General features: G+C 40.0%; 55 protein-coding genes and 1 riboswitch (1 of these 56 running past the window's edge). Of the genes, 30 read left to right on the forward strand and 25 right to left on the reverse strand.

From position 1 onward, the window contains the following. Positions 1 to 282 precede the first annotated feature (282 nt). From QMA12_RS09510 to QMA12_RS09520, 3 genes are read left to right on the forward strand one after another with little or no spacing between them, the layout of a single operon-like run. Positions 283 to 1611 carry a dihydroorotase gene (locus QMA12_RS09510; protein WP_290209848.1) on the forward strand — a complete coding sequence of 443 codons (1329 nt, stop codon included), beginning with the start codon at positions 283 to 285 and terminating at the stop codon, positions 1609 to 1611. A gap of 17 nt (positions 1612 to 1628) precedes the next feature. Further along, positions 1629 to 2543: a GTP cyclohydrolase FolE2 gene (gene folE2, locus QMA12_RS09515; protein WP_290210040.1), complete on the forward strand. Its 915-nt coding sequence runs from the start codon at positions 1629 to 1631 to the stop codon at positions 2541 to 2543. A gap of 50 nt (positions 2544 to 2593) precedes the next feature. Continuing rightward, positions 2594 to 3625 carry a GTP-binding protein gene (locus QMA12_RS09520; RefSeq protein ID WP_290209850.1) on the forward strand — a complete coding sequence of 344 codons (1032 nt, stop codon included), beginning with the start codon at positions 2594 to 2596 and terminating at the stop codon, positions 3623 to 3625. On the opposite strand, the gene QMA12_RS09525 is transcribed toward QMA12_RS09520, so the two are convergent. Then, entirely contained in the window at positions 3613 to 4200 is a 588-nt protein-coding gene (locus QMA12_RS09525) for a DUF3299 domain-containing protein (RefSeq protein ID WP_290209852.1), read from the reverse strand. The two genes, QMA12_RS09520 and QMA12_RS09525, sit on opposite strands and share 13 nt — an antisense overlap. An 84-nt stretch (positions 4201 to 4284) precedes the next feature. Between QMA12_RS09525 and QMA12_RS09530 the strand changes: the two genes are divergently transcribed. Continuing rightward, on the forward strand, positions 4285 to 5520 hold the full coding sequence (locus QMA12_RS09530; protein ID WP_290209854.1) for an ABC transporter permease: 1236 nt from the start codon (positions 4285 to 4287) through the stop codon (positions 5518 to 5520). A 222-nt stretch (positions 5521 to 5742) separates the two neighbouring features. Further along, positions 5743 to 7701: a TonB-dependent receptor gene (locus QMA12_RS09535; RefSeq protein ID WP_290209856.1), complete on the forward strand. Its 1959-nt coding sequence runs from the start codon at positions 5743 to 5745 to the stop codon at positions 7699 to 7701. 27 nt (positions 7702 to 7728) lie between these two features. On the opposite strand, the gene QMA12_RS09540 is transcribed toward QMA12_RS09535, so the two are convergent. Genes QMA12_RS09540 through QMA12_RS09555 form a run of 4 tightly spaced genes read right to left on the reverse strand, consistent with a single transcriptional unit; the run spans position 7729 to position 10691 of the window. Continuing rightward, a complete protein-coding gene (locus QMA12_RS09540) occupies positions 7729 to 8412 on the reverse strand; it encodes a DUF4198 domain-containing protein (RefSeq protein WP_290209857.1) in 684 nt (227 codons plus the stop codon). A gap of 8 nt (positions 8413 to 8420) precedes the next feature. Beyond that, a complete protein-coding gene (locus QMA12_RS22210) occupies positions 8421 to 8756 on the reverse strand; it encodes a DUF3325 domain-containing protein (RefSeq protein WP_290209859.1) in 336 nt (111 codons plus the stop codon). After that, a complete protein-coding gene (locus QMA12_RS09550; RefSeq protein ID WP_290209861.1) occupies positions 8753 to 10369 on the reverse strand; it encodes a PepSY-associated TM helix domain-containing protein in 1617 nt (538 codons plus the stop codon). Before QMA12_RS09550 ends, QMA12_RS22210 begins: the two co-directional genes overlap by 4 nt. Continuing rightward, positions 10362 to 10691, reverse strand: coding sequence for a hypothetical protein (locus QMA12_RS09555; protein ID WP_290209862.1), 330 nt, complete (start codon positions 10689 to 10691; stop codon positions 10362 to 10364). The genes QMA12_RS09550 and QMA12_RS09555 overlap by 8 nt, the downstream gene beginning before the upstream one ends. Positions 10692 to 10800: 109 nt before the next feature. On the opposite strand from QMA12_RS09555, the gene QMA12_RS09560 reads away from it, so the two are divergent. Both QMA12_RS09560 and QMA12_RS09565 read left to right on the forward strand, forming a co-directional pair. Beyond that, on the forward strand, positions 10801 to 11490 hold the full coding sequence (locus QMA12_RS09560) for a response regulator (RefSeq protein WP_290209864.1): 690 nt from the start codon (positions 10801 to 10803) through the stop codon (positions 11488 to 11490). Positions 11491 to 11534: 44 nt separating this feature from the next. Beyond that, positions 11535 to 12830 carry a HAMP domain-containing sensor histidine kinase gene (locus QMA12_RS09565; protein WP_290209866.1) on the forward strand — a complete coding sequence of 432 codons (1296 nt, stop codon included), beginning with the start codon at positions 11535 to 11537 and terminating at the stop codon, positions 12828 to 12830. 35 nt (positions 12831 to 12865) lie between these two features. Here QMA12_RS09565 and QMA12_RS09570 read toward each other — a convergent pair whose 3' ends face one another. Both QMA12_RS09570 and QMA12_RS09575 read right to left on the reverse strand, forming a co-directional pair. Beyond that, entirely contained in the window at positions 12866 to 13111 is a 246-nt protein-coding gene (locus QMA12_RS09570; RefSeq protein ID WP_176372494.1) for a DUF3297 family protein, read from the reverse strand. An 81-nt stretch (positions 13112 to 13192) separates the two neighbouring features. Next, complete coding sequence (locus QMA12_RS09575) at positions 13193 to 13639, reverse strand: energy transducer TonB (protein ID WP_290209869.1); 447 nt, start codon at positions 13637 to 13639, stop codon at positions 13193 to 13195. A gap of 159 nt (positions 13640 to 13798) precedes the next feature. On the opposite strand from QMA12_RS09575, the gene QMA12_RS09580 reads away from it, so the two are divergent. Both QMA12_RS09580 and QMA12_RS09585 read left to right on the forward strand, forming a co-directional pair. Continuing rightward, positions 13799 to 15871 carry a TonB-dependent siderophore receptor gene (locus tag QMA12_RS09580; RefSeq protein ID WP_290209871.1) on the forward strand — a complete coding sequence of 691 codons (2073 nt, stop codon included), beginning with the start codon at positions 13799 to 13801 and terminating at the stop codon, positions 15869 to 15871. Then, entirely contained in the window at positions 15861 to 17006 is a 1146-nt protein-coding gene (locus QMA12_RS09585) for a heparan-alpha-glucosaminide N-acetyltransferase domain-containing protein (RefSeq protein ID WP_290209873.1), read from the forward strand. The genes QMA12_RS09580 and QMA12_RS09585 overlap by 11 nt, the downstream gene beginning before the upstream one ends. A gap of 3 nt (positions 17007 to 17009) precedes the next feature. Here the strand turns inward: QMA12_RS09585 and nudB are convergent, their stop codons facing one another. From nudB to QMA12_RS09620, 7 genes are all read right to left on the reverse strand, one after another. Continuing rightward, positions 17010 to 17456 (reverse strand): dihydroneopterin triphosphate diphosphatase, encoded by a 447-nt coding sequence (nudB, locus tag QMA12_RS09590; protein ID WP_087531367.1) that lies wholly within the window; start codon positions 17454 to 17456, stop codon positions 17010 to 17012. Between the two features lie 130 nt (positions 17457 to 17586). After that, positions 17587 to 19440 carry a monovalent cation:proton antiporter-2 (CPA2) family protein gene (locus QMA12_RS09595; protein WP_290209877.1) on the reverse strand — a complete coding sequence of 618 codons (1854 nt, stop codon included), beginning with the start codon at positions 19438 to 19440 and terminating at the stop codon, positions 17587 to 17589. A 166-nt stretch (positions 19441 to 19606) separates the two neighbouring features. Next, positions 19607 to 20497, reverse strand: a complete 891-nt coding sequence (locus QMA12_RS09600) for a hypothetical protein (RefSeq protein WP_290209880.1) — start codon at positions 20495 to 20497, stop codon at positions 19607 to 19609. A gap of 197 nt (positions 20498 to 20694) precedes the next feature. Next, positions 20695 to 21537, reverse strand: a complete 843-nt coding sequence (locus tag QMA12_RS09605) for a DUF4198 domain-containing protein (RefSeq protein ID WP_290209881.1) — start codon at positions 21535 to 21537, stop codon at positions 20695 to 20697. Positions 21538 to 21598: 61 nt separating this feature from the next. After that, positions 21599 to 22102 carry a DUF2271 domain-containing protein gene (locus QMA12_RS09610; RefSeq protein WP_087531363.1) on the reverse strand — a complete coding sequence of 168 codons (504 nt, stop codon included), beginning with the start codon at positions 22100 to 22102 and terminating at the stop codon, positions 21599 to 21601. Then, positions 22102 to 22734, reverse strand: a complete 633-nt coding sequence (locus QMA12_RS09615; protein WP_290209882.1) for a PepSY-associated TM helix domain-containing protein — start codon at positions 22732 to 22734, stop codon at positions 22102 to 22104. Before QMA12_RS09615 ends, QMA12_RS09610 begins: the two co-directional genes overlap by 1 nt. A 79-nt stretch (positions 22735 to 22813) precedes the next feature. Next, a complete protein-coding gene (locus tag QMA12_RS09620; protein ID WP_290209883.1) occupies positions 22814 to 23209 on the reverse strand; it encodes a YbaN family protein in 396 nt (131 codons plus the stop codon). A gap of 162 nt (positions 23210 to 23371) precedes the next feature. Here QMA12_RS09620 and QMA12_RS09625 point away from each other — a divergent pair, with 162 nt between their 5' ends. From QMA12_RS09625 to QMA12_RS09660, 7 genes are all read left to right on the forward strand, one after another. Beyond that, on the forward strand, positions 23372 to 23959 hold the full coding sequence (locus tag QMA12_RS09625; protein ID WP_290209884.1) for a biliverdin-producing heme oxygenase: 588 nt from the start codon (positions 23372 to 23374) through the stop codon (positions 23957 to 23959). 12 nt (positions 23960 to 23971) lie between these two features. After that, complete coding sequence (locus QMA12_RS22215; RefSeq protein ID WP_356948022.1) at positions 23972 to 25129, forward strand: TonB family protein; 1158 nt, start codon at positions 23972 to 23974, stop codon at positions 25127 to 25129. A gap of 73 nt (positions 25130 to 25202) precedes the next feature. Beyond that, positions 25203 to 25700 (forward strand): sigma-70 family RNA polymerase sigma factor, encoded by a 498-nt coding sequence (locus QMA12_RS09640; protein ID WP_290209885.1) that lies wholly within the window; start codon positions 25203 to 25205, stop codon positions 25698 to 25700. Further along, positions 25687 to 26628 (forward strand): FecR domain-containing protein, encoded by a 942-nt coding sequence (locus tag QMA12_RS09645; protein ID WP_290209887.1) that lies wholly within the window; start codon positions 25687 to 25689, stop codon positions 26626 to 26628. The genes QMA12_RS09640 and QMA12_RS09645 overlap by 14 nt, the downstream gene beginning before the upstream one ends. 139 nt (positions 26629 to 26767) lie before the next feature. Further along, on the forward strand, positions 26768 to 29704 hold the full coding sequence (locus QMA12_RS09650) for a TonB-dependent receptor (protein WP_290209888.1): 2937 nt from the start codon (positions 26768 to 26770) through the stop codon (positions 29702 to 29704). 87 nt (positions 29705 to 29791) lie between these two features. Then, positions 29792 to 30469, forward strand: a complete 678-nt coding sequence (locus QMA12_RS09655; RefSeq protein ID WP_290209889.1) for a MotA/TolQ/ExbB proton channel family protein — start codon at positions 29792 to 29794, stop codon at positions 30467 to 30469. A gap of 3 nt (positions 30470 to 30472) precedes the next feature. Then, entirely contained in the window at positions 30473 to 30883 is a 411-nt protein-coding gene (locus QMA12_RS09660) for a biopolymer transporter ExbD (RefSeq protein ID WP_290209890.1), read from the forward strand. Between the two features lie 49 nt (positions 30884 to 30932). Here QMA12_RS09660 and QMA12_RS09665 read toward each other — a convergent pair whose 3' ends face one another. Together QMA12_RS09665 and QMA12_RS09670 are read right to left on the reverse strand one after the other, a co-directional pair. Then, positions 30933 to 32273, reverse strand: a complete 1341-nt coding sequence (locus QMA12_RS09665; protein ID WP_290209891.1) for a porin — start codon at positions 32271 to 32273, stop codon at positions 30933 to 30935. A 128-nt stretch (positions 32274 to 32401) separates the two neighbouring features. Further along, positions 32402 to 32890, reverse strand: a complete 489-nt coding sequence (locus QMA12_RS09670; protein WP_087531356.1) for a MarR family transcriptional regulator — start codon at positions 32888 to 32890, stop codon at positions 32402 to 32404. Positions 32891 to 33226: 336 nt separating this feature from the next. Here QMA12_RS09670 and QMA12_RS09675 point away from each other — a divergent pair, with 336 nt between their 5' ends. The 11 genes from QMA12_RS09675 (at position 33227) to QMA12_RS09725 (ending at position 46516) form a co-directional block, all read left to right on the forward strand. Continuing rightward, complete coding sequence (locus QMA12_RS09675; protein WP_290209892.1) at positions 33227 to 34078, forward strand: D-hexose-6-phosphate mutarotase; 852 nt, start codon at positions 33227 to 33229, stop codon at positions 34076 to 34078. 53 nt (positions 34079 to 34131) lie between these two features. Continuing rightward, a complete protein-coding gene (locus QMA12_RS09680) occupies positions 34132 to 34692 on the forward strand; it encodes a PH domain-containing protein (protein WP_290209893.1) in 561 nt (186 codons plus the stop codon). After that, a complete protein-coding gene (locus tag QMA12_RS09685) occupies positions 34685 to 36217 on the forward strand; it encodes a PH domain-containing protein (protein ID WP_290209895.1) in 1533 nt (510 codons plus the stop codon). Before QMA12_RS09680 ends, QMA12_RS09685 begins: the two co-directional genes overlap by 8 nt. Positions 36218 to 36307: 90 nt before the next feature. Further along, positions 36308 to 36553 (forward strand): hypothetical protein, encoded by a 246-nt coding sequence (locus tag QMA12_RS09690; protein WP_176372493.1) that lies wholly within the window; start codon positions 36308 to 36310, stop codon positions 36551 to 36553. 395 nt (positions 36554 to 36948) lie between these two features. Then, positions 36949 to 37563 carry a SemiSWEET family transporter gene (locus QMA12_RS09695; RefSeq protein WP_087531351.1) on the forward strand — a complete coding sequence of 205 codons (615 nt, stop codon included), beginning with the start codon at positions 36949 to 36951 and terminating at the stop codon, positions 37561 to 37563. Positions 37564 to 37651: 88 nt separating this feature from the next. Then, the gene (locus QMA12_RS09700) at positions 37652 to 38440 is read left to right on the forward strand and encodes a PhzF family phenazine biosynthesis protein (protein WP_290209896.1); all 789 of its coding nucleotides are present in this window, start codon (positions 37652 to 37654) and stop codon (positions 38438 to 38440) included. A gap of 150 nt (positions 38441 to 38590) precedes the next feature. Further along, on the forward strand, positions 38591 to 39769 hold the full coding sequence (locus QMA12_RS09705; protein WP_290209897.1) for an efflux RND transporter periplasmic adaptor subunit: 1179 nt from the start codon (positions 38591 to 38593) through the stop codon (positions 39767 to 39769). 14 nt (positions 39770 to 39783) lie between these two features. Next, entirely contained in the window at positions 39784 to 42960 is a 3177-nt protein-coding gene (locus tag QMA12_RS09710; protein ID WP_290209898.1) for an efflux RND transporter permease subunit, read from the forward strand. 161 nt (positions 42961 to 43121) lie between these two features. Next, a riboswitch (cyclic di-GMP riboswitch) is annotated at positions 43122 to 43205 on the forward strand. A 114-nt stretch (positions 43206 to 43319) separates the two neighbouring features. After that, the gene (locus tag QMA12_RS09715; protein WP_290209899.1) at positions 43320 to 43889 is read left to right on the forward strand and encodes a chitin-binding protein; all 570 of its coding nucleotides are present in this window, start codon (positions 43320 to 43322) and stop codon (positions 43887 to 43889) included. Between the two features lie 116 nt (positions 43890 to 44005). Continuing rightward, positions 44006 to 46084 (forward strand): S9 family peptidase, encoded by a 2079-nt coding sequence (locus QMA12_RS09720; protein ID WP_290209900.1) that lies wholly within the window; start codon positions 44006 to 44008, stop codon positions 46082 to 46084. Positions 46085 to 46117: 33 nt separating this feature from the next. Then, complete coding sequence (locus QMA12_RS09725) at positions 46118 to 46516, forward strand: hypothetical protein (protein ID WP_087531345.1); 399 nt, start codon at positions 46118 to 46120, stop codon at positions 46514 to 46516. Between the two features lie 33 nt (positions 46517 to 46549). On the opposite strand, the gene QMA12_RS09730 is transcribed toward QMA12_RS09725, so the two are convergent. Next, complete coding sequence (locus QMA12_RS09730) at positions 46550 to 47023, reverse strand: Dps family protein (protein ID WP_087531344.1); 474 nt, start codon at positions 47021 to 47023, stop codon at positions 46550 to 46552. A 359-nt stretch (positions 47024 to 47382) separates the two neighbouring features. Here QMA12_RS09730 and QMA12_RS09735 point away from each other — a divergent pair, with 359 nt between their 5' ends. Continuing rightward, positions 47383 to 47592: a hypothetical protein gene (locus QMA12_RS09735; protein WP_290209904.1), complete on the forward strand. Its 210-nt coding sequence runs from the start codon at positions 47383 to 47385 to the stop codon at positions 47590 to 47592. Here the strand turns inward: QMA12_RS09735 and QMA12_RS09740 are convergent. From QMA12_RS09740 to QMA12_RS09775, 8 genes are all read right to left on the reverse strand, one after another. After that, complete coding sequence (locus tag QMA12_RS09740) at positions 47589 to 48185, reverse strand: alpha/beta hydrolase (protein ID WP_290209906.1); 597 nt, start codon at positions 48183 to 48185, stop codon at positions 47589 to 47591. The two genes, QMA12_RS09735 and QMA12_RS09740, sit on opposite strands and share 4 nt — an antisense overlap. 26 nt (positions 48186 to 48211) lie before the next feature. Further along, positions 48212 to 48748 (reverse strand): YaeQ family protein, encoded by a 537-nt coding sequence (locus QMA12_RS09745; protein WP_290209907.1) that lies wholly within the window; start codon positions 48746 to 48748, stop codon positions 48212 to 48214. A gap of 117 nt (positions 48749 to 48865) precedes the next feature. Then, positions 48866 to 49825 (reverse strand): siderophore ABC transporter substrate-binding protein, encoded by a 960-nt coding sequence (locus QMA12_RS09750; RefSeq protein WP_290209908.1) that lies wholly within the window; start codon positions 49823 to 49825, stop codon positions 48866 to 48868. 1 nt (position 49826) lies between these two features. Next, entirely contained in the window at positions 49827 to 50600 is a 774-nt protein-coding gene (locus tag QMA12_RS09755; RefSeq protein ID WP_214552282.1) for an ATP-binding cassette domain-containing protein, read from the reverse strand. Next, positions 50597 to 51544 carry an iron chelate uptake ABC transporter family permease subunit gene (locus QMA12_RS09760; protein WP_290209909.1) on the reverse strand — a complete coding sequence of 316 codons (948 nt, stop codon included), beginning with the start codon at positions 51542 to 51544 and terminating at the stop codon, positions 50597 to 50599. Before QMA12_RS09760 ends, QMA12_RS09755 begins: the two co-directional genes overlap by 4 nt. Next, positions 51541 to 52494 carry an iron chelate uptake ABC transporter family permease subunit gene (locus tag QMA12_RS09765; RefSeq protein ID WP_290209910.1) on the reverse strand — a complete coding sequence of 318 codons (954 nt, stop codon included), beginning with the start codon at positions 52492 to 52494 and terminating at the stop codon, positions 51541 to 51543. Before QMA12_RS09765 ends, QMA12_RS09760 begins: the two co-directional genes overlap by 4 nt. Before the next feature lie 26 nt (positions 52495 to 52520). After that, positions 52521 to 53198, reverse strand: coding sequence for a TetR/AcrR family transcriptional regulator (locus QMA12_RS09770; RefSeq protein WP_290209911.1), 678 nt, complete (start codon positions 53196 to 53198; stop codon positions 52521 to 52523). Positions 53199 to 53300: 102 nt separating this feature from the next. Continuing rightward, complete coding sequence (locus QMA12_RS09775; RefSeq protein WP_290209912.1) at positions 53301 to 55388, reverse strand: TonB-dependent receptor; 2088 nt, start codon at positions 55386 to 55388, stop codon at positions 53301 to 53303. A 122-nt stretch (positions 55389 to 55510) separates the two neighbouring features. On the opposite strand from QMA12_RS09775, the gene QMA12_RS09780 reads away from it, so the two are divergent. Next, a complete protein-coding gene (locus QMA12_RS09780; RefSeq protein WP_290209922.1) occupies positions 55511 to 57103 on the forward strand; it encodes an ABC transporter ATP-binding protein in 1593 nt (530 codons plus the stop codon). Positions 57104 to 57107: 4 nt separating this feature from the next. Continuing rightward, positions 57108 to 57671, forward strand: the 5' portion of a protein-coding gene (locus QMA12_RS09785; protein WP_290209923.1) for an ABC transporter ATP-binding protein. Its footprint extends 1002 nt past the window's final position; only the first 564 of its 1566 coding nucleotides appear in the window; its start codon is at positions 57108 to 57110; the stop codon falls past the right edge of the window.

Raw genomic sequence — 57671 nt, forward strand, 5'->3', positions numbered from 1 at the left:
TGGTAAAACAGCATACGAAAAGTAAGGGTTCAATAAGAAGTAAGTGCGTAAGAGCATGTTATGACGATGCTTTTAGGGAAGAATTGTTGTTTGGTTAACATCATTAACAAAGTGTGCTCGCGCCCTGGCTGGTGAGGCGTTATTCGGTGAGTTAGGCGAGAAAGGATTTACGCTTGTTGGTGCGGCTTTTATTGCTGTTGCGCATTGGTTTAATTATCGCCAATGTTTAGCTAAAGATGATGAAGAGTGCCCGTGCACTGGTAGTGTATCGGAGCAAGCAAATTGAAAGTGACATTAATAAAGCAGGCTAAGATTGTAAATGAAGGCAAGTCATACATTAGTGATGTACGCATAGTTGATGGCCGGATAGAAAAAATAGCAACAGAAATTTCAGCACAAGCTGGCGATACTATAATCGCAGCAGATGGCTGTTATTTATTACCCGGCATGATTGATGATCAAGTACACTTTCGTGAACCTGGTTTAACGCATAAAGGTAATATAGCGAGTGAGTCGCGGGCTGCCGTTGCTGGTGGTATTACTAGTTTTATGGAAATGCCTAATGTGAGCCCATCAACCACGACCATTGAAGCATTGGAGCAAAAGTTTGCGCTAGGGCGTGATTACTCTTTGGCAAATTACAGTTTTTATTTAGGTGCCACAGAAAACAATTTAGAGCAGATAAAACGGCTCGATCCTACGCGTCACTGTGGGGTAAAAGTCTTTATGGGCGCATCGACTGGTGACTTATTGGTTGAGCATCCAGTTGCGTTAGAGCAAATATTTAAACACAGTCCAACGCTTATAGTTACACACTGTGAAGATGGCAGTGTTATTGCCAAAAACCTTGAGACCTTACAGGGGCAACCTTTAGAAATACAACATCACCCAATTATTCGTGATACGCAGGCCTGTTATGCTTCTTCATCTTATGCTGTCGGACTGGCTAAAAAGCACCAAAGCCAATTGCATGTGTTACATATTACGACAGAAAAAGAGCTAAGCTTGTTTTCAACAGGTGATATTCGTAATAAACATATTACTGCCGAAGCCTGCGTTCATCATTTGTGGTTTAGCGAAGAGGACTACGCGCAGCGCGGGAACCTGATTAAATGTAACCCTGCGATCAAAGCTAAGAGTGATCGTGATGTGTTGTTGCAAGGAGTAATCAATGGTCAAATTGATATTATTGCCACTGATCATGCCCCGCATACATGGGATGAAAAACAGACTCCTTATAGGCGAGCCCCTGCTGGCCTACCGTTAGTTGAACACGCGTTACTCACCTTACTTGAGCATGTACAGCAACAGCGTTTAACCATAGAGCTAGTAGTTGAAAAAACGGCCCATAACCCTGCATTACGCTACAACATTATAGACAGAGGCTTTATTCGTGAAGGTTACTTTGCTGATCTAGTGTTAGTTGATATGAATGACTCAACGCTAGCAAGTCATGAAACAGCCCGTTATAAATGTGGTTGGACGCCATTTGATGGCCACCGTTTTCCGGCAAAAATAAAGGCTACTTGGGTTAATGGCGAGCAAGTATTTGATGGTCAAAACCTAATTACAACAACTGGCATTGCTATGCCTTTGTTATTTAATCGCTAAGAATGAAAAGATAGATAATAAATATGAATTTACCTGATGTTACATCTAAACAACTTACAACGGCTTCGTTACCTTTAAAATGGGTGGGTATGGAAGGTATAGCCTTACCAATAACACTTGCAGAGCAACCTAGTTCATCACTATCTGCTAAAGCGAACGTGTTTGTGAGTTTAGATAAGGCGGATGCTAAAGGCATTCATATGTCTCGGCTGTATTTGCGGTTAAAAGAGTCATTAACCAATGAACCACTTACAATAGGGGCGCTCACAGCTTTACTGCAGACGCTCGTTAGCTCACAAGAGGGCTTAAGCCTAGCTGCAAGACTGCAGTTAGATTTTGAATTAACGATACGAAAGCCAGCTTTGCTGAGCGGGCAATTTGGTTATCAAACTTACCCGGTAAGTATTCGTTGTGAATATATCAATGAAAAAATGAATACAGAGCTGTCATTAAGTATTCCTTATTCTAGCACTTGCCCTTGCTCTGCCGCGCTATCAAGACAAGCGATGAGTGATGCAATTGCCGCGCAATTTAGCGAAGAGTCGGTATCAAAAGAGGCATTATTAACGTGGATAAGCTCGCAACAAGGCTCTGTTGCTACACCGCATAGTCAACGTTCATTTGCATATTTAAAGTTACAATTACAGCATAGTGAGCTACCTGACTTTTCAGCGCTGATCAAAAACTTTGAAGACGTGATTGGTACGCCCGTACAAACAGCGGTAAAACGCGAAGACGAGCAAGCATTTGCAAAATTAAATGCCGAAAACCTGATGTTTTGTGAAGATGCTGCAAGGCGTTTAAAACAAGCGCTGGAAAACAACGAGAAAATATCGGATTATTGGTTCAAAGTTGAGCATCAAGAAAGTTTACATGCTCACAATGCGGTGGTTATTGACCATAAGTTTCCGCAAGGCTACGACAAGTTATAAGTAATTATAACTTTGTATTATTTCTTCTCGTGAGATTATAAACACTCCCTATGAATTCAAGCACGAACCCATTACAAGGTATTCCAACTAATATAATTACTGGCTTTTTAGGGGTAGGTAAAACAACGGCAATTTTGTCATTACTTAAACATAAACCAGAGAGTGAACGTTGGGCCGTATTAGTAAATGAGTTTGGCGAAATCGGTATTGATGGCGGTTTACTAAATAACTTAAATGGAAAAAGCGACGAAGTATTTATAACAGAAGTGCCCGGTGGTTGTATGTGCTGTACAGCTGGGTTGCCTATGCAAGTTGCACTAAACCAACTATTAAAACAGGCCCAACCACACAGGTTATTAATTGAACCGACAGGACTTGGTCATCCAAAAGAGGTGCTAGAGGTTTTAAATTCTGCGCACTATCAAAATGTGTTGGATATTCAAAATAATGTGACACTCGTTGATGCAAGAAAGCTACATGACACTCGCTATACTAGCCACGATACATTCAACCAACAAATAGATATTGCGGATATTATTCTGGGTAATAAACAAGATCTTTATCAAGCAGGGGATAAAAGCCTATTGCAAGACTATGTAAGAGCACGCAAAGGTAAGCAAATTCCGGTGATTTTTGCTGAGCAAGGCTTAATTGAACCTGCATTGTTAGAGGGTGAATCAAAGACGGCATGGAATCGTGATAGCCACGATCATCACCACCATGAGCACCAACATCAACGCAGTCATACATCAGATATTAACAGTGTCGCCATCCCAGCATCTGGCATGCTAATGGTTGAAAATAAAGGTGAAGGTTACCAAGCTATTGGTTGGCGCTTTGCGGCGGATAAAATTTTTAACAGAGATACGCTGTACACTTGGTTGAGTGGCTTGCAAGTAGAACGTGTGAAGGCTGTTATACTCACAGAGCAAGGCACATTCGGTTACAACTTTACAGCAGATACGTTAACTGAGTTACCGTTAGAAAAAGTGGCTGAAAGCCGCCTCGAAATAATCGCCACCCAAACAGATGCTCATTGGCAGGCGCAATTAATGGCATGCCTTATAACTCACTCTTCGTAAGGTGCTACATTGTTCAGCTGAAGCCGGTACGCTGAACTCGCCACGCTGTTTTCAATGCTTTCAATTACTAACGTACCTTCAAACCAAAACGGCTCATACAAGCTATCCAATTTAATACCTTGTTCAGATGTTGAATAGATTATTTGATTCGGTGGTGGCGGTGGCATATGTAAACATGCGCCAAAGTAAGGAACAATAAAAAACTCCGTGACGTTTTGCTCTGCATTTGAGGTCAAAGGCACGATAAACCCAGGGATACGAATAGCTTTTTGGTCAAATTCAGCTATCACTCTGCTTGACGATAATGCTTGTAAGTAACGAGTGGTTTCAGGGTCTTCCACATCACCTTCTTTGAATACATCTAAATCGTCTTGCTCTGAGCCATCTTCAATGTCGTATAAAGACTCTGGTGGGTTTAATAAAGCATCCAAGTCATCAGCAGGCATCAACTGCGTCCACTCTAATTGCTGATAGCTTACCGGTTGGCTGACATTGGCGTGGGAGCTTAAAGCAACTAAAAAACACGGTACTAATAATAAAAATAAGTGTCTGGCAAAGCGTAAATCACGAAACATAAGAAATAACGACTATAAACTCAACTATATTTTGTTATAACATATCACATGTGTTTTTGTATAGATGAACTACTTAGGAGCCAGATGTTAATCACACTTGCGTGCAAAAGCTTAGCAAACCGACGAAAGTCAGTGGTGCTTACGTTTTTATCATTGTTGATAAGTATTAGTGTGCTACTGAGTGTTGAGCATATTCGATTACAAGCCAAGCAGAGTTTTAGTCGTTCTATAACCGGTGTAGATTTGATTGTTGGGGCACCTAGTGGGCAACTGAACTTGCTGTTATATGCTGTTTTTAGAATGGGCAGCGCAACTAATAATATTAGTTATGAAAGCTATGAGTTATTAAAAAATAATAAGCAAGTAGAGTGGGCAGTCCCCATATCGCTAGGCGATTCACACCGAGGGTTTCGGGTTATGGCCACCGATGAGAGTTATTTTAAACATTATAAATACGGTGATGCACAGCCATTGAAAATGCAAGGTGGTAAGGTATTTAGCGACTTATTTGATGTGGTGATTGGCGCCGATGTAGCTAAAAAATTAAACTACAAATTGGGCGATAAAATAGTTATAGCACATGGTATTGGCAGCACCAGCTTTACCAAGCACGATAATACACCGTTTGTCATTTCAGGGATTCTAAAAGCAACGGGTACACCAGTCGACAACACTTTACACATTAGCTTACCCGCAATTGAAGCCATTCACTTACCTGCAAGTAAACAACGCCTGCTGCTAAACGATAATAGCGCAATAGATTTAACCCCAAAAAGTGTTACAGCGGTGATGCTAGGGCTAAAATCCAAATTCACAACGTTTACATTACAACGACAACTCAACAACTACCGTAAAGATAGACTAATGGCCATGTTACCAGGCGTTGCTATGACCGAATTATGGCAGCTTATGGGCACGGTAGAGCAGTTACTACGTGTGATCAGTTTATTGGTATTGCTCTCGTCATTATTTGGTTTATCAACTATGTTGCTTGCATCTATGCAACAACGTAAAGGTGAAATCGCCGTGTTAAGAGTGGTTGGTGCCAGCCCGGTAGTTATTTTAAGTTTAATTTTGCTCGAGGCGTTAGTGGTTGTTCTTGCGGCAAGTGTGAGCTCAGTGCTACTACTTAGTGCAAGCTTAATGATGTTAGGTGATTGGTTAGCAACAGAATTCGGTTTGTTTTTGGTTGGAGGTTTATTTACTTGGCACACATTACAGATGGCTGGTTTAGTCACTGTGGCTGCAATAATAACGGCACTTTTACCAGCACGCGAGGCCTATAAAAGTGCGTTGCATGCCTCATTGTTAAGTTACTAGTTTAGAATAAAAGGTTAAGTACAAGCTTGCAAACACATGTGATAACCATTATCATTTGCGTGTTGGTTGTCCCCGTCAAATTCAGCCTACTTAAAATTTGAAGTTCTTCCCCCAAGGAATCACGTTTCTGTATTTATGAAACTGCTGCACATTATTTAACAAAATAATTTTTAGCTGTGGCTTTAATGTCACTTTAATTTTTATCTTTAGTGGAAATAGATTGTGCGAAAAAATAAATTGTATTTAGCGGTTCATTCATTGATCACCATTTCGGCACTTGTTGCGAGCCATAATTTAATGGCTGAAACAAAAAGTAAGGCAGATGATCTTGAACACATTGTTATTACTGCCACGGGTCGTGAACAAATGCTTGTTGACGCGCCTGCGAGTATTTCAATTATCACCCGAGAAGAAATCGAAGGCAAAGCATACCGTGACATTACCGATGCTTTACAGGGGGTTCCTGGTGTTTCAATCGAAGGGGGGCCTGGTCGAAAAGGCGGGACCGCAGAGATTTCAATTCGGGGGATGTCATCTGATTATACGCTGATATTAGTTAATGGTAAGGCGCAAGGATCATCACAGTCCTATTATAATGGCGTTGGTGGTGGTGCAGAAACTGGATGGTTACCCCCTATTTCAGCCATTGATAGAATTGAGGTTGTTCGTGGTCCAATGTCATCACTTTATGGCTCTGATGCGCTTGGCGGTGTTGTTAATGTGATTACACGTAAAGTTTCATCTCAATGGAACGGTAGTGTCGGTGTAGAAACTGTAAATCAATCTGAATCAGAGTCAGGTGATAGTCATACCTATAGATACTACGCCTCAGGTTCAATTAATGAAGCTGATACCTTAGGCTTGACGGTTTTTGGTTCGTACTTCAATCGTGAGGAAGATAGCTTTGCTAATGGTTACAAGGACCATGCTAATAATGATTTGAACACTAAGCTATATTGGAAAATTAATGAAGGCAATGAGTTAGAATTTAGTGCGGGCTACTCTGAACGAGCATCATTTGGAACGGCAGAAAAGTCAGGCGAGAGTTCGTTAGATACCGATCGTCGGTATTATACACTGTCTCATGATTTCGATTGGGGTAAAGACAATTTCACGCAAACTTATGCACAAAATGAAGTCATGCATAACCTTACCCAAGATTCGCGTTACGAAAGAACAACCGTTAATAGTCAATCTACAATTCCATTAAAAAACCAATACCTTACTCTTGGTGCTCAATACCGTAGTCAGGAAGCTTACCATCCTACCCGAGCTATTAACTTAGATTTACTTGAGCGTTGGGATAGTGCTATTTTTATTGAGGATGAATGGTCTGTTAGTAGAGACTTCAGTTTAACTGGTGGCTTACGTTACAGTGATGATGAAAAATATGGCGGCGAATTAACGCCTCGCTTATACGCTGTTTACCATTTAGCCGATGGGCTTACTTTTAAAGGTGGTATTAGTACTGGTTATAAAACTCCTGATCTAAAAGAAGGAGATTCCAATTGGGTTGAAGGGGGTGGTGGACGTAATATTGACGGCGCAGATGTTGGTAATGACGACTTAATGCCAGAAACCAGTACCAGTTATGAAGCATCACTTATGTGGTCTGTTAGCCGTGATTCCAACCTCAGCATTACAGTCTATCAAACTGATTATGATGATAAAATTAGTAAGAATGTGATTTGTGAAGAAAGCTCGGAATTAGCAAAAGATTGTGTTTATCAAGATCGAGGTTACCAGCGGGTTTATCAATATGTGAACGAAGATTCAGCTGAATTAAAAGGTATTGAAGCCGCATTTTCTGTCTACTTTGATAATATCAAAACATCGTTCAGCTACACGTATAATGATACTGAAATTACGTCAGGTGATAATCAAGGTGAGCCACTAAATAATCAACCTAAAGAAATGTTTAATGCAACTTTAGATTGGCAGGTCAGTAATAAATTTAACCTTTGGACACGCGTTAACTATAAAAGTGAAACCAGTGAAATCGGTGCAGGGCAATACCCAGACTATACATTGGCTGACGCAGGTGTAAGTTATGGATTAAGTGACTCACTGCGAGTGTATGGCGGTATTTATAATTTGATGAATAAAGAAATACGCTATGAAGAATACGGGAAAACCCTTGATGGTCGCCGCTTTAACTTAGGTTTACAGCTAGAGTTTTAAAAAATATTAGGGCCTATAGGCCCTTTTTTAGATTTCAAATAATAAACTAGCAGCTGCTTCGTAAGAGCCGCTGAAAACATCTTGTGCCTCAGAGCTTTTAAATACCGCTTTAACGACCCAAGTTCCTGATGCGGTTATAGTTGCAGAAAAGATACCCGTGTCAGATGTTTTCATCCGAACCCTTTCTCCTTCAGGAGGGAAAATACTGACTTTGGCAATTTGAGGCTGCCCCTTATAAAGCACTTGAAACTGTAGCTTCGACCCTTTTGTTGCTAGGGCAGGGTGCTGTTGAGGTACAATTTCGAACCTTTGACCAGAAAGTATTGGTGTGGCTGGATCTGCACCAATAAATGTTTTTGCGAAATCATCAATACGCAGTGTTTTAGTTGGAGTGGTTGCGGGCTCTCCTTTTTTAATGCCGCGATAGCGAGGTTGTGCAGTGCTATAAATTAATGAGCTTTGTTTTGTAGCAATTGGGTATTCTAATACCTTTGCTTGTGTTTGATTGCTTGAAAGCCAAGTAATACCAGATGTTGCTAATGTTTGTGTAGTTAATTTATTTGCATTTAAGGTTCTATCTCCTTTAAAAAACTGCTCGGTAATCATAATGTTTGCAGCTTGACCATTCTGAGTTGGTTTTATCAAAAGAGTGTGAGCGGACGCGGTGCTGGATAGCGTTAACGCCAGCATAGAAAAATAAGATAATTTCATTTTTAGCCTTATAGTATTAATTGAACAATCAGAGCTCCTAGGCTAAAAAAACAAAAGAAGCCCAGAGTGTATAAAAATTTTTTTGCGCCTGAGAAAGAAAGCAACATCATTACTGCAAAAGCAGTTGGTGTTAACAGCATTACCCACATGATTAAACCAATAGATGTACCGTATTGCGAGGTTAACGGCCAAGATGAAACAACAAGTAATGCGATTGCACCAAATTGCAAACTATAATTTTGAGCTGTACTAAACTTTTTATTGATCAACTTTCGTTGATGTTGTCCCATGGTTAGTAATAAGCCCATAAAGCTAAGTATTGCGTAAAATAATGCAGGTATCATGCTTGTGTCACTTTAGTTTGTTTCATTGGGCTATTTCGTTGTAGCCATTGGGCTGTCAGTAAAGCTGCTAGGGCTGATAACAAAAGAATTACTGTCGTGCTTAATAAGATTTCCGTTGCAATGGCTGAGTTATGAAGTTCAGGTAAAATAAATAACAAATCATAAATAGCTAAGGCAGCATAACTAATAGCACAAAAGATTAAACTTTCACGCCACGCTTTTTTTGGGTTATAAAACAGCCAATTTCTAAACCAGGCATAAACAAAGAATACTGACCAGCTAATAAAAAATATCACAATTTCAGTGCTGAGATTTTTTTCTGTACTGTAACCAATAACTCTATTTGCGATACAAGTAACTATAAACGCAACAAATAGTCCCATGATCGCGGTAATATTAAGTGTTGAGACCCAGCGTAGGTTTGATGGTAATTTTTGCTTCTCATACTTTTGTTCTCGGCGTTTGCTCCAAAGTAATAGGCCGCTTGCGATCATAAAAGACCCAGCAATACCGGCGACAAAATATAGCCAGCGCTGTATGGGATCGGCGAACCTCATTAGATGCCAAGCTGTTAACACATTATAAATACTTCTAGCCGTACTGATTTTATCGTAATCAATAGTGTGTAATGTGAGTCGATTAGATTTACTATTAAAGCTCAAAGATTCACTTTGGCCACGACTCACAATACTATCTGCCCCGAGTTGGTATAGTTGAAAATGCGGTTGGCCGTTAGGGTTTTTTACTCGTATTGAGCTTACTCCATTAGGCCAGTGTGTTTGAGCAAGTAGCGTCAGTGTTGATAGTTGTAGGTCAATGTCACCACCGATACTGGATAGTTCAGTTGGAGTAACTTGAACTTGCTCAATAACACTTCCGCCACCGCGCCCTCCACTTGCTTTTCTGTACTGCTGCACATCCCCGTCAAAGGCTGCTTGAATCCCCCAAGGAATCAATAAGTACATTAAAAGCAATAAACCACTGAATGTGATCATTAAATGGAAGGGCAAAGCCAACACCGAGGCTGCATTGTGTAAATCAAGCCATGAGCGTTGACCTTTTCGCGGACGGAAGGTAAAAAAATCGGTAAAAATACGTTTATGAATAATTACGCCAGAGATCAAAGCGACAAACATTGCTACTGTTGCTATGCCTATAAACCAGCGGGCTCCACTCCTTGGTAAGTTATATAACTCAAAATGCATTCGATATAGAAAATCAATAAATCGTGTGGTTCTTGGTTGAACTTGTTCACCGGTTGCGGGATTTAAATGAGCCGATTTTCCTCCTCGTTTTGATACTTTTTCATTTTCGCCAAACCACTTTAAATCAATAGTCGGCGAACGATCAGGAAAGTTAATAGACCAATAAGATGCTTTTCCTTGTTGCTTTAAAAAATTAACAGCATTTGCTAAGCCAGCTTCTTGGTTAGCATGCTCAACAGCGAGTACTTCAGGTCTTAGCCAGCTCGTTAACTCATCACGAAAAACGCTTAAGGTGCCAGTAACAAAGACCATAAATAAAATCCAGCCGAAGAAAAGGCCAACCCAAGTGTGGAGCCAGCTACTGCTTTGGCGCCAATTTGGTTTTACTGGTTGTTTAGTATTACTCAAAGCTCGGCACTCCCTTAATGAGTAATATTGCCCATGGCAGTAAAGATAGGCTTAAAAAAAGTAGTACTAAGTTAGCTAAAAATTGGACTTTATAAGTAACGACTACAACAGCAGTAAAAATAATGAAACCAGACATAGTTGCCATTAATACAGCATCCGCAGATTTCATTGGGAGAGTAATTGCCAAAGCTGCTGTCCATAATGTGGTTATTATATAACCACCCAACATAGCTATGAGGGTACGTAAGAACGTTTCTATAATAGAACGCTTTAATAAAGGCTTATATGGCTTAGTTAGGTTGTGATAAATGTTAAAAAGCATGTCTCAATATTACTTGTTATAGAAAATGATAGTTATTATCATTGTTGTGTTTGATAGCATAACTACATAAACTGACCAAAACCTGACAACGTTAAGATAAAAATAAACAATGCGATTATTAGTAATTGAAGACCATGTAGCACTTCGAGATTTGTTGTGTGATAGCTTTTTATCATATGGCTTTGCGGTGGATGCAACGGGTACGGCAAAAGAAGCCTTGTCGATGGTCGCGCTGACCAATTATGATCTAATTATTCTAGATTTAGGCTTACCTGATTTAGATGGTATGACACTGCTAAAGCAGTTCAGGTCGGAGTTAAAATATAAAAACCCTTGTTTAATTTTATCTGCCAGAGATGCGTTGCAAAGCCGGGTTGATGGTTTAGATGCCGGCGCAGATGACTACTTAGTGAAGCCCTTTGAGATGTCTGAACTACAGGCTCGATTAAGAGCTTTATTGCGTCGTCCGCGAGACTTTTCAGATGGTATGGTTCAAGTTGCAAATTTAGCAATATCGAGTGTTCATAATCAAGTGTTTATAAACGGTGAAGCGATTAAGTTAGCGCGTCGAGAATACCTTCTACTAACAGAATTAGCATCACAAATTGGTTGGGTAATCATCAAAAATCAGCTTGAAGACAGGTTGTATGGCTTTAACGAAGAATCATCTCCGAATGCAGTTGAAGCTGTTGTATCTCGTGTGCGCAGAAAACTAGCGAAGTTTGGTGCAAAATGTGAAATTGAAACCGTGAGAGGCTTGGGTTACAAACTGACGAAACAGGGTGAAACTTCTTGTTGAACAGTTTTATTAGAGCCATTTTAAATAGTTTGACTGGGCGACTAGTGATAGCTCTTGTGTGCATGCTTATCTCTGGGTTGCTACTGTCTGCTACATATATGTATCAAACAACAGGCGAGTTAAGACGAACGCTGGTACATGTTGAAGCTCAGCGAATTGTATCTGGTGTTACGGAGCAAACTGACCTAACTACATTACCTTTAAAGCTGGGAACAGATACTGTTGAATACACATTATATTCAGCGAACGGAGAAGTAATTTGGTATTCAAAAAACCTAACCAAACCATTGAAACTAAAGCCCAACATTCTTGCTAGTAACTGGTACTTTCATTTATTTAAAGATTTAGGTCGGCGAATAGGTGTTCCAATTACACTCAAAGATGACAATATCATTGTTGTATCAGTTCATGATCAGCAAACACGTAAACTATTGGAGCCACTAATAGAGCAAAGGGTTAAGAGGATCATTTTGTTGGTGATACCGTTAAGTATTCTACTCTCTTTGATTGTATTACCTTTGCTTGTAAGGTGGATTTTAAGCTCAATAAAAACGGCTTCTGCAGTTGCGCTAAAAATTCAACCTTTGGGCGATGTTCAAAAAATTCCCGTGAACGGCTTACCTACCGAAATTAAGCCGCTTGCTGATGCTGCAAATCGTGCATTAGCAAAATTAGAGCTGGCATTTGAGGCCGAGCGTCGATTTGTTGCAGATGCAGCGCATGAGCTTCGCACCCCTTTAGCTGTTATCTCTTTGCAATTAAATAATCTAAAACAGCAACAAACTCAAGACTACTCATTGGTGCAAAATGAAATAGAGCGTTTACAGCAACTAGTGAGTCAATTGTTACAATTGGCGCGACTAGAGCATGACGGAGAACAAACCAGAGAGGTTCAAAGCAGTCAAGTATCGAGGGTGCTACGCAAGGCTGTAGCAGCATTGTTGCCACAGTTTGAGCGGAAAAATAAAATAATTAATGTGACAGTTGAAGAAAAAGCAGAATATAAATACTGTATTGGTTCTGAGCATCATTTATATGAGGTGTTTATAAATTTACTCGAAAATGCCTTAATTCACGGTGACGGTCAGGTCGATGTGTTATTAACTCTTCAACAAACTCATATATTAGTTGTTATTGCGGATCAAGGGCAAGGCTTAGTTGGAGTAACTCGCGAGCAATTATGTCAGAGGTTTTTCAAGCTGAATCACAAAGACACCGGAGGCAGTGGTTTAGGTTTAGCTATTGTGAAAGGAATTTTAGATAGTATGAACGGCCAATTAACTTTATATTCTAAGCCAAATACGCAATTTACAATAAGCTTAACAAAATTTAATGGTTAAGCTTATTGTATTTGAAAGCTAGCTCTTAGGCCGTGTTATTTATAAAACACGTCTACAGTGCCTTTTACTTTCATAAGTAAAGGCTGACCACGGCGGTCTAGTGCTTTTGGTGCGGCTACTTTGATCCAACCTTCGCTGATGCAATATTCTTCAACGTCAAAGCGTTCTTTGCCATTAAGGGTTACACCAATTTCATGTTCAAATACTTCTTCAACATAAAACTTACTGCGTGGATTGATAGATAATTGGTCTGGTAACTCAGGTTTATTGGTATCAGTCATAATTGTGATCTGCATTGAATAGATTGTGCGCTATTGTAGGCAATACAGGCTTTAGGCTCAATAGCGCTAAAGCATAAATATTTAATCACACTCTTGTTCTGATTGAGTAATACAGTGTTGAGTGATTTCATCTCGGGTTTTATCACTTTCATAACAGTAATCAAACCGCATTGTGAGCTCTGTTTGCTGTTCTTGCTCAGGCCAGCGCCAATCTCGTATTAACTGACGAGTCACTTTTTGTAGTTGTTTGCTGAAGCGTGTTGGGTCGATGTTTGCAATTTTAATATTTTTAACTTGCCCAGAGGTCGAAATATCAAAATGACCAATCGCACAGCCTTTCCCTTCTACATTAAGTAACTCTTGTGGGTATCGGTGATTAGGTATTTTTTGTAGTCGATGCCAACGACCTTGCTGATCTAAGAACTGCACTTGTATGTCAGCGAGAGGGTGCTGATCAGAAATGCTGGTAGTTTGGCCGTGAACTAATTGTGATGTTATCAGCAATAAAAAAACGCATAATATCTTCATTTCTATCCTTGGTTGTTTTTTAATCATGGCAAGTGTTTATTTCAGTAAAGTAAAACAAGTCATTATGCTAAATATTGGGATGTTATTGTATAACAGTAATATATTAATGTGTTATATTATAACGACAAATATTGGTACCTGATAAATTATAAATCGATTATGAAATACACTGCATTATCTTTAGCCGTAGCGGCAATTTCGTTTGGCTCTGTTGCGGCAGAATCAGACCTAGAAACTATCACTATTGAACACAAACAAGCCTTTAGAGGGGGTATCCCGCTTAAAGAGTTGCCACAGTCTATTACCACTTTAGATCAAGACTTGATGATTGATAATGGTATTACTAAGTTTCGAGATGCGTTGGATTTCTCTGCTAGTATCTCTCGTAAAAATAACGGCGGTGCACTGTGGGATAGCTATTCAATTCGCGGTTTATCAGGTAATGAAAATATGCCGTCGGGTTATTTAATTAATGGCTTTAGTGGTGGCAAAGGGTTTGCGGGTCCACGTGACGTGTCAAATATCGACTACATTGAAGTATTGAAAGGCCCAGGTTCGGCTCTATATGGTCGCTCTGAGCCAGGAGGTACGGTAAACATAATTACTAAAAAGCCACAGTTTTATCAGCAAGGCCAATTAAAAGCTGAGCTGGGTAGTGACAATCATAAACGTGTACAAGGTGATTACACTGGCGGCCTTACAGATGATATCGCTTTTAGAATCAACGGTGCGTGGCAAGATAGCGATAGTTTTAGAGATTACGTACACCACGATAAGTTTGTGATCACGCCTTCGCTTTATTATCAAATTAACGATGAGTCATCACTTACGTATGAATTTGAGTACGTTGATCAACAGCAGATGTATGATCGTGGTATTGTCGTTCTTAACGATAATTTTGATACTGTGCCTGAAAACCGCTTCTTAGGTAATCCAAACGATGGCCCTACTAAGGTTCATTCACGGGGCCATCAGTTAAGCTATGACTATGATTTTAGTAGTGACTGGACATTATTACTGGGTGCAAACTACCGTACAGCAACACTCAATGGTTTTTCTTCTGATGCGGAACTTTCGCCATCACGCCAATCATTATTTGATGATGGCCACACCTTAACCCGCCAACATCGCTATCGAGACTATGAGTCCGAAGATTTAAGCTTGCGCTTTGAGCTCAGTGGTCACTTTGAAGTAGCGGGTATCACTAATCATATTTTGCTTGGTGCTGATGCTTATGATTATGAACTACGCACTGGGCTGTATCGTTATCGTGGCGGTAATGGCACGTATACTATTGATATTTATGAACCAAATTACAGCACAGGCGAAGGCCCGGATGTTGAGCCGTTGTATGAAAACAACGGAAAACAAAATGCATACGGCATCTATTTACAAGACCAATTAGATGTTACTGAACGCTTTAAAGTAATGGTGGGTTTGCGTTTTGATGAAATCGAACAAGACATTCTTGAAACCAAATCTGGTGTTGCCTCAACTAGTAAAGAAAACCGTGTTAGTCCGCGCTTTGGTATGGTGTATGAATTAAACGATGCGATTAATCTTTATACCAGTTATTCAGAAGGCTTTTTGCCATTAAGCGGCACTGATGCCCAGGGTGAACCGTTTGGTTTTGAAGAAAGTGACTCGTTTGAAATAGGTTTGAAATTTGGCTTTGATGACATCAGCGGTACGATTGCTTTATTTGATGCAGGCAAAGATAATATGTTGGTGGCTGACGATAATGGTTATTCAAGACCTATTGGTAAAGTAAGCAGTAAAGGTGTGGAAGTTGATGTAACTGGCAGTTTAGGAGCTAATACTGAATACACAATCTCATACGCCTATGTAAAGGCTGAAACAGCGAATGATGTTGTTAATGTTGATTGGTTAGTACCAATTCCAAAAGGCAGCCCATTAGTTAACGTACCTGAGAATAACTTTTCGCTTTCATTAAATCATGATACCCGTGTATTTGAGCAAGACATCAAAATTGGTGGTCATTATCAATATATTTCAGACCGACTTGGCGATCCTGCGGATTTGACATTCCGTCTACCGAGTTATCAATTAGTCGGCTTATTTGCTAAATGGCAAGTAACCGACCGTACGGCAGTATCACTCAATGTGGATAACATATTTGATGAAAGTTATATCGCCAGTAGTTACAACGCTTTATGGGCTTACCCTGGTGCGCCAACACAATTCAAACTTGGTTTAACGTATGACTTCTAAGCAGCTTAAAAACCGTATCCACAGCATTGATATAATGCGTGGTGTGGTTATTTTATTAATGCTTGTTGACCATGTTCGTGAACGGTTTTTTTTGCATATGCAGGTGTCTGATCCTATGGATGTAGACGCAACAAGCCCAGGACTTTTTTGGAGCCGTTTTGCGGCGCACTTTTGTGCGCCTACCTTTATATTTTTAACCGGCCTTTCGGCGTGGTTGTATAGTCACCCAGCGAATGGTGTTGCGCGTTCAGCACGTAGCTTTTTGATTAAACGGGGGCTATTTTTAATTGCCCTTGAAGTCACGGTTATTTGTTTTTCGTGGATGGGCTATTTTCATACGATTTGGCTGCAAGTGATGTGGGCAATCGGTTTGTGTATGCTCACGCTCGCGCTACTAATTAATTTACCGCAACGGGTGTTATTGCTGTTAGGTTTACTAATTGTGTTTGGTCATAACTTACTTACTCCAATTAGTATTAGCCCAGATGAATGGGGTTATACTCTGTGGACTATATTGCATGACCGCGGTTATATCTCCCAAGGTGGTTTAATTGATGTAAAAGTTAGTTATCCAGTTCTGCCTTGGGTTGGCGTGATACTACTTGGTTATTGTGCAGGCCCACTTTATGCGGCTAGTCGCGATAGCGATGACCGTAAACAATGGTTAGTCAGTTTAGGCTTCGTTTGTGTTGCACTTTTTGCTATTTTACGTGGTTTTAATATTTATGGTGAGACCTTGCCTTGGCAGCAATTTGCAAGCACCGCAGAGACCTTAATGTCGGTATTTAATGTGACTAAATACCCACCATCATTAAGTTTTTTATTAATCACTTTAGCGCTGATGTTTTTTGGTTTATGGCTATTTGAGCGACCGTTAAATCGCTTTTTAAATGCACTGCGCATTTATGGCTCTGTACCAATGTTTTTCTATATAGTTCACCTTTATGCGTTGCTCGTGATATACGCTATTGGCCATGCTGTGTATGGTGCTAATCAGGGCAGCTATTTTGGTGTTGATCACATTGGCTGGATTTGGCTAATTGCGGCTTCATTAGCTATTAGTTTGTATTGGCCAACTAAATGGTTTAGTCAGTACAAGCGAGCAACTCAAAAGCCGTGGTTAAAGTATTTGTAGCTTCTACTTTAAGTTAAGTATTTCATCGCGATTGCTGGGTGACCATGCTTTTTCTGCGGCTTGTTGTTGAGTAAGCCATATAAAATCGGTGTGTTCATTAGGGTCTAGTAGAATAGTAATATCGTCTGGCACACAGATGCTAAACACATGCTCGGTATTTATTAATGCATCGTCTTGGTATCTGTGCCGCCACTGCTCACGAATAGCATATTGATTGGTTTTATGATGATCGCGTATGGTTATCCCTAATGCGCGGGCATCAATGCCTGTTTCTTCTAAAAGCTCTCGGTGCGCTGTGTCCTGTGGTGTTTCAGCTTCATCAATACCACCTGTCACAGATTGCCAAAAGTTAGCGTCATCAGTTCGTTGAATTAATAAAAAATCTTTATTCTTTTTATAAATAACCACTAATACAGAATAAGGCTGACGAAGAGTCGCATTTGTAGGCAAGATAAATACTCAATGACTTAGATGCCGATAGTTTAGCGCAGCACTGGGTTAGAAACTAGAAGTGCTGGCTTTATCTTTAACAAATACCCTTAACACTAAAACTTAGTTAAGTAACAGTAATAACTTAAGTCTAAGTACTATTAGTGTGCTTCTCGCAATCGCCTTGGTCGCAGGTATTGAGGCTTGAGCGGGCTTGCTTATCTTGATTGAGTACTTGTTTTAAGTCTTCTGTACGTTGACGCACAGCTACGCCGTAGCTGTGATCGTCGCCCCAAAGTTTTGCTAGTTTTATTACAGACTCGCGATCATGCTCTCTAAATAAATGTCCAGCGCGTTGTGCATCTTCTTTTGAGTTACCTAACAATTCAAGGGTTTCAACACCTAAGTTTATAGCCGAATCGACCGTTTCACGGTTAAATGCATCGACCTCGAGTTGCAGTAGTTGATAAGCATGGCGGCGGTCGATTGCGCGCGCCACTATTTTTAGTTGTGGAAAGTGTTTTCGGGCTAGGGTAACTATTTCAAGTGTTTTATCAGCATTATCAATAGCAATTACCAGCAATTGTGCGGTATCTGCGCCAGCAGCTTCAAGGAGCTCTTTTCTGGCGGCATCCCCGTAATGTACGGTATTGCCAAAGCGGCGCAGTAAATCAATCTGACTTGGGCTGTGATCAAGAACGCTAATATCATAGCCTTGGGTACTCAATAAACGCCCCATAATTTGCCCAAACCGACCGTAACCGGCGATGATCACATGCTTAGCTGGGCTTATTTGCTCTGGTTTATCAAATGCAGGCACACTGGTTATATTACTGCGTTTTTGCAGTTGGTCGTAAAGCATAAGAAGTAAAGGAGCGACCAGCATCGATATTGCCACTACAAGGGTGGTTAAACTGCTTTGTTCCGGTGTGAGAATTTGCAGTGAGTTGGTCATTGTTAATAATACAAATGCAAATTCACCGCCTTGTGCTAAGGCTAAAGTGAAGAGTAATTGTTGTGTCTGGTGTATTTTAAAAGCACGAGCGAGTGCATATAGTACTGCGGCTTTCACGGCAATTAAAGCCACCACAAGCATAGCTACATTAGCAAACTGATCGAACAACAGAGCAAAGTTTATCGATGCACCAACCGCAACAAAGAACAGCCCTAGTAATAACCCTTTGAACGGCTCAATATCGGCTTCTAGTTCATGACGAAACTCACTTTCTGCTAAAACCACACCAGCTAAGAAGGTGCCGAGTGCGGGAGATAAGCCCACGTTTTGCATAATTATTGCTATAGCGACAACTAAAAATAATGCAAAAACAGTAAATATTTCGCGCATGCGAGTCTCGGCGATATACCTAAAAAGCGGCGCTGAAATATACTTACCAGCTAAAATAATAGCTGCTATAACAGTTACCGAAGCCATTACTTGCCCCCAGACGGGCCAGTCGGCTGTGAGAGAATGATTTATGTCAGTGGTATTTAATTGTGGTTCAAATGCAAGCAAAGGTAGTAAAGCCAAAATAGGTATAACTGCAATATCTTGAAAAAGTAATACAGAGAAGGCGTTTTGACCCGCCTCGGTTTTTAGCCAGCCTTTTTCTTCAAGGCTTTGTAATACAATGGCTGTTGATGATAGCGCTAGCATTAAGCCGATAGCCAGTGCGCTTTGCCATTTCATTGCTAATAACCAATAGCATATGGTAAAAATGAGCATCGCAGTTAGTGTGACTTGCAAGCCACCGAGACCTAAAATAGAGTGGCGTAATTTCCAAAGCCGAGCTGGTTGTAACTCAAGGCCGACTAAAAACAGCATCATCACCACGCCAAACTCAGCAAAGTGCATGACGGAGGTTTGATCTCCTACTAAACCTAAAATAAACGGACCAATTAAAATCCCCGCTAATAAATAGCCAAGCACAGAGCCAAGCCCTAAACGTTTTGCAATTGGCACTGCAACAATCGCTGCGGCTAAGTAAATTAAAGCAACTTCTAACATTGCAGATTCCAAGATTATGCTGATTAGATGTAAGTATGCCTTAAATTTAGATTTTCGAAAGGTGTGTTTATGTCATCTAGCAACGATTTTGATAGCCTTTGAAGCTTAGTAGGTTGACGGCCACGCTAACTGAATAGCATAACCGTGCCGATCAGGTTTGTTAAATTTAGTCGAGTTTTACCGGGCCATTGATATTATCAATGCTTAAATCGCCTGAGCCAGCTTCAATAATAGTTAGGCCTTTGCTGTCGTTGACGCGAATACTCCCTGAGCCGTCTTCAATCGTGACTAAGCCATTGACGTGCTCAACATAAATATCGCCAGATTCATCTTCAATGTTGATGTAACTGCCTAACTGTTTAGCAGAGATACTGCCAGAGTTATCGTCAATATCGACACTGCCAGTAATGCTGGTCAGGGTAATATCGCCAGAGTCATCTTCGATAATCAGGTTACCATGTACATCTCGAATATTGATGCTGCCTGAGTCGTCACTGATTTCAATATTACCGGTGATATTCTGCAAATCGAGGTCCCCGGAATCATCATCAACCGTAATATTGTGCCCTTCATTAATAGTGATGCTGCCTGAGTCATCGTCTATTTCGATACTGCCTTGTACACCAGCTATATTAATATCGCCAGAGTCATCATCTATATCAAGGTTAAATGCACTTGGTACAGTCACAACTAAATCAATGCTTGGCGAATTACCTTGGTATACAACCATGCCTGTTGGGTTGTAGTCTTTTGCAATTAATACTGCTTTGTTGCCTGCTTGCTCTAGAGTGAGAGTGTAAGCGTCATCTATCTTTGCTGTATAAATAGTCGCATCTACGGTGATTTCAGTGGCGGTGCTTGAGCCAATTATTTGTAATGACCCCGATTCAGCATCAATAGAAAGTTGCTGTAACTGTGCTGCTGACAGTGAGAGTTGTTGTTGCTGTTGTATATTTGAACCTGAGGTTGAAATATGCACAATACAGCCACTGAGCAAGAATAGACTAGTGGCAATAGGAAGAGCTTTAGTTAGTAAAGAAAGGGATTTATTGGTCATTATTTATGTGCCCGTTTTTTAATTTAGATTAATTACTTGTCTCTAAAGGCAAGAATAAAGCCAATATTTAACGTGTTGTTTTAAAAGAAATTTATTTCAGTAAAGAAAATATCGAAAGTTTAGATGGTGTATGAGACTAAATAGTAGTGAAAATAAAAAGTGGTTAGCAATGCTAACCACTTACATTCAAACGTTAATTATTCTGGTGCTACGTCTAGAGTAGTAGATAGAGAATAACGAATGCTGTCGATACCTTTTTCTTTAGAGTCTTCGCTAATGCTTGCTTCAATAAGGTATAAACCAGGATGCTGCCACGTATTTGCGAAAAATCCTTCTTTATCCGTGGTTACTTTTACTTCGTTACGTTCGTTACGGTAGCGCGTATCACCTTTTAAAATAGCAAGCTCAACATTTGCAGCTGGTTTACCATCTTTTAATAGTTGAAAACGCGCTTCTTCACCAACAAATAAGTCATTTGGATGAGTAGGGCCGCTGATCTCTAAACCACTACCTAGAAGCGCAGGCTTTGAAGTACCGTTACGGCTAACAAATGTATCAACCGTTGAGAATGCCTTTGTTGTTCTCACATCTTTTGCATCTGCAGGAATATCTTTGCTTGTTTTTGGACCAAATACACGACGACGTTCGCCTGCTGCATTTTTGTAGAAAGTCATTAAACGTGGTTCACGTTTCAATGCAATGTGGTAAGTGCCTTCGCTTGCTAGTTTTACCGCAGCTGAATTTTTGCGTTGTAAAAAGTAAGCGCGGATTTGGTCGCTAACAGGTTTACCGTCTGGGCCAATTGCCATGATCAGGTTATCGTCATACTCAGCGCCTTTTTCTTTTGGACGATACGCTTTATCAGGAGCAAAAATTTCATTAGAGATACTAGCATCGATCATTACATAGTGTGCTTTATCACCAGATAGCGAAGTATGAGAAGGTACTAACCATTGTGCATGCGCACTTGCATAGCTAGAGGCAAGGGCTGTAAATGTAAGCGCGCCAATAAATGCGCTTTTAAGTAAATTGATTTTCATAATCTTTCCTTATTAAAATAATGTATAAGTCTATTTTTTACTTGCTAGTTACTTAATATTGTTACTTGGCTTTGATAGTGACGAAGCTTTCTGAGAACTCTTTTTTACCTTCGATAGTGATTTTACCGTCTTTGCTTAAATCAAGTTCTACACGTTTATAATCTCTACCGCCTTCTTCACGTACTACTTCTAAATTAAGTAAGTATTTACCTGCCGTGACAGCTTGTCCTTCGAGATCTTTGCCATCCCAATTAATTGTGTAGCTGCCTGGGCGTTTTGTTGCGCCTGTTACACCGTCAAAATTAGCATCGCTTTTGCCCGCTTTACGCCACCACTGACGTAAGTCTTTAAACCACTCAGCTTGTTCTACCCACAATGCAACAGTTGTTACATGCTTACGCTTGGGAGTTTCAAGCCAAACGGCCACGTATGGGCGGTGGTAAGGCTGTACATCAAGATCAGGTAAGGTGAACTCAATTTCAAGTTCGGATGCATCTGCATTTGATTGAAATAAAGCCGCGGTAAATAATATTACTGCGCCAAATAAGGTGTTTAGTTTTAACATTAAGACACTCCTTTAAGTTGCGGAACCCAGCAAAAATAAATGACTGCAGGTGTTGCGACCCCAAGCACAGTTAGCCATATTCCTACTAAGCGTTTTTTTCTATTTTGAAATAAAATAATCATGCCGGTGATAGCAAATAAAATCATCAGCACGGCTGATATATCAATCACCCAGCTCCATGCTTCACCTGTATGGCGACCTTTGTGCAAGTCACCAATTAAACTTAAAATGCCACCAGTTTGATACTCTAAATTAAGCTCGCCACTGATAAAGTCGAATTCCGCAAAGGCAAAACCAGCGGGCAGCGGGTAATCAAGCATAACTAGCGCATCTTCTTTTTCCCAATCAATACTTTTTACTTTCGTTAAGCCATGCTCAGTAGCTAGGTAAGCTTCGATTTCAGAATAGAGCGTTGGTAAGGTGTTTAGGTTTTCATTCGCTTTTGTTACCAAGGTCTCTGGTAAGGCGATTGTGTATTGGCCATCATTTTTGTCACCTTTAAGCCAATCGACATGGTTTAACACTATGCCACTGATACAAAATAAAATGAGTAAAAATAACAAGGCTGTTGATAGGTAAATGTGCAGTGCACGGCTAGTGCTATATAGCGTGCGCTTATTAATTAACGGCATAAATAATTAAAAATGTTATAGGCATAATGCAACACATGGTAATGATTTGCATTAGTTATCACAACAACATTTACGAAATTTACACTTTAGGCGCTGTTGAAGGGCGAGAAAGTAAGTAGATCATCACCACTATCTCAATGCTAGCGACTAAGCCAACAACCCACCAAGGAGGGTGGCCAAGCATCAAAATGATTAACCCGATAAACATGCCCGTTGCTGCAAACAATTTCGCTCTTTTGGGCACTACTTTATATGCTTGCCATTGCTGCAAGGTGACGCCATAACGAGGGTGGCTGAGTAGCCAAGCCGCCAGTGTGGGTGATGAGCGGGTAAAACAGGCTAACGCCAAAATAAAAAAAATAGTCGTAGGCATTACAGGCAATACAATACCAATGATGCCTAAAGCCACAAAAGATAGCCCCAGAGCTTGATAGCATGCATTTTTATATGCAGTGAAAACATTTTTTACTTTCATAATAAATAACATGCCTGACAAATATAAATAGGGTGGTCAATTGGTAACTATTACATAAATAACTGTACTATGAACTTTCCTGAAAAAAAATTATATTTATTGGTGTGGGTATTACCGGTTCATTCGTCTTTATAAGTAACGATGGTAAATTAGAATCAAATTATGTCTAGCATAGCCCAAGTAAACTTCCCACGCATGTCGCAGCTCAAGCGTACAACAGCTGAAGTACACGATAACTTAGATAATAAAATTATGGCGCAATCACCTTTTGCCTCAAAAGAGAATTACGGTGATTTTTTACGTTTTCAGTATTTATTGTTAAATCATGTTGTGTCAATTTATAACAGTCAGCAGTTAACTGCGTTTTTTGATGACTTAGCAAGCAGAAATCGCTGTGATGCTATTGCACTCGATTTACAAGACCTAGGCATGAAAGCAGAGGGTTTAGCTGAGCAAATTAAAATCGAAGACCTAACATTAGCACAAGCAGTAGGCTGGTTATATGTTATTGAAGGCTCGAAGCTTGGTGCTGCCATGCTAGCCAAAGAGGTAACTCAATTAGGCCTTGATGCTGATTTTGGTGCCCGCTTTTTAGCAGGTCCAGGTAATGGTCGTGGTAGTCAATGGCGTGAGTTTATGCAAGCAGTTGAAGCGTTACAATTAAATGCAGATGAAGAGCTAGAGCTTTATCAAGGTGCAAAAGATGCGTTTGCTGTTGCTCATCAGCTGCTTGATGTTATTTATCAATAATTGTCTTAATCAGTGTTAAGCGCCGCATTTAGGCAAACTTTGCCAATCAAAAAGTTCATCTATTTTATACTAGGCTGCCTTAGCGTAGCCTTGGCTATAATAGGCATGCTGCTGCCTGTTATGCCGACTACTGTTTTTTTAATCCTAGCACTTGCATGCTTTACCCGTTCAAATGATAAGCTTGCAGCTTGGCTATTGAATCACCCCAAGTTCGGTAACACCTTAGTTAACTGGCAAACAAAACGAGTGGTGCCCATAAAAGCAAAATATTTTGCTTCGCTTGGTATGTTTATTAGTTTAATTATTATTGCCTTAACAAGTAAATCTATCTGGCTGGTGAGTTTTTGCTTACTGCTCTTCTTGCTAGTGATTAACTACCTATGTTCCAAGCCTAGTCAAGTAAATGAGCCTTCATCTAAACCATATTTTAAAGTGATACAGGGCGTATTATTCGCTATGTTGTGTCATTTTTTAATCGCTTGGTTAGTGTTTTTTCAATTCACAGGCAGAGCACAGCCAATACAAGTACAACAACCGAATGTTATTGCGGTAGAGTTAATTGCGGCGCAAGCACCTAAACCTGAAGTTTCAGACGCTAAAAAAGTAGCGGAACAAGCGGCGCTGAGCCAAGTGGCAGTAACGCAAAATATGCCCCCGCCAAAGCCGGTAAAAAAACAAAAAATACTCACTAAAAAACAGCCAGATGAAGTTAAAGTGGCAGTGACAGAACCTAAACCGTTAAGTAAAAAACAGCAAGAAGTGCAGCCAAAGACTAAAAAGCAGCAGCCTACACCGCCAGCAATTGAGCAGCCGAAACGCCAAGCGGTAGCGACCACAACAAAACAGCAACATAGTGTGTCTAAGCAACTGGTGGCTCAAGGTAAGCAAAGTTGGACGGCAAATCTACTGACGCACTTAATGGCGTATCGTAAATACCCGACAAGTGCGATTATGAAAAAGCAGCAAGGCGTGGTGTATTTGGAAGTGGTATTGGCGCGTGATGGCAAGGTGATAGCGCTGGAAATAGTTAAAGGTTCAGGTGTGAGCGTGCTCGATAAAGCCGCATTAAAAACAGTAGCAGATGCAGCGCCTTTACCCAAAGTGCCGAAGGGTTTAACCGCTCCTCATAAATTATTATTGCCTATTGAATTTTTTATCAACAATAAATGATAATTATTACTATTTAAGTTTAATTCTATTTTGTATTAAAATAGGGCCTGTTTTAACAACGCAGTAGTAAACTATGCCTTTTTCCGATTTTAGCAACGTCATAAATATTATGGCGCGGCGAACGGGCTGCCGTGATAAAGCGCAGAGCTTGATCCAAGAAGCGATAACCCGACTATTAAAACAAGATACAAAGCAGCTTGATAAAAATAAAGAAACTGAAAACCGTGCTTTAATTTTAAAAACCGCAAACAATTTATTGATTGACCTTTATCGTCGTGAAAAAGTATGTCAATTTACTGCGCTGCCAGAAGCAGAAAGTGCGATATACGCTCAAGAGCACTTAAACCCTGAATCAACATTAATGGCTCAGCAGCAACTTGACGCATTAGAGCAATGTGTAGCGAGTTTGCCTGAAAAGTGCCGAGAGGCATTTGTATTGTATAAATACAAATGCCTCAGTCAGGCGCAAATAGCTGAGCACATGCAGATTTCCCAAAGTATGGTCGAAAAACATTTAATCAAAGCAATGAGTCGTTGTCGTGAGATATTAATAGCAAATGAAGAATACTAAAAATAATACCCCGTCATTTGAACAAGCAATGCAGTGGTTATTGCGCTTACAAGAAAACCCGAGCCAAGAGCTGTTACAGCAATGGCAGCAATGGCTACAAGAGGATCCTGATAACAGTCGTGCTTTTAAGCAATGTTTAGCATTAGATGCAAAGCTTTCTAACCTTCCTGCAGATACCGTTAATAACCTACTTGCTTTACTTCCCATCCAAAATGACAAAAAAGTGCTGAAATGGCCAAGAAGAGTCGCAATAGCGGCCTCTGTGGTAGTTGCATTTATTGGTTTTTCTTTTTATATGCAGCCTAACCCTGAGGTTTATACAACATCCGTAGGTGAAACAGGTTCGTTTACCTTATCTGATGGTAGCGAGATCACACTAGACAGTGATACTCGTTTAGCTGTTTATTATAATGACTCACAGCGACGTATAGAGTTGCATAAAGGGCAGGCTATCTTTGATGTAGCTAAACAAGTACATAGGCCTTTTTTGGTTGTAGTAGATGAAATTACGGTAACAGTATTGGGGACCCGCTTTAATGTTAATCGAGTCGAAGATGATGCAATCATTGCTGTCGAACGTGGCAAGGTGAGCGTTTATGATCCAACGCTAGGTAATACATTATTACAAGCACAGCAAGGTTATTACAGCTACGATGATCGTGCCGTTGAGCTTGCAGCTACACAGTTTGCCATGTGGCAACATGGACAAATTCGCTTTTCTCACACGCCATTAAACCTTGCTATTGATCAGCTAAATCGTTATCAGGCTAAAAAACTACAATTGGAGCAGCAGCAACTAAGCCGGCTTACTATCAGTGGTACGTTTCAATTGAATGATATTACGAATACCGCTCAGCTATTGCCTAAAATATTACCCGTTGAGGTTGTCGCAAAACATAATCATTGGCTAATACAGCCTCGCAAATAAAGCGCTGTTAAATAAATGGCGTTTTTACATTTTAAATTCTTATAAAAATACTTAATTCAGACATAAATATTAAGTTATAGGTGAGGGATAATTATTCTCATTCGTTTTATTGGGTAGTGAATTAACATGAGAATATAAAATGAAAAAAATGCAGTTTTCAACCGTTGCTTTGGCAATTGGCATCGGTTTAGCTATGCCTGCTATGGCAAATACCACTGTAATGATGTTGGATATCAAGCCTCAGCCTCTTGAGATGACGTTAAATCAACTCGCCTCAGAGTCAAATATGACCCTTATTTTTGAACCTGAGTTGGTTGATTCATTAAATGCCCCTGAATTACAAGGACCAGCTACAGTGCGCGACGCTTTAAATCAGGTGCTGCAAAATACGGGGATTACTGCAACGATTGAAGGTAATTCAATTATATTAAAAAAGTTAGATAGTTCTAAATCAGCGACAGACTTAGCGGCGCTTTCAGTGGTGGGTGGTTATGTTGCGCCAGGTATGTTTGATGAAGATAGTGTTGCCGCAGAAGATTTACCATACCTAAAAACCAGCTCAAACGTGCAATTAGATAGTCAATACGTTGAGCAATTTCGTGGCACCTCAGCCGGTGATATGCTCAAAGGGATCCCAGGGGTTGAGGTTGGTGAATCGCGTAATGGTGGCGCTATTGATGTAAATATTCGTGGTGTACAAGGTCAAAATCGCGTTCCAGTAGTCATTGATGGCAGCATTCAAAGCAACACCGTATACCGAGGCTATGCAGGGGTTTCTGATCGCGCATACATCGACCCTGACCTAATAAGCACCGTCTCTATCGACAAAGGCCCCGCAAACAATGCCCAAGGTATGGGAGCTGTCGGTGGGGTGGTGGTGATGGAAACTTTAAAGACAGCTGATATTTTACGTGATGGTGAGCATCATGGCGTGCGACTTAAAGTGGGGATGCAAAGTAATAGTATTGATGCACAAGATAAGTTTGCAGCAATACCACGTACAGATGCGCCCAGTCTTATTGCTAGTGATGGTGAATTTGCCAATATTGCTTATGCCACTGAACAAGATGGCTTTGACTTGGTTCTAGCTGCTTCACGTCGTGATATTGGTAATTACTTCGCAGGAGAAAAAGGCCGCGAAGACTACTTTTATGACGAAGAAAAAAGTCGCTGGAATGAAGTGGATGGTGCTTGGGTTGAAGAAAAGTACACCGAGGTGAACGAAGGGATCGCTCGCTTTTATAAACCCGGAGAAGAAGTACTCAATACTGCGAATAAAAGCACCTCTTTACTTATTAAGCCAACCCTTAAAATTAACGCTGATTCTAAATTAGAGTTAAGCTATCGAAAGTACCAAGCCGAGTACGGCGAAATCATGGCGTCGCAAATATTTCGTAACGATGGTGATACATTAATGCAATGGAAACCATCGAAGCAAAGTATCGATAGCTACAGCGCACGTTATAAATATGCATCGCCAACAAACCCTTTACTACATAATTTAAATATTAATTTATGGCATACGGAGACTGATTCTGCAGCTTATAACGGTTTTGCATTTGGTAATCCTCTAGAAGGTAAAGAGCCTCCCGCTGGTTATGAATGTGAGTCATGTATCGATGTGTATTATTTAGCAAAAACAGCCTCGCTTAGATCTGGGTTTGATATTAGTAATCAAAGCATATTCAATAGTGAACGCTTTGGTACAACAACTTTAGATTATGGTTATAGCTTTCAAAAAGAATCCGTAGGCAAAGGCGATGGCGTTAAATATTCGCAAGATGATATTCAAAATAATCGTACCCATAGGGATGGGGATCGATACGAGAGCAGTGTATTCTTACAAGCTAAGTGGTCACCAATAGACTGGTTGAGCCTTGAGCTGGGTGGACGTTACTCTTGGTTTAAGGTACATGATAATAACGCTAATTGGGTTGAAGATACGAAAAAGTATAAAAATATCACGCTGTTTGGTGATGATGGATCGAGTTTAGGAGATGTTCGCTGGTTTAGGGATGAAAATGGTGAGTATAGTGACATCACCGATCCTCGTTTAACAGGCGTAGGGATGGTTGAAAAGTGGGGAGAAGAGCCGAGCGATATTAGCTCTATAAATTTCGAATCTAGTTATGTTGGTGGGTATGAGTACGGTTTATCGTTAGGCACTTTTACCGTTGGCGATAAAATGTCGCGTAAGCACGATGGCTTTGCACCTAACATTGCATTAAATATGCAGTTAAACGAATCATGGCTTGCATATGCTCGATATAGTGAAGCTTTACGTATGCCAAGCATAATGGAATCTACATTGGGCTGGTCAGTATCAAGGCGTATTTTCGATGTTGACCCAGAGTGTGCAAAAAATAAGGAAATAGGCCTTTCATATCTCAATGATGAATTAGTGGATGATCTTGTTTTGCGTGCGAAAGTTGTGTACTTCGATAATCAAATTAAAAACTATATTACTCGTCGTTCTGTAGATAAAGAATTAATAGAGTCTACAGATGTTAGTTTGGCTATCGGTAATTCAGACAGTTTTAACACCAGTGGCATTGAGTTACAAACTCGTTTGGAATATGGTAATTTTTATGGCGATGTAAGCGCCACCTATTATACCGAAGCCAAGCTGTGTGATGCTGAACTCGCTCAATCATTTCGTGATAACCCTATGATTTCATGGAGACAAATTGATATTCCTAATTGTTCTAGTTCAGGTTTCTCTGGGATGTATGTATCAAATCATATTCCGCCGAAGAAATCAGTGGCTGCTATTTTGGGGTTTAAGTGGCTAAATGGTGCTGGAGATATTGGTATGAGAATGACTTATACGGGGGCGCCAGATACAAGCTATGACAGGCAGTCAAGCTGGCAAAATTATCATGGTACAGCCCCACATATACCAACAGAGGCTTACACATTAGTTGATATATATGCGCGCTATGCAATAACAGATAATATGGACGTTAACTTTAATATTGCTAACTTAACCAATGAGTTTTATCTCGATGCATTAGCGCTCAGTTTAATGCCGGGGCCGGGCCGCACTTCTCGTCTTACCTTTACGGCGCACTTTTAAATAAAGCGAGTTCATACGTTTTTACAATTTTATCTTAGCCGCATTGCGGCTAAATTTTTTATAAACAACGGGTTGTTGGAGAATGAAATGGAAAACCCTTATGGCATTGCAGCGCTGTGGCAGCAAAGTGATGCAGTCATTAAATTTGTTGGCTTCTCTTTATTAGCGATGTCTTTAGCGTCGTGGGCGGTCATTTTTATACGTTTGTTTAGCATACTAAAGTTACGAAAAGCAAAGTGCTTAGTGATTGATTTTTGGCAACAGCAAGATATCAATAAAGGTGTTGAGTTACTGGCTGAACAAGCCCATTTTCAACAGTTGGCAATGCAAGGTTTACAGGCGAAAGAGCAGCATCAAAATCATGAAGAACAGCTACAAGGCCAAGTTCCACTAGCTGATTGGTTAACAACAGCACTTAAAAACAATATTGATGATACTCGAGAATCACTCTCGGGTGGCCTTGCTATTTTGGCCTCTGTAGGCTCCACATCACCGTTTATTGGTTTGTTTGGCACTGTGTGGGGGATTTATCATGCGTTAGTCGGAATCGGTGTTTCTGGCTCGGCAAGTATTGATAAAGTGGCAGGTCCGGTTGGTGAAGCTTTGATAATGACCGCATTTGGTCTTGCGGTGGCAATTCCTGCGGTACTAGCATATAACGCCATTAGTCGTGGTAACAAGTCGGTGATTATTCAACTAAATCGTTTTGCATCACAGCTACACGCTTATTACTTAACCGGCACAGTACATACTAAGGCAGGGTAGTGTATGTCATTCCACTTTGATAATGATGAAGAGATTATGAATGAAATCAACATGACACCATTAGTGGATGTGATGTTGGTATTATTGATTATTTTTATTATTACCGTGCCGGTGATTAACCAATCTATACAGGTTGAGCTACCCTCTGCAGAAAGCGAGCCTGTAGCAGCAAAACCTGACACCATTGTATTGTCTGTAGATAATGAAGGTGGTTATTTTTGGGCTGAACAAGCCATTACAAAAGAGCAATTGATAACGCGCTTAGCAGAGCAAGCGACTAAAACTCCGCAGCCGATTTTGCATATTCGGGGCGATAAAACCACAGAGTATCAAAATGTGGTGTTTTTAATGGAGCAAGTGCAGCAAGCTGGTATTAGTAGTATGGGCTTTATTACAGAAGGTAATAAAAAATAAACATGGATACAAAAAATCACCCAGCGGATTAGCTGGGTGATACAAGTATTTAGAAATAATAACCCACGTTGATATTGAAACGACGTTCGGTTTCATCACTATCACCGGCAACGGAACCACCTACAAATGGCTGGTTTTTCGCAAATACGTAATCGATGTAAGTGAATAACCCGCCAGCAGCAATAGATACACCAGTTACGTTCATCCAGGTGTCCTCGGTATTGTCTGATTTATCATAAATAATACCGTAGTCATTATAAAATTGTAGTCCAGTAACTGGGCCCCATTCTACCGGAACACTGTAGGCAATATTTGCGTTGGTCATGGTAGCTTGCGCGGCAATGCTGTCATAAAATGAGTATGCCCCCACAGCCATACGATTGACATTATCTATATCATAATCGTACTCGCCATGTTGCAGCTGAAGGTTCCATGCGCCAATATTGCTGTTTAAGTGCAGTGCCCATGCATTGTAATCACCCGCACGATCTACGCCATCGTGTAAGCCACCCGCTAATGCCGAGAAGCCCACTTCAGTTTTACCGCCATCATGCTCAAAATGGTAGCCATAGCGACCAGAGAACGTATTGTATTCGCCAATTGGGTTACCAACCAGGTCGCCATTTTCATCTCTAGCACCAGGATCGCCATACACACCTTCATCAGCACTGCGAAAACCAACTACGTCGTATGAATAACGATCGCTACGATTATCTACATAACCGTCTACACCGCCTTGCTCATCGTTTTTAAAAAAGCCTAAATCAAGCTGCCAGTTGTCGGCAATTTTACGCTTGAAGAGCACACCCATATCGTGATCATCTTCAAGGCCAATGTAATAAGTGGTCCCGAAGAAATAGTTGTGCGAATTATATGGCCAGTTACCAAATGGTACTTTAGTGATACCTGCTTGCACCTGCCAATCATCGGCAAAGTCATAAGCTGCATAAGCATATTTAACCGCTGTCATGTAGTCAAAAAAACGAATTTCAGCATTGAGCATGACGTCGCCAACATCACCAGAAAAATTCAGTCTAAAAATATCGAAATCGTAATCGCCGCCACGATCTTGGCTGCCTTCTTCATAAGAGGTATGACTGTAATTGGTACGTACTGCACCACCAATTTTTATGCCTTGCGGTTCTTTTTTGCTTTCAACCGCCGCAGTTTGTTGCTCGGCCGCTTTTTGCTGCTTTGCAATTTGCTGGTCAATTTCTTGCTGTTGCTGGGTTGCTTTTTGCTCAGCTGCATCAAGTTTTTGTTGAAGCTGTTGCATTTGCTGTTGTAGTTGTTTCAATTGGGTCTGCATATCATCAATATCTGATGCATTTGCTTGGCTAGTGGTGGCCCCTAGCAGTGTCGCGAGGGCTAACTGTGATAGTTTAAGCATGATAAGTCGCTATTTTGAGATTGAGTATGCATAGAATAGACTATTTATACTTATTACCCAAGTAATTGAGCATATTACGCTAAGGTAAGATACTGTTTATTTTCATTATTATGACAGTATTTTTATTACTAAAGTTTACTATCTGCGGCTCGGGTGATCAGGCCAACTTCAAGCAGCGGGGCGGCATCAATACTTTGCGCATCCATCATAGTCGCAATACGTTGCATTGACGATAGCAACTGGCTCTGCTCCCATTGTTCAAGTGATGAAAACTGTTCTATAAAGTGCTCTTGTAGAGGTTGAGGGGCATCGGCAAGAATATCTTTACCACTTTGAGTGAGGTAAATACTCACGCGACGTTTGTCTAGTTGGCTGCGTACTCGAGTAACTAAGTTACGGTTTTCTAATCGATCCAGAATATTGGTTACAGTAGCCGGGCTTAAATTCACATTTTGTGCGATACGACTGGCAGTAATGCCGTCTGTTTGTGCTACCTCGGTCATTATTAACAGCTGTGGCCCAGTCAACCCTGAGGTTTTATTTAACTGTTTAGAGTGCAGATCAATCGCACGAATTACTTTGCGTAATGAAACCAACAGCTCGTCATATTTTTGCATTATTTTATCTCTTGATAGGGGCGGTTGCGAACAAGGAACGATCGTAATCGATAAATATTACACATCAAATAAATAGAGTTCAAATAGTTGAGGTGGATTAACGCTGTATTATTGGCTTTACAGTTAGTCGTTACTGATAGCAACTTTATTTGAATTGAAATTAAATTCAGCTCATTTGTTACTTATTTTATTAACTGTTTTTATCAGCTAAGTTATATGTTGAGCATGACTAAGTGAGAAATTATAACTTTGTGGCAAAAAGCATTAATTAGTATTTACTAATTGGGGAAGTATTGGGTAAGGTATTGCAGGCTTTTCATTATTATGGGACGTATTATGAAGTTATCTCCATCTGTAAGCATTGAACAATCGGACTCTGGATTAGAATATATTAATATCGCAAGCGATTTTTGCAGCGCGAAAATTTTTCTGCAGGGTGCGCAATTAACAGAGTTCACTCCGAGTGGTAAAAAGCCGCTGATTTGGGTTTCAAGCGAAGAAGATTACCAAAAAGGTAAGAGTATTCGTGGCGGTATACCAATTTGTTGGCCTTGGTTTGGGGTAAACCCAAATCCAGATTGGCCTATCCATGGTGTTGCGCGTACCAGTTTATGGCGTGCAGATGAGGTATCGGAACAAGATAAAGAGATCCGCGTTAGTTTAACGTTACCAATGACTCAGGTAGATGAAACATATTGGCCTTATAAATCAACACTAAAAGTTGAATTTATTTTAACTCACAAGCTTGAAGTGCGTTTAACAACCACCAACTTGAGCGAACAAATAATTACCTTTAGCCAGGCACTACATACTTACTTTCCAACTCCTGCAATTGAAGAAACCAAAGTAGATGGCCTGCAAGGCGCTAAATTTATTGAATTTGGGGAAGGCCCATTTGATCAAAATGAACTTGTTGGTTTTGCCCGAGAAACAGATATGGTTTATACCCAAGCTGTTGAAACGCAGAAAATAATTACGCCTGATGGTATTATTGAAGTCGGCCGTGAAAACTCAAGCTCTTGCGTACTCTGGAACCCGTGGATCGATAAATCTAAACGCTTATCTAATTTTGCTGACGACGAATATCACACTATGCTGTGTTTAGAGGCGGCTAATGTGATGGATGACAGTGCTGTTATTGAGCCGGGGCAAAGTCATACACTCGCCACGACAATTAGCTGGGTTTAAGCAAACTTAAGCCAACTTACACTGATAAGTTGGCTTTTGAAGGAAAATACAACGTGTTTGAAAACCATCAACTTGACTGTTTACCGCAACACCAGTCTATCGAATTTAAACCCCTCGCAAATAACGCATTACTGCATACACAGTTGAGTTGGTTATTATTTTACGTCCCTTTAATGGCTGTGTTAGCCGCGGTGTGCTTTTTCAACCAAAATTTTGCAAATGCGGCACAAACCCCATTAATGATTGGCTTGCCAGTCATTTTAGTGGTGTCGTTAATTTTTAATATAATTAGCGTGCGTTTGAAAGGTGTTGCAGTTCGTAACCACGATATCGCGTACCAAAAAGGCGTTATTTGGCAGCAAGTAACCATTTTGCCGCTTTCACGAATACAGCATACTGAAATACACAGAGGCCCGCTTGAGCGAAAGTTAGGCTTAGCAAGCCTGCGTTTATACAGTGCGGGTGGCATGAGTGCTGACTTAAACATTAGTGGCTTGAGTCACACCGACTGTAAAGATATTCGCCAATTTATACAAGACTACACTCAAGACAAACAAGCGCCCGAGCAATCACAAAGCACCCAATCAGTTAGCGAAGCATCAACAAATGAATAAGCAACACTGGCAGCGTGTATCGCCGTGGGCGTTACTTTACTTTGTATTGCATTTTGCCTATCGCTTTATTAAAGACGGTATTTTTAACTTATTACCTATTGCTGTTGTATTTGTCACTCAAGTTCAAGATAAGTTGTTTTGGGGCAAAGTCGGTGCATCGATTGCTGTTGTGGGGCTTTTATTGTATTCGTTTGCCTATTACTTAAACTTTCGATTTTGCATCACCGATGATCACGATATCTTACTCAATAAAGGGGTATTTAAAAAAGAACGCCTAACGCTTAGCTTTTTGCGAGTTCAAAATGTGAATGTGGCCGAGCCATTTTATTTTAAGCCGCTAGGATTAGTTAATTGTATTTTTGATGCTGCTGGCAGCGTAGCGCAAGAGGCTGTACTTCCAGGAGTTACTCAAACATATGCTGAAGATATACGAGAACAGGTGCTCACTTACAAAGAGTCGCAGCAAGTAGTTGAAGATCAACAAACGACTAATAATGAGCAAGTAGAAGAAACCCAGTACAGTTTAAAATTGACCAACAAAGAAGTCGCTAAATTTGGCCTAATGTCTAATATGGCGATACTTGCACTGGCCGCTTTAGCGCCATTTATGAATGTGCTGTTTGATTTTTTTGAACAAGCAGTGATTAATCGCTTGGAAGCTTTTTATGAGCAGGAAGTGGGCTTACTGGTTAATGCAGCTGCATTGGCAATATTTTCAATATTGTTTATGCTAGTCATGCTTGCGATTTTGTTGTCGGTTATAATGTCGCTAATTCGGTTCTATAACTTTGAGTTATATTTTCAGGCCGGTAAGTTCAAGCGTATCTCTGGCTTGCTAGAGCGCCATCAATTGTCGGTGAGCCTTGATAAAGTGCAATCAATTGTAATTAAACAAAATCCGATTGCGCGTATGCTACAGCGTTACACAATACAGTGTTTTCAAGCGACAAGTGGTTATGTTACGGGGGCAAAGAGTAAGCAAAGTTTAGTTATGCCGGTATTAAAGCGTGAGCAAGTTAATCAAACACTCCAGCGCGTTTACCCTTGGTTAAGTGAAGCGAACTTTGATTTCAAAGCATTGAAATTTAAAGGCGTTGAACAAGCTCTACTGCTTAAAAACCTCCTGTTTTACTCATTGATACCAAGCCTATTGTTTAGCCTCTTTAATTATTATGTAGTTGCTAGCCACGCTTTATATAGTATCTGTATTTTGGCGGTTTTGAGCTGCTTAGTGTATTTATCGTATAAGCGCTATGGCTATTACTTTTATCATTATCAAGGGCGCTACTACGGTATTTTTAGAAGTGGGATGCTGGGTGTACAGTATCGAGTGTTTGAGCTGTACAAAGCTCAGAGTACGCGTGGAGTTAGCACGTATTTTATGCGAAGAGCAGGCTTGAAAAGCTTGTCTATACAACTGGCTTCGGGCAATGTTAGCGTGCCTTATCTAAAAGCAACGTTGGCAGATGAAATTATAGACTTTACTTTGCTTCAAGCTGAGTCAGAGCAGCGCAATTGGATGTGAATTCTAATTGCAAATAATTATCAATTGCATTGATCTATTTTAAATACCCATTATACTAACACCCTCGGTAACTCATTTGTTGTGGAGGTTATGATGGTTTCAACGCTCTGTTTAATCGCTTTTTGTTGTATTTTGGTTTTAATGTGCCATATTCGTTGTCATAAAAAACCATCGCTGATTTGTGCGCGCTGTGGTGTGCTTGTGGTGGGTAGTTTGATTACATTGGCCATGTACAGCGCAGGCCTTGGCGCATTACGTACCGTATTGGTGTTTGTTGTCTCTGTGTTTATTATCAGTATGCTAGTGAGTTTAGTTCAGCCGCTAGAGATTGATTAACACGCTTTCTTACATTTTATGCTCTCTTTTATTACACGTTATGGCCATAATAGTTAAAAATAAAACTATCAGGGATCATGATGAAAAAAACACTTCTTACATCTTGTTTATTAGTCGCGTGTAATGTCCAAGCTCAGTGGCAAACTATTTATACTGAGCATTTTAACCTCTTGAAATTATTTTCCAGCAACCTCAATTGTAAACTTGTGGCAACTGTAAGGCTAAGTTGCCAGTTTTAAGTTGTTTTAATTTTAACCAAAGGTTGCTTGTTAATCTCAGCCCTATACAATGCCGCGCCTAAAATAAATTCAGGCAAAACAGTTGTTTACATAGTGTTTTTGCTCGATTTATATAATAGTAACTTATTAACCATTATGTAACTAGCGAGGTTTGCTTTGGCGCATTATTTGCCTATTTTATCATCTTTTATTTTAGTGTTTAGCTTCTTACCGCTTCTAAATAAAATTCGTAAAAATCGCAGTGTATCGGGACTGTCATTATTGATGATGAGCTTTGGTGTAGCGCAAAGCGTTTATTTCATAACCTATAATTTATATTTTGAACGTTTTTACATGGTGTTGCCATTTGTGGTGACAGGCAGTTTAAGCGGCTTAATTTTATATTACTTTGCTCGCTACAATGCAAAAAAAAGAGAACGAATTCAATTGACTGCTATGCTTGGTTTTTCTCTTTTGCCATTTTTATTATTATTAAACCCGCAGCTTGAAACAGCTCAGGTGCTGACCTGGCTAACATTTGTTGGCTTAATCATGAGCTCGGTGCGCGTTATGCCGCAAACGTACAAAACCCTGCGCAGTGGTGATATTAGTAACCTAAGTGCCCGCTATTTCAGCTTGCAGTTCATTGCTGGTTTATGCGGTTTGTTTGCTGAGTTTGCAATGGCTGCGCCGAGTACTTCGCATATTTTGACTTTCGTGATGATCTTACTTACTAATGCTGCCCAACTTGGCTGCATTCAATACTATAAAATGCGTCCAGTCGCGGCTTAGTCCAGCAAAAATGAAATAATTTTGATGTTCAATTAGCTCAGTGTATGGCAGTTTATTAGAAATATGTTTCCATACCGTGAGCTTTTTAATGCAATTAACTATTCATCAAATAGATGCATTTACCAGTGAGTTATTTAAAGGCAATTACGCTGCTGTTATTGATTTAGAAGCGTGGCTAAGTGATGAGCTAATGCTCAAAATTGGCGCTGAAAATAATGTCTCTGAAACCGCATTTACCTGTCGTCAAGCTGATGGTAGTTTTGCTATCCGTTGGTTTTCGCCGTTAATGGAAATTGATTTTTGTGGGCACGCCACTTTAGCGGCCGCGTTTGTGTTGTGCGAACAATACAATTTATCGCAAATTCGCTTTCAGGCAGCGGCTGTTGGTGAGCTAATCGTTGTGAAAAATACAGATGGTAGTTTTGCTATGACCTTTCCAAAGCAAGCACCTACTGAGGTAGATAATAAACCAGCAGAGTTGTTACAAGGCTTGTCTATACAACCAGTTGAGGTGTTGAAGAATAGGCAAGCTTACTTTGCCATTTATGAAAATGAGCAAGATGTTTTTGATCTAAAAACTGATTCAGCATTACTTAAAACCTTATTCCCACTGGACGTTGTTGCAACGGCTCCCAGCGTAAAATATGATTTTATCTCTCGTTATTTTTGGCCTGCCAGTGGTGGCGATGAAGATTTTGTAACAGGCTCCATTCATACAGGTCTTGCGCCATACTGGGCGCAGCAATTAAATAAAACCTCTTTAAGTGCTTATCAGGCATCAAGCCGCGGCGGCCATATGCAATGTGATGTAGGTGAACATACCGTGACCCTAACAGGGCACGCTGTACGTTATATGCAAGGCACTATTTTCCTTTGATTTAATCTCATTTTTTACTTTCTTGAGTTGTAATCACGTGGGTTACTAAGCAGTGTATGTATTTTTGTAACAGTTGCTTACAAATGTCATGTTAATGTTTCATTCAGCTCTGTTATTATGGCTCCAGTAAAAAATTAAGGGGTATTAATAATGCGAACAACTCTATTGAAGTGGGTGTTGCCGTTTGTTGTGTTAAGCGTCGGTATTGCTGGCTTTGCAGGAATAAATGCAATTGCACAAGAACCAGAAAAACAAGACGTTGTAGATACACGACCGGTTGTTAAAGTAGAACCGGTTGCTGCGAATAATCATCAAGTTGTGATTAACAGTTATGGTGAAGTTAAACCGCTTGAGAGCACTCGCTTATCAGCGCAAGTCTCGGGTGAGGTAGTAAGTTGGCATCCGAATTTTGTAGCTGGTGGTATTGTGGCTCGTGGTGAAACCTTATTTACAATAGAAAAAGATAACTACGAAGCAGCTTTATTACAAGCCCAAGCAGAGCTTGCTCAAGCTCAAGCACAATTAATTGAAGAACAAGCGCAAGCACAAGTAGCTGAAGATGAAGCGAAGCGTTTTCCTGATAAGGAGCGTACCGCGCTATTTTTACGTAAACCACAAGTACTCAGTGCTAAGGCATCCGTTAAATCTGCTCAAGCTCGATTAAAACGCGCACAACGCGATTTAGATAACTGTGAAGTTACAGCTCCTTATGATGCACTTGTTGTGAGCCGTGAAATTGGTGTTGGCCAATATATTAATATGGGCACACAAGTGGCTGAATTAAACAATATTGAAACAGCTGAAGTTATTATTCCAATTGCGGGCTTTGATAGTGTGTTTTTACCTGAGCGTGTTAAAGGTATAAAAGCGACGGTAATGAAAACTGGTTTGCATGGCTTTAGCCGTGAAGCGAAGATTGACCGTGATTTAGGTGTAGTGGATAACGCGACTCGCATGAGTAGTTTAGTTGTTCGTATTGATGACCCATATGGCTTAGTAAATAAACAACATGCAATTAAATATGGTACATATGTACAAGTAAATTTTGCCGGTGCAATGCTGGAAAATATTTATCGTTTACCGCAAGAGTTGGTGAACAATCAAACGGTATGGATTGTAAATGCAGAACAACAACTAGAACCACGCAAAGTAAAAGTGATTCGTGAAGAGGGTGAGTATTTTTATATTAGCGATGGTTTGGAGGCCGACGACCAGCTGGTAATGACTCTACCTGAATATCCGCAAAAGGGGATGGCGGTTAAAGTTGCTGGTGTTCAAGATGTTAAAAAAATTGATGCACTAGATAGTGCAGCCACTGAAAAACTATAAAAGGTGACTGCGTTATGAGTAACACGGAACTACCAAAATCAGAGCAAGCAAATATCGCCCCTGCAAGTACAGAAAAGCAAACAGGCTTAATAGCCTATTTTGCTAATAACTCTGTTGCTGCAAATTTAATGATGGTTTTCATTATTGTGATGGGCATCATTAGTTTTTTCACAATTCAACGCCAGATGTTCCCAAACATCGAAGTTAACTATATTACTATAAACGCAAACTACCCAGGTGCTTCGCCCCAAGAGATGGAAGAGAGTATCTTAATTAAGATTGAAGAGTCTTTAAAAGATATTACTGAAATTAAAAAAGGGACCTACCGCGCATTTCGCAATGGGGGGAGTGCACAGCTTGAAATCAATACCGATGTTGAGTTGACCGATGTGCTCGATAAAGTAAAACTGCGCGTCGATGGTATTGCTACTTTTCCTGCGGGGATGGAGCCGGTCACCATAAGTCAGGTTGAGTTTCGCCAAGATGTAATAGGTATGACGCTCGTTGCTGATTTACCTTTGTTTGAACTTAAACCTATCGCGAACCGAATTGAAGATGAGCTACTGCAGCTGTCAAATGTCTCATTAGTGCAAAATGATGTGCCACTGGATGAGATAGCAATTGAAATTGAGCCAGATACGTTACGTCGTTATAACCTTACGTTAAGTGAAGTAGCCGCAGCTGTGCGTCGTTACTCAGCTAACTTTTCTGCAGGACAATTAAAAACCGATGCAGGTGTAATATCTGTAAGGGTTGAAAACCAGCTTTACTCTGGTGAAGAGTTTCGTCAAATTCCAGTTAAAATTGGCGCTAATGGTGCCAAAGTATTACTGCAAGATATTGCTGTAATTAAAGACCAATTTACAGAAGGTGAGCGCTATTTTAAATTTAATGGCGAAAATGCCGTTTATTTATCTGTGAAAGCAACGGAGCAGCAAAGTATCATTCCTGTTGCAGATTCAGTTAAAGCATTTATCGAACAGAAGAATAAAGAGCTACCGCCAGGTGTGCGTTTAGAGCCGTTAATGGACTTCACTTATTACCTGAATGCGCGTTTAGATATGATGGTAAGTAACTTGATCCAAGGCGCTATTTTGGTAGCTATTATGCTATCTATTTTCTTGCGTTTTAAGCTTGCATTGTGGGTAATGATTGGTCTGCCAGTGTGCTTTTTAGGTGCGATGATGATGATGCCGCTGTTTGGTGTAACCATTAATATTCTATCGTTATTTGCCTTTATTATGGTGTTGGGGATTGTGGTGGACGATGCCATAGTCATTGGCGAAAGTGCCTACACCGAAATCGAGAAAAAGGGTGGGGGTGTAGTTAATGTTGTCAACGGGGCTAAAAAAGTTGCAACACCAGCCACTTTTGGGGTGTTAACAACTGTTGCCGTATTCGCGCCATTTACGCTATCAACCGGTCCTGAGAGTGCGTTCTTTTATGGTATAGCTATAGTGGTTATGCTGTGTTTAATCTTTAGCTTAATTGAGTCAAAACTAATTTTACCAGCGCACATCGCACATACTAAGTTTCCACCAATTAAGCCGGATAGTTGGCGAGCACGCTTTAATAAGCGCTTTTTTGGCTTTGTGAATGGCCCATACAGACGCTTTATTGTGCGCTGCGTTGAATGGCGCTGGGCTGTGTTTTCTTTATTTGTTGCTCTGTTAATTATCACTTTTGCTTTGATAGCATCAAATCAAGTACGTACTGGGTTTATGCCCAAAATACCGCATGATTATCCACAAATTAATTTAGAAATGAACGATAATGTTTCGGATATGCAAACTATTGAAGCGATACGTGAAATTGAAGCAATGGTTATTGCTATTGATAAAGAAACTGAACGTGAATATGGGCATAAGTTAATTAGGGATGTATTGGTTTTCAATCAGGGCCGTACAGAAGCGCAACTTTTAGCACCTTTGGTTGAAGAAGATTTACGTCCTTATAATGCATTTGAGCTTTCCCGTCGCTGGCGTGAAAAGATGCCAGTTATCGCCGGTGTTAAGTCGTTAACAATTTATGATGATGTAAATAGCCAAGGTGGTGGCGATGGTGAGTTTGGTTATTTACTCTATGGCTCAGACATCGACACGTTAAATGATGCAGGTCGTCGGTTTATTCAGCTATTGCAGCAGCAAGAAGGTTTGTTTGATATAAGCTCAACCATTGACCCCGCGAGCAAAGAAGTGCAAATGAGCTTGAAGCCAGTAGCTTATGACTTAGGCCTAGACTTAGCAACAATAGCGAACCAAGTGGGCGCTAGTTTTTACGGTGGTGAAGCGCAACGTGTTATACGCCGTGGTGAAGAAGTACGCGTTATGGTGCGCTACCCTAAACTCACTCGAGAGGCATTTTCATCGCTTAAACATGCAGTTGTGACTACGCCACAAGGTAAAGAAGTGTTGCTAGGTGATGTAGTTGAGCTTACTGAAACACCGGGGATTAGCTATATTCGCCGTGAAGGTGGTTATCGTACAGTATATGTTTATGGCAATATTGACGAAGAAGTTATTGAACCAAATGAAGTGATAAACCAGGTAAAAGATAAATTATTACCTCAGCTTAAAGAAGAGTTTCCAAGTGTAAAATCAGAACTTGGTGGTGCAATAGAAGAGCAGCAAGCGCAAGCTAATCAACAGGTAATGTTTTTCTTTGGTGGCATGATTCTAGTTTACATTTTGCTCGCTGTACCACTAAAAAGCTATGCCCAACCCCTGATAGTGATGTCGGTAATTCCATTTAGTTTAACGGGGGCAATTTGGGGGCACTTCTGGTTTGGGCTAGATTTAACGCTAATGTCTGGTTTTGGGATTATAGCTGCCGCAGGCGTTGTAATTAATGACTCACTGGTAATGACTGACTTTGTAAACCAAGCCCGTCGACAGGGGATTGCAGTTAAAGATGCTGTAATTGAAGCTGGCTGTGCGCGTTTTAGACCAATATTACTGACGTCAATAACAACGTTTGCAGGCGTGTTACCCATTATGTTTGAGACCAGCCTACAAGCACGGTTTGTAATTCCAATGGCGGTGGCTCTTGGCTTTGCGGTTATGTTTGCAACGTTGATCACCTTGGTGTTGGTACCGTGTTTATACATTATGATGAGTGATATAGGTGCGGTGTTTGGAAGTCCATTTAGAAGGCTTAAAAAACTTTTTAATCGAAACAGACAAACCGCGTAAAAAGCGACAACCTAACTATAAAAGCCAGCACCAATGATGCTGGCTTTTGTATACCCGGCAATTAGATATCCGCTTTTTGAATGTTTATAGGTTTTAAGGATTGGTTTTTATTTCTGGTTGCATTCTTTTGTTTGATCTTTGTCAAGCGCCACTTTATACTTTAAACGTTTTGGCAAACTAATCGAAAGGTTAGGACGCAAAGCCTCCGGTCTAAGGTTTAGTACTAAGATAGCGGGGTTGCTGCACGGGTAGTCTCCTTCACTGTGTATCATTTGCCTAAAACTAGTAAAAAAGTATTTATTTTGTTCTGTAAATGTTGGATAGTACCTATTAAGTATTCATAAGGTGTTACTTTGTTTATGCATTCGTCATTGGTCTGTGGAAAATGGTCGGCAATAGGTTGCTTAAATCACCATACCCAGTTATTTATTGGCGACATGGTGACGGTGACCTTTTATGATATGCAAGGAGAGCTAGTCGATTTATCGTTTGATTATAAAATCACTAACAGTGAGCAAGGTGAACCACAAAATTGGCCTCGTCGCATTGCCGAGCACATTAATATGTATATCCCGTTAATTGAAGCGGGAAAAATGACAGAGCAGGGGTTGGTAATTGGCTATCGCTCTAATCAAATTTACGCGTTGGATGGAAGTGGTATCACACAAGCGGAGCTAACATTCCATTGCGTTGCTCAATGCGATGATTGGGAGCAAGCTAAGCCTGCGTATGATTACATTTACCCTGATAAGAGTAATGACTACAACGCAGGGGTTAAAGTATTACAGCCAAAAACAGGAATGATTTATAAATGTAAACCGTGGCCATTTGACCGTTTCTGTAAAGTAAAAGAAGAAAATAATCCATTGTATGAACCCGGTGTTGGCCAAAGCTGGGATTTAGCTTGGCAGCAACTGCCAAATAATTGAACTGTTCCCCCTAATGCTATTTAGCATTTTCGGCCCACTCATTTGAGTGGGCTTTTTTATGGGATTGGAAAAGTTATGATAAACTCACAGCAACAACATTTTTTATTGGTTATTCTGTGTCTCTATCAAACGTATCTTTGTCTTTATTACCTAACGCCCCTGTAGCGCGTAAACAATCACATTCTTTAATTACGCATGAAAAAATGCGTGTCGATGATTACTACTGGATGCGTGATGATGAAAGAGAAACCCCTGAAATACTCGATCACTTAAACGCAGAAAATGAATACTGCGATAAACAACTCGCGCCAATTAAGTCTTTTCAAACGCAATTATTTGATGAATTAAAAGGCCGAATAGTTAAAGACGATAACAGCTTTCCGGTGAAAGATGGGCAGTTTTGGTATCACGCAGAAGTGCGTGGCGATGATGAATACGCCCGGCATTATCGCAGTAGTGATATTAGCAGTAATGATAAGCAGCTTCTGTTAGATGTTAATAAGCTAGCTGATGGCTATGAATTTTATGACTTAGGTGAAGTTGCGATCAGTCCTAATGAGCAACTACTTGCTTACTCAGAGGACACTGAGGGTCGCCGTATTTACACCGTGAAGTTTAAAGTGATAAGCGATGACTGCTTACGTGACGATGTACTTGAGAACACTGAAGGCCAAGTGGTTTGGGCTAACGATAATCAAACGGTATTTTACGTTAAAAAAGATTTAAAAACCTTACTGGGTTTTCAAGTTTACCGCCACGTATTAGGTACTTCGCAAGATGAGGATATCTTGGTATACGAAGAACACGATCGCAGCTATTTTATGGGGCTGGGGAAAAGCCGTGATGAAAGCTTAATTATTATTGATTTAGCAAGCACTGAAACCAATGATACCTGGGTGCTCGATGCCAATCAGCCAAGCGGTGAGTTTTCACAGTTAATGCCTCGAGAAGAAGGTCACGAATTTGATGTTGATAAGTTAGGTGATACTTTTTACATCGTCACTAATTGGCAGGCAAAAAACTTCCGCTTAATGACAGCGACACCAGCAACGGTAGCAGATAAAAGTCAGTGGCAAGAACATACCCCGCACCGTGAAGATGTGCTGCTTGAAGATGTTGAAACGTTCGATAAATTTTTAGTGCTAACAGAGCGCGAACTTGGCCAAACGCGCTTTGTAGTTGTTAATCAACAACAGCAGCGTATGACCTTGGAATTTGATGATCCCTGTTATTATGCTGCGGTTGCTATGAACCCAGAAAGTAACTCTAAAACAGCACGTATTTATTATTCAAGCCTAACGACACCAGGCTCTTTATATGAGGTGGATTTAGCAACGGGTGCAAAAACCTTGTTAAAGCAGCAGCAAGTATTAGGCGACTTCAAAGCTGAAAACTATGCCTCAGAGCGATTAATGGTGACTGCACGAGACGGCGAAAAAATTCCTGTTTCATTAGTTTATCGTAAAGATTTATTCAAACAGGATGGTACTAACCCGTTATTTCAATATGGTTATGGCGCATATGGTATAACCATTGATCCCAGCTTTTCGAGTACCTCACTTAGCTTATTAGACCGTGGTTTTGTTTACGCGATTGCTCATGTTCGTGGTAGTGAAATGCTAGGACGAAATTGGTATGAACAAGGTAAAAAGCAACATAAAAAAAATAGTTTTAGCGATTTTATTGATGTCACCAATGCTTTGGTTGAGCAAGGTTATGGGGCAAAAGATAAGGTATTTGCATCGGGTGGGAGTGCGGGTGGTTTATTAATGGGCGCGGTGGTTAATCAAGCGCCAGAATTATATTTAGGCATAGGCTGTCATGTACCTTTTTTAGATGTGCTGACTACAATGCTTGATGAGTCTATCCCTCTAACAACTAATGAGTACGATGAATGGGGTAATCCAAATGACCCTGAGTATTATGATCTAATAGCTGCGTATTCTCCGTATGATAATATTAAAGCACAAGTTTACCCAAATATCTTGGTGACTACAGGCTTGCATGACTCGCAGGTGCAATATTGGGAGCCAATGAAGTGGGTAGCAAAAGTGCGAGAATACAAAACAGATGATAATATTTTAGTATTTAAAACTGATATGGATGCAGGTCATGGCGGTGCATCAGGACGTTTTAAGAGCTTAGAAGAAAAAGCCTTAGAAATGGCCTTTTTTATTAGTTTAATTAATAAGTAGCCCTTACAGCGGGCACTTTCTATAGGTAAAGCAATGTTTGATGCACATGGTGATTGGCAATACTCGATAGAGCCACCAATTATTTATATTAAGATAATTGGCTGTTTTAATCGTGAAGGCGTTCAAGCTTTCACGAAATCAATTTTTTCGGACCTAGCACAATTGCCTGCTAACTCAATTGAATATGCCATAATTAATCTGGCAGAGTTTGAACTTGCCACAGCTGATAGTTTAGCCATTGCAAAAGAGTATTTTCACGGTGTAAAAGCGCGTGGCTACAAACAGGTCGACTACCTTCAACCTAGTTTAATTGCAAAAAATATGCTGGAACATATTTGGCAAGGAAGCGATATGAACATACAGTTTTATCCTAGCGTTCAAAGCTACTTAGAAAGCTACCCTGACTATGAATATGTAAAAAGCTGGCTTTAAAAAGAAGGCCCTTAATTAAGGGCCTTATTAATTTTAATCTAAGTATGCTTTTAACATCCATACTAATTTTTCTTGCTCAGAAATATAATCACTCATCAGTGAAGCCGTACCTTCATCTTGTGCATCACTTGCTTGTTCTAAGATATCACGCTGCATCTTAATTAGCGTGCTGTAGCCTGCTAATAAATTTTCGACTGCTGTAACACCATCACTAATGTTTTTAGCTTCTTTAATCTCGCTGATCTCTAAGTAATCTGAGAATGCATGTAGTGGTGCGCCATCAAGGGTTAAAATGCGCTCAGCGACTTCATCTACTTTTAAAAGTAGTAAGTTATAAATTTCTTCAAACTTGATATGTAGTTCAAAAAAGTTACGGCCTTTGATATTCCAATGAAAGCCACGTGCGTTCATGTACTGAATTTGATAACTGCTCAACAGAGTATTGAGTGATTTTACGATATCTTCACTTTTTGCGCTGTTAAGACCAATTGCGTTTACCTGTGACATATTTCTCTCCTAAAATAAACTGATAAGTGTTCTCGGTGACTGAGGTTAAAGTATCACCGATCACTGTTAATCTGTAAAATGGTTATAATCAATGATGTCGATAGGTTTTATCTATCATAGATTGAGTTTAATAAAATATTTTGCTATCCAAACTTATAATAGACATGGGACTTAATTTTGTAAAAACCACCCCTAGTAATTTAAACACTCCATTGATATGTAAAAATAGATTAAAAATATGATCTACAGCAAACTTTTTATCACATTGTGGATTGTGACGTAGCAGAGTTGATTTAGGTCAATAGTTTGTTTTTTAGCCGGCTCATACTAAGCCCAGTTACATAACTGGGAGAGTTCACATGCAAGCAAAAACAGAAAAAGAAAGTAAAATGGAGTTGGTTGTTATTGGTATCGCACTGCTGGCATTTGTTGTTGGTTTAGTGGGACATTTAGCAGGCGCAAGCTTTGCAAACTTCGACACCTTTGGTTATATAGCAGCACCAACCCCATTGATACTAGCAATCATTGCATTTGTTGCTTATAAAGTGGCAGCGAGTGCTGAGCACTAAACAAGTAAACTGACGATGTAATTCATGACTTGGCGTGAGTAGATCATACCTGTGTGACTTAAATGAAACACTTTATGCTCTGCCATGCCATTGAGTTTGGTCTCGTCTAGCAGTACAGTGCCATCGGATTGACTGCCTTTGGCTATTAATGGCATCAAACCTAAGGGTAGATCGCCAGCGATACTGTAAAGTTTGGCATCAAATGGCCAATCCCCATTTTTAGACAGTAAAAATTCCACGCTATTTTTTAAAAATACCTCAAAGCCTTTTTGTTGCATCTGATGCGCAATATGGCTGCCTTTATGCGGAGTACCTAAGGTGATGACCTTTGTAACATTAAGGCTTTGCTCTGATTGCGCTTCTAGGTATGCGCGTGCCACCAAGCCGCCCATAGAATGGCAGACTAGTGCAGTGTTTTTGTCACTTATAAAGGCATCTATTTGCTTAAAAATAGTGCCACGATCAGGTGTGAGAGTATTATAAGTTAGATTTAGGATGCTCAACCCAGCTTTTTCAAGGCGTGAGCACAGCGGGCGCATAACAAAGCCAGACATATACAATCCATGTAATACCACAACTTGTTTAACAGCCATACACCCTCTTTTTTACAGGATACAATTTACATTAATTGTACGGGTTTAATCTCAATGTTCACTGAATCAGAGCTCACCCATACATCACCATCTTGAATAGTAATAGTCAGCGATATATTGCGATCAACCAATCCGGAAAGTGCCTGTGTTGCGGCAAAGTCTAAACTATAAATGCTCAAGTTTTTAAATTCATACAGCTTAGGTTGATGTTTTTGCCACCAAATAGCTTGATTATTTTCACCATAAGTATAGAGCATTACTTGTTTAGATTTATTACAGGCCTTTTTAAGGCGCTTTTCATCTGGTAAGCCAAGCTCAACCCACAGCTCAATCTCTTCACTGTAGTTTTTATGCCACAGCTCTGGTTCATCATCAGCCGATAAACCTTTAGTGAATTCTAAACCTTCACAGGCATTTAATGCATATGCCAGCAAGCGGATCATCAAGCGCTGATTGTTTTCAGATGGATGCTGCGCCAAGGTTAAATTAAAGTCTTGGTAAAGGTGGCGGTCCATATCGCTTAGCGATAATTGCGCTTTAATAATCGTCGATTTAAGAGCCATAACAGTTTATTTGAAAAAATTTGCGCCAGTATAGCGCAATATTACCCAAACCACCTCAAGATACAGAATTCAGAGTTAAGATGGTTTAGGTATATGACCGCAACAAGAACTGAATTTTTAATTTACGTAACCTTGTGCAATATCGTCTAGCATTATCATTAATGAACTATAGCTAGCACCTGTTATATACCACGCTTCGGAGTCAACAATACGAACGCGGTTATTTTTCCATGCGTTGGTTTTCTTGAGTAAGGGGTTATTTAAATCGTTTAAATTAACAGCGGCCTTATTTTCCATCACTGCTGTACGGTCAATAACGTAAATGATATCAGGGTTATATTTATACATAAATTCATGGGATATAGGTTGGCCATGCGCACTTGTTGCCGTTTCTTGACTTGCGGGTTTAACACCTAGCTCATTATAAATAAAGCCATATCGAGATTGCACCCCAAAATAGCGTAACGTACCGTTATTATGTAATACAATCATCGCCGACTCTGGGCGATCAGTTATTAATTGCTTAGTACCTTTTAACTTTGCGTTTAAAGTTGCCACTTTTTCTTGCGCTAATTCTTGCTTGTTAAAAATACGTCCTAAGTTGAGCATATAAGTATTTATTTTTTCAACATGGTCAGCGCCACTATTTTGATAATTAATATCGAAATAATAGGTTGGCGCAAGTTCACTCAGTGCTTTGTAATGGGTGGTTTGCAGCGATGAAATGAGAATTAAATCAGGGTTTAAAGAATAAACGCGTTCTAAGTTTGGTTGTATAATTGCCCCGAGATCTCGAACGTTTGAATTGTTCTTATACGACGGTAAAAAATGTGGAATAAAGTCTTTTGGCATTCCTATTACGGGTATGTTTAATTGGTTGAGAGTATCTACAGCATTCATATCTAATGCTATAACCCTTTTAGGTGTGCTTTGTATTATTGTTTCCCCCAATGAATGATTTAAAGTCATGGCTTCAGCTGAAGGTTTCTCTTTAGCCATGTTTGCACCCGTATTGGGTTCGCAGCCAGTAAGTAAGAATAAGATGATAAATATACTTGTTGGTAAAGCGTTATTCATTTTATGCGATTCCTGTCGAGTGAAAATAGTTACAAATTGGGCCGTGAGAGCTGGGAATGATCTCAATGTTAAATTCATATAAATCTTGAAGGTTTTTTTGGGTAACGACTTGCTCTACAGTGCCACTACTGTGTACCGAACCTTTTTTTAATGCGACAAGGTGATCTGAGTAATTAGCAGCAAAGTTAATATCATGCACAACTAAAATAATAGTGCGCTTTTGCTCATCACAAAGGCGCCTTAACGCATTCATTATGTGAGATGCATGCTTCATATCTAAATTGTTTAAAGGTTCGTCGAGTAACAAGTAGGGGGTTTGTTGCGCAATTGTCATAGCAAGGAAGCATAACTGCCTTTGTCCTCCACTAAGCTCATCAATAAAAGTGTTTTCTAATTGCGAAATTGATAAAAATGCTAACGCGTGATCAATTGCCTCATTATCCAATGTTGTTAATTTTCCTCGGTTATGAGGAAATCGACCAAATGCAACGAGTTCGCGTACTGTGATCCGTAAATCAATATTCGTGGTTTGTCTTAATGTTGCTATCTTTAATGCGAGTTCTTTAGTGGGGATTTCACTGATAGGTCTATGATTCAATGTGATACACTTTTTATCACCCCCTAACAGGCGGCCAATAGACATAAGTAAAGTGCTCTTTCCTGCGCCATTTGGCCCGATTAAAGATGTTAATTTTTGCTCAGGAAAACATGCATTAATATCTTTAAGTACGCGCGTATTTTGATATGAATACGACAAGTTTGTAACAGTTATCATAGATGATTCCTTGGGCGTATAATTAAAACTAAAAAGTAAGCAGCACAAAATAAATTAACCAAAATACCTGCCGTTAAGCGGTAATTAAATACATGTTCCACTAAAACCTGCGCAATTAAGAACGCGGTTATTGCAATTATGCTAGCGACTTTTAATATGCACCAATGGCGAGTTACTTTAACGAGTGAATAGGCTAAGTTGGCAACAAAAATCCCCATAAAGGCTGTGGGGCCTAATAAGCTTGTAGAAACAGCAACTAATATAGCAATCAGCGCTAAATTTAATTTAATAAAATGGTGGGTATTGATGCCAAGAGATTGAGCCTGATCTTGGCCAAGTAAAAGAATATCAAACCGGCGATGTTGCTTTTGCAAGCATAATACAACTGTCGCTGTAATAACAAAGGCCACAATAAGTTGTAGTAACTCAACGCGATTGAAAGACGTTAGACTAAAGCCTTGGAAAATAGCGAATTCACCAGGACTAATACTATAGTGAATAAGTTGTGTAACACTACTGATAACTAAGGTAATTATAAGACCTGAAAGTAGCAGGAAGTAGACATTCTTTTGACCATTTTTAAAAAGCAATTGTTGTAGTGCAAATGAGTAAATTAGCATTACAACTATACTTAAAAAGAAGTTGCTATAAGCGCCAATCACAATTTGGCTTGCAGTACCAAATATCAAAATTAGCGTTGCTTGAAAGCACAGATAGATGGCTTCGTAACCCATAATTGCTGGCGTAATAATACGATTACCACAAATTGTTTGAAAGCAAATAGCGCTAAATGCGACGCATACACCACCGATGATGATTGCACCTAAGCGTATAAGTCTATTTGAAATAATATACTGAAAGTTAAAGTCGGATTGCCAAAAAAGAAAAAAACCAATAAGTAGCGTAAAACTTAAATAAAAGCCAAATAGGATGAGTTTTTTCATTTTTTTTGCCGCCATAAAATGAGCAAAAATAAAAAACCGCCTAGGCAACCAGCAGTTAAACCAATAGGAATTTCAAATGGGTAGATCAAAGAACGGCTGAAAATATCGCATATAATTAAGAATATTGACCCACACAATGCATTGATAGGTAATGTCTTTTTTATATTGTCGCCAAAATACATTGCGACCAAGTTGGGGATCACAAGCCCTATAAATGGCAAACTGCCTACAGTAATCATAATTGCGGCGACACATAACGATACAATCACTAAAGCCACAGCCACCATAGAGAAATAGTTTAACCCTAAACTTATCGCTACGCTTTCCCCCATACCTATAATAATAAAGCGTTGTGCGAAAAAGTAAGTGAGTATCACGATGGGAAGAATAAAAAATAAAGTTTCATAGTTCCCTTGCACTATCTTCGAGAAATCACCCAATAACCACGCCTGCATATTTTGCATTAGGTTATTTTGATAGGCGTAAAAATCGGCTATGGCACTTAATACACTGGCATACATTAAGCCAATGATTGGGATCAACACACTGCTTTTTAACTTGATACGACGTAGCAACAAGACAAACAAACCGCAGCAAAATAAACAAAAAATAAAGGCAGCTAAAGATTTACCTAGCGCTCCAGTATTTGGAAAATGGATCGCGGCAATAAGCATTCCGAGTTTTGCAGCATCTAGGCCACCTGTTGTTGCAGGTTCGGCAAATCGGTTTTGCACAACTTGTTGTAAGATTACCCCACATATTGCTAACCCCGCCCCAGCAAGAATCAGTGCAGCTAAACGAGGCACTCGGCTAGTTGTCAGGGTAAACCATGCTTCTTCAGAGCCTTGGAAAAGAGCTGTGATAGGTAGCTTTGAAACCCCTAAAAATAATGAGCTTAAAGCGATTAATAGTGTACTTATAATAATTAATAATGATGATTTCAGAGGCATAATTTAATTGTTTGATGCGCTATTTGTTATGACGGGGGAAGCCTGAGCGCTATTGCATCTAATACAAGATCGCGCTTACGCTCCCACCACTGTCGTTGGCCTGCTTGCATAATGGCAACCATGGCATTAATTTGTTCTGCATGATGATGATTTTTGGCTTGTTCTTGCCATAGCTTAATTAATCGTTCACTGCGTGGCTTCCCTTTACTGTCTGGCTTGTTATTTGACCACCACCCTAAAAAACAGTCGCAAACCATATCAACTAGCATATCAACTGCGATTACAGCATCATCAAGAGCAAACCCTTTTTGTTGTAACCTAGCGACTGACTCAGCAAAGCCATGGATACCTTCTATTGGTGTTACTAAAGCTTGCTGTACCGCTTCGGCTAAGCCTGGGTTTTGTGTATAAAGTTGCCAAAGTGCATCTGTTAAAACTATTAGCTCTTCGCGCCAAGTTGCACCTTCTTGAGCCTCCCAGTTTAGCTCTTGAACAGCAATCTCCGTGGCTAAGCTCACCACATCTTTGCGGCTTTTGACATGATGGTAAAGTGAAGAGCGATCCACTTGTAATGCTTTAGCTATGTTCACTAAAGTGGCATCTTGTATACCTATATCGAGGGCCACTCGAGCAATGCTTTCGCGGCTAATTCGGCTTGGTCTGCCGCGCTGTCGCGTATTGTTGTTAACTCGTTTTTCTATCATGTGCCAGAGCTCCTATATTTAAAAAATACATCTTAACCATTACCGCTGTTTGGTAAAATGTTTTTCATTTAATACAACAACATTACGCGACAATGCTTTTAGTTAGAGTGAGAGCCTAATACCAGCACCAAGCTCCCTTGGCTCTAGTAAATAGGCGGCTTCACCATTTGTACTTCTATCAAAATTCTTTCTAAGTGGAGCATGCTTGTCTAATGCATTTTTTACATAAATAAATCCAGATAGATTCTCATTAAATTGATATGCAGTGTTGAAGTTCACTACAGTGTAAGAGTTGACGCGTAGTTCAGGGTCATTGGTGTCAGATGAATAATATGAATCGGTATAACGCATATTGATATCTAGCGACCACGCTTCTGTGACTTTATATTCAGTACCCAAATTAAACATATAGCCAGGAGCCTTACTAAATTCATTACCGACAAATGACTCCCCTCTATAATCGTTAAACTCACTAATATCAGTCTCTAATAAACCTAAACCGCCATACAATGAGAGTTGCTCATTGGCAGAATAAGCCGCGTTTAACTCTACTCCGTAACTTGTCGCTTCATCGGCGTTGACAATTATTGAACCAAATGCACGACCATCTAAGTAGTCAGTCACGGCGCGTTGTGAGTCTTTAAATTGGGTATAAAATACGTTGGCATCTATGGTAAAACGTTGTTCAAGAAATGACATACGAGTAAATAGCTCGTAATTCCAAGCATACTCTTCATCAAAGGTATAATATTCGCCACCACGAAAGTTAATCCCCGTTCCGCCTGGTATGTATCCTTTATTTATTAATGCGCCAATATTTATTTCATCACTTACTTTATAAGCCAAAGACAATTTAGGCAGCAAAACATTAAATGTTTCTTCGTACTCATGTCGTTCAGGCACATAGCTCGCTAGACCGTCATGACTAATCGTATCTTCTTGATAGCGTAGCCCGCCAGTGAGTTCCCACTGGTTGGCGAATTGCCAAATTAACTCCCCAAATGCGGCGATACTTTGGTGTTCAAGGTCGGCATCGGCATTACCTAACACATTATTAAATGTATTTTTAGTTTTATCTTGCCAATAAAATAGCCCTGCGACTCCTTGAAAATCTTTGTTTTTATCATCAAATGTTAAACGTAACTCGTTCGAAACGTTTTTATTTGTGCGCTCAGCATCACCTGAAAAAGGTTCGGCAAATAAGTAATCGAAATCACCTTCTGAATATTGCAGTTGATTAACCAGTGAGATGCCTTCATCAAACAAATATTCAATATCCCAAATGCCTGCATGGTTACTACTTGTTTGGTTATCTTGAAAAATAGAGGCATTTTCAAGATTGTCGTAGGGTTCAGTGACTACTTCATTTCTAGGTCTATGAGTTTCGTTATAAGCGTAGGTGATCTTACTGGTTAAACCGTCAATATTGCTTGGTTGCCATAAAAGCTTTGCGCGCAAATCTTTGTTCTGCCAGTCGAGGTCGAAGTCATGTGCAGTAAAATTTGGGTTGGTGTAGGTTACAAATGTATCTCTAGCGCTGTAATCTATGGCGATACGAGCAGCAAAATCTTCACTTAAAGGTCCTGATACTAAAGCGGAAATTCTATGTTTATTACGACTCCCAACTAAAGCTTGCGCTGCAAGTTCAGGTGTAAAAGTAGGTTCGTTAGTGCGAATGACCACAGCACCTGCAATGCTGTTTGCACCTTGGTTTGTTGTTTGTGGGCCTCTAAATACTTCAACCGAAGCTGCATCCCATAAGCCAGCAGCGCCTAAATCAAGCTCACTAGCTGTTAAATATCGCCCATCTACGCTGATAGTTGCACTCGGAATAGGCTTTGAAAGGTAAGCGTTGCCTGCGCTAACAGGGCCTTTTGTATCGTTGCCTCGAATAATAGGTGCATCGGTATTACCTGCATAAATAATATTGGCAGTACCAGGGAGGATTTCAGCAATTGTCGCAAGGTCAGCATTTTTTTTAAGTTCTTCAGCTGTAATGATTTGTACCGAACTTGCGGTTTCTTGCATTGTTCTGGCTAATTTTTGGCCATAGACAATAACGTGCTGAATATCTTCTTTTTTCTCTTCATTATCATCTGCGTATACGTTTGTAACAGCAGCGCAAGAGTAAGTTAATACAAGCAATCTTAGCAGTGAAACAGAAAACTTTTTTTGTATTAAAGGTGACACAAATTAATCCTTTAAGAGATAGGTTGATAATAATTGTTATTTAGATTACTCTTTGCTGAATTAATTATCAACACTATGTTGATAATTAATTTTATCATTTAACTTTATCGTTTGGGTTGTTTATGTTGTTAGGATTTGCAAAGTACAAAAGGTTGCAGCGCACGCTAAAGCCCATTTTAACTGAGTTGCTTATAGGTGCTTTATTCTCAGTGTGTAGTGGTATAGCAGGGGTTTTTGCACTTTTATCTGTGGTTAAGCTACTTTTAGGGGATGCAGATAAATGGTTATTGATAGCATGTATAAGTTGGTTGCTTGCAGCTACTTTTGCAGGAATAAGCGCATGGCTCAGCCATAATGCAGAAGCTAAGTTCTCCGCCCAATTGCGCATTGATATCGCTCGCCAACTTAGCTTTTTACCAGTTCATAGCTTGGTAAAATACCGCAGTGATAAGTTAAAGAAATTAATTAATGACGATGTAGCTAATTTGCATTACATGATAGCCCACCTCCCATCTGAATTGACTGTATTGTTCATCATACCGGTTATTACATTAGGGGTATTGCTCTATACCACGCATATAAGTGCGCTTGTTGCTCTTATTCCGGGCGGGTTAGCAATACTTTGTTATCTCTTTATTATTCCGAGATTAGCAAAAAAGCAGGTTCAAGAGAGCACGAATGTGATGGCTCAAATAACAGGCAGTGTGACTGAGTACAGCAAAGGAGTATTAGTTTGTCGAACAACTCCAGCGGCGGCTGGCCCACTTGCTCGCTTAAAAAGCGCAACAACAAGTTTTACTCACGGTATGAAAAACCGAGTTAAACGAGTGGCAACCATCGTGGCGATAGCAACGGCAATGTTGCAAGCGGTCGCGACATATACATTGGTTTATTGGATTGGCAGCCAATGGGAAATTGATTCGCTCGCGCCGTTGATGCTTTTTAGTTTAGTGATTGTAGCGCCAGCACTTAAATTAGGCCACGGGCTTGATTACATTTATAAAGGCAAAATGGCGGCGAAAGACATTGAGGAGTTTTTAAATATACCCACGCTGGTGTTTGGTGAAAAAGAGTGTGGGCCTATTGAATCTAACAAGCTTGTTATTAATGATCTGAGCTTACAAATTAATAATGAATTACGTCAGCAAAGTATTAACTTATCGGCTCAATCAGGTTCACTATTTGCTATTTCAGGGCAAAGCGGTGTTGGCAAATCAAGCTTACTGCGTGCAATAGCAGGCTTTGAACCGGCTTATTCGGGGGGGATTTATATCAATTCTGAAAATATAAAACATCTTACTGAACACTCATTAAATAAATTGGTTATGTTGTTGCCACAAGGGTTGAGTGTATTAGATGCAACGGTACAAGATAATTTAGCTCTAACAGGTGGCAGGGCCGCTGCAAATAAATACCTGAGTGCGCTACAGAGCGCCCAACTTAATGTGGATTTATCTCAACAGGCGAGCGCACTCTCTGGGGGTGAAAAACAACGCTTAAACTTAGCTCGTGCTTTTTTAAGCGAAGCGGCAATTTTGCTACTTGATGAGCCTACTAGCGCGTTAGATAACGAAACATCCATGCTAATTATCCAAGCATTGCAGCAACACGCATTAAAGTGCAATAAAATCATAATTATAGTGAGTCATGACCCCGAAATTAGCTTATTAGCTGATGATGAGCTTATCTTAAAAAGTAATCAAGGTGTAGGTTAAGAATATGCGTAAACCATCAATATTAACTAAGTCTGCATTTAAAGTGTTGCTGCCCGTGACTATCGGTTGGGGTGCTGTGGCTGTTTTAGAATCTCTGAGTTACATAGCAATTGCCTTGGCTATTTTAGGTGTGTGGCCTACATACACAGTTTTATTACTGGGCTGTGTGACCATTATAATGACTATTTTGGTCTCTCGTTCAGGCTTTAATGTAGCAGTAAGCTTAATTGATGCGCTTTATAGCGAGATAATAAACTGCATGACTCATATTAAAGTGCGTTGGTTTAAGGCGCAAAACCAAACTAAGTTAATCACTTTAATGGGCCAACATATTCCCAGTTTTATGGCGATACCTGCCCATCAGCTACAACAATTTATCCATGCACCATTAATTCCAATAGTGATCACTATAGGTATGATTTGGGTTGCTGGATATCAGGTTGCTTTAATCTTGGCTGGATTATTAATGATGGCTTTGTACATACAGTTAATTTCTCAGCGGGCACTTTTAAAATCAGATCAACAGCGTAGTGGGTTAGAGCAAAAATCTAAGCATGCGGGGCAAGAG

Source organism: Pseudoalteromonas sp. APC 3893 (assembly GCF_030408095.1).
Classification (GTDB): Bacteria; Pseudomonadota; Gammaproteobacteria; order Enterobacterales; family Alteromonadaceae; genus Pseudoalteromonas.

Excerpts from the sequence above, each read along its gene's own strand:
- QMA12_RS09520 (WP_290209850.1), top strand. The coding sequence starts at position 2,594 with ATGAATTCAAGCACGAACCCATTACAAGGTATTCCAACTAATATAATT.
- QMA12_RS09525 (WP_290209852.1), bottom strand. The coding sequence starts at position 4,200 with ATGTTTCGTGATTTACGCTTTGCCAGACACTTATTTTTATTATTAGTA.
- QMA12_RS09530 (WP_290209854.1), top strand. The coding sequence starts at position 4,285 with ATGTTAATCACACTTGCGTGCAAAAGCTTAGCAAACCGACGAAAGTCA.
- QMA12_RS09540 (WP_290209857.1), bottom strand. The coding sequence starts at position 8,412 with ATGAAATTATCTTATTTTTCTATGCTGGCGTTAACGCTATCCAGCACC.
- QMA12_RS22210 (WP_290209859.1), bottom strand. The coding sequence starts at position 8,756 with ATGATACCTGCATTATTTTACGCAATACTTAGCTTTATGGGCTTATTA.
- QMA12_RS09555 (WP_290209862.1), bottom strand. The coding sequence starts at position 10,691 with ATGCTTTTTAACATTTATCACAACCTAACTAAGCCATATAAGCCTTTA.
- QMA12_RS09560 (WP_290209864.1), top strand. The coding sequence starts at position 10,801 with ATGCGATTATTAGTAATTGAAGACCATGTAGCACTTCGAGATTTGTTG.
- QMA12_RS09570 (WP_176372494.1), bottom strand. The coding sequence starts at position 13,111 with ATGACTGATACCAATAAACCTGAGTTACCAGACCAATTATCTATCAAT.
- QMA12_RS09575 (WP_290209869.1), bottom strand. The coding sequence starts at position 13,639 with ATGAAGATATTATGCGTTTTTTTATTGCTGATAACATCACAATTAGTT.
- QMA12_RS09580 (WP_290209871.1), top strand. The coding sequence starts at position 13,799 with ATGAAATACACTGCATTATCTTTAGCCGTAGCGGCAATTTCGTTTGGC.
- QMA12_RS09585 (WP_290209873.1), top strand. The coding sequence starts at position 15,861 with ATGACTTCTAAGCAGCTTAAAAACCGTATCCACAGCATTGATATAATG.
- QMA12_RS09595 (WP_290209877.1), bottom strand. The coding sequence starts at position 19,440 with ATGTTAGAAGTTGCTTTAATTTACTTAGCCGCAGCGATTGTTGCAGTG.
- QMA12_RS09600 (WP_290209880.1), bottom strand. The coding sequence starts at position 20,497 with ATGACCAATAAATCCCTTTCTTTACTAACTAAAGCTCTTCCTATTGCC.
- QMA12_RS09605 (WP_290209881.1), bottom strand. The coding sequence starts at position 21,537 with ATGAAAATCAATTTACTTAAAAGCGCATTTATTGGCGCGCTTACATTT.
- QMA12_RS09610 (WP_087531363.1), bottom strand. The coding sequence starts at position 22,102 with ATGTTAAAACTAAACACCTTATTTGGCGCAGTAATATTATTTACCGCG.
- QMA12_RS09615 (WP_290209882.1), bottom strand. The coding sequence starts at position 22,734 with ATGCCGTTAATTAATAAGCGCACGCTATATAGCACTAGCCGTGCACTG.
- QMA12_RS09620 (WP_290209883.1), bottom strand. The coding sequence starts at position 23,209 with ATGAAAGTAAAAAATGTTTTCACTGCATATAAAAATGCATGCTATCAA.
- QMA12_RS09625 (WP_290209884.1), top strand. The coding sequence starts at position 23,372 with ATGTCTAGCATAGCCCAAGTAAACTTCCCACGCATGTCGCAGCTCAAG.
- QMA12_RS09640 (WP_290209885.1), top strand. The coding sequence starts at position 25,203 with ATGCCTTTTTCCGATTTTAGCAACGTCATAAATATTATGGCGCGGCGA.
- QMA12_RS09645 (WP_290209887.1), top strand. The coding sequence starts at position 25,687 with ATGAAGAATACTAAAAATAATACCCCGTCATTTGAACAAGCAATGCAG.
- QMA12_RS09650 (WP_290209888.1), top strand. The coding sequence starts at position 26,768 with ATGAAAAAAATGCAGTTTTCAACCGTTGCTTTGGCAATTGGCATCGGT.
- QMA12_RS09655 (WP_290209889.1), top strand. The coding sequence starts at position 29,792 with ATGGAAAACCCTTATGGCATTGCAGCGCTGTGGCAGCAAAGTGATGCA.
- QMA12_RS09660 (WP_290209890.1), top strand. The coding sequence starts at position 30,473 with ATGTCATTCCACTTTGATAATGATGAAGAGATTATGAATGAAATCAAC.
- QMA12_RS09665 (WP_290209891.1), bottom strand. The coding sequence starts at position 32,273 with ATGCTTAAACTATCACAGTTAGCCCTCGCGACACTGCTAGGGGCCACC.
- QMA12_RS09670 (WP_087531356.1), bottom strand. The coding sequence starts at position 32,890 with ATGCAAAAATATGACGAGCTGTTGGTTTCATTACGCAAAGTAATTCGT.
- QMA12_RS09675 (WP_290209892.1), top strand. The coding sequence starts at position 33,227 with ATGAAGTTATCTCCATCTGTAAGCATTGAACAATCGGACTCTGGATTA.
- QMA12_RS09685 (WP_290209895.1), top strand. The coding sequence starts at position 34,685 with ATGAATAAGCAACACTGGCAGCGTGTATCGCCGTGGGCGTTACTTTAC.
- QMA12_RS09690 (WP_176372493.1), top strand. The coding sequence starts at position 36,308 with ATGATGGTTTCAACGCTCTGTTTAATCGCTTTTTGTTGTATTTTGGTT.
- QMA12_RS09700 (WP_290209896.1), top strand. The coding sequence starts at position 37,652 with ATGCAATTAACTATTCATCAAATAGATGCATTTACCAGTGAGTTATTT.
- QMA12_RS09705 (WP_290209897.1), top strand. The coding sequence starts at position 38,591 with ATGCGAACAACTCTATTGAAGTGGGTGTTGCCGTTTGTTGTGTTAAGC.
- QMA12_RS09710 (WP_290209898.1), top strand. The coding sequence starts at position 39,784 with ATGAGTAACACGGAACTACCAAAATCAGAGCAAGCAAATATCGCCCCT.
- QMA12_RS09715 (WP_290209899.1), top strand. The coding sequence starts at position 43,320 with ATGCATTCGTCATTGGTCTGTGGAAAATGGTCGGCAATAGGTTGCTTA.
- QMA12_RS09725 (WP_087531345.1), top strand. The coding sequence starts at position 46,118 with ATGTTTGATGCACATGGTGATTGGCAATACTCGATAGAGCCACCAATT.
- QMA12_RS09730 (WP_087531344.1), bottom strand. The coding sequence starts at position 47,023 with ATGTCACAGGTAAACGCAATTGGTCTTAACAGCGCAAAAAGTGAAGAT.
- QMA12_RS09735 (WP_290209904.1), top strand. The coding sequence starts at position 47,383 with ATGCAAGCAAAAACAGAAAAAGAAAGTAAAATGGAGTTGGTTGTTATT.
- QMA12_RS09740 (WP_290209906.1), bottom strand. The coding sequence starts at position 48,185 with ATGGCTGTTAAACAAGTTGTGGTATTACATGGATTGTATATGTCTGGC.
- QMA12_RS09745 (WP_290209907.1), bottom strand. The coding sequence starts at position 48,748 with ATGGCTCTTAAATCGACGATTATTAAAGCGCAATTATCGCTAAGCGAT.
- QMA12_RS09750 (WP_290209908.1), bottom strand. The coding sequence starts at position 49,825 with ATGAATAACGCTTTACCAACAAGTATATTTATCATCTTATTCTTACTT.
- QMA12_RS09755 (WP_214552282.1), bottom strand. The coding sequence starts at position 50,600 with ATGATAACTGTTACAAACTTGTCGTATTCATATCAAAATACGCGCGTA.
- QMA12_RS09760 (WP_290209909.1), bottom strand. The coding sequence starts at position 51,544 with ATGAAAAAACTCATCCTATTTGGCTTTTATTTAAGTTTTACGCTACTT.
- QMA12_RS09765 (WP_290209910.1), bottom strand. The coding sequence starts at position 52,494 with ATGCCTCTGAAATCATCATTATTAATTATTATAAGTACACTATTAATC.
- QMA12_RS09770 (WP_290209911.1), bottom strand. The coding sequence starts at position 53,198 with ATGATAGAAAAACGAGTTAACAACAATACGCGACAGCGCGGCAGACCA.
- QMA12_RS09780 (WP_290209922.1), top strand. The coding sequence starts at position 55,511 with ATGTTGTTAGGATTTGCAAAGTACAAAAGGTTGCAGCGCACGCTAAAG.